The sequence below is a fragment of the Pseudoalteromonas sp. OFAV1 genome, assembly GCF_021532595.1.
GTDB lineage: Bacteria > Pseudomonadota > Gammaproteobacteria > Enterobacterales > Alteromonadaceae > Pseudoalteromonas > Pseudoalteromonas lipolytica_C.
The window spans coordinates 1-40839 of the sequence record NZ_JAKGBG010000043.1; the positions used below are offsets into that span (position 1 = coordinate 1).

At 41.5% G+C, this 40839-nt stretch carries 37 protein-coding genes and 4 tRNA genes; 19 read left to right on the top strand and 22 right to left on the bottom strand.

Annotation, left to right across the window (positions count from 1 at the left end):
- From L1267_RS18455 to L1267_RS18470, 4 genes are all read left to right on the top strand, one after another.
- Positions 1-245 (top strand): ATP-binding protein (locus tag L1267_RS18455; protein WP_235383729.1); only part of this gene is annotated, 245 nt, incomplete at its 5' end.
- 36 nt (positions 246-281) lie between these two features.
- Positions 282-1010 carry a response regulator gene (locus tag L1267_RS18460; RefSeq protein ID WP_135922982.1) on the top strand — a complete coding sequence of 243 codons (729 nt, stop codon included), beginning with the start codon at positions 282-284 and terminating at the stop codon, positions 1008-1010.
- A gap of 209 nt (positions 1011-1219) precedes the next feature.
- Positions 1220-3307, top strand: coding sequence for an elongation factor G (gene fusA / locus L1267_RS18465; RefSeq protein ID WP_135922981.1), 2088 nt, complete (start codon positions 1220-1222; stop codon positions 3305-3307).
- 398 nt (positions 3308-3705) lie between these two features.
- Positions 3706-4104 carry a hypothetical protein gene (locus L1267_RS18470; RefSeq protein WP_135922980.1) on the top strand — a complete coding sequence of 133 codons (399 nt, stop codon included), beginning with the start codon at positions 3706-3708 and terminating at the stop codon, positions 4102-4104.
- Between the two features lie 70 nt (positions 4105-4174).
- On the opposite strand, the gene L1267_RS18475 is transcribed toward L1267_RS18470, so the two are convergent.
- From L1267_RS18475 to L1267_RS18530, 12 genes are all read right to left on the bottom strand, one after another.
- Positions 4175-6937 (bottom strand): ExeM/NucH family extracellular endonuclease, encoded by a 2763-nt coding sequence (locus L1267_RS18475; RefSeq protein ID WP_235383730.1) that lies wholly within the window; start codon positions 6935-6937, stop codon positions 4175-4177.
- A 125-nt stretch (positions 6938-7062) separates the two neighbouring features.
- The gene (gene hemB / locus L1267_RS18480; protein WP_235383731.1) at positions 7063-8079 is read right to left on the bottom strand and encodes a porphobilinogen synthase; all 1017 of its coding nucleotides are present in this window, start codon (positions 8077-8079) and stop codon (positions 7063-7065) included.
- Positions 8080-8092: 13 nt separating this feature from the next.
- Positions 8093-9949: a sensor domain-containing diguanylate cyclase gene (locus L1267_RS18485; protein WP_235383732.1), complete on the bottom strand. Its 1857-nt coding sequence runs from the start codon at positions 9947-9949 to the stop codon at positions 8093-8095.
- 1 nt (position 9950) lies between these two features.
- Positions 9951-10733: a TatD family hydrolase gene (locus L1267_RS18490; RefSeq protein WP_235383733.1), complete on the bottom strand. Its 783-nt coding sequence runs from the start codon at positions 10731-10733 to the stop codon at positions 9951-9953.
- The gene (locus L1267_RS18495) at positions 10733-11287 is read right to left on the bottom strand and encodes a hypothetical protein (RefSeq protein WP_135922975.1); all 555 of its coding nucleotides are present in this window, start codon (positions 11285-11287) and stop codon (positions 10733-10735) included. Before L1267_RS18495 ends, L1267_RS18490 begins: the two co-directional genes overlap by 1 nt.
- Position 11288: 1 nt before the next feature.
- Positions 11289-12029 carry a twin-arginine translocase subunit TatC gene (gene tatC / locus L1267_RS18500; protein WP_235383734.1) on the bottom strand — a complete coding sequence of 247 codons (741 nt, stop codon included), beginning with the start codon at positions 12027-12029 and terminating at the stop codon, positions 11289-11291.
- A gap of 50 nt (positions 12030-12079) precedes the next feature.
- On the bottom strand, positions 12080-12412 hold the full coding sequence (gene tatB, locus L1267_RS18505; RefSeq protein WP_135922973.1) for a Sec-independent protein translocase protein TatB: 333 nt from the start codon (positions 12410-12412) through the stop codon (positions 12080-12082).
- A 5-nt stretch (positions 12413-12417) separates the two neighbouring features.
- Complete coding sequence (gene tatA / locus L1267_RS18510) at positions 12418-12657, bottom strand: twin-arginine translocase TatA/TatE family subunit (RefSeq protein ID WP_135922972.1); 240 nt, start codon at positions 12655-12657, stop codon at positions 12418-12420.
- Positions 12658-12734: 77 nt separating this feature from the next.
- Positions 12735-14336, bottom strand: coding sequence for a ubiquinone biosynthesis regulatory protein kinase UbiB (ubiB, locus tag L1267_RS18515; protein WP_235383735.1), 1602 nt, complete (start codon positions 14334-14336; stop codon positions 12735-12737).
- Between the two features lie 17 nt (positions 14337-14353).
- Complete coding sequence (locus tag L1267_RS18520) at positions 14354-14959, bottom strand: ubiquinone biosynthesis accessory factor UbiJ (protein WP_135922970.1); 606 nt, start codon at positions 14957-14959, stop codon at positions 14354-14356.
- A gap of 18 nt (positions 14960-14977) precedes the next feature.
- On the bottom strand, positions 14978-15733 hold the full coding sequence (gene ubiE / locus L1267_RS18525) for a bifunctional demethylmenaquinone methyltransferase/2-methoxy-6-polyprenyl-1,4-benzoquinol methylase UbiE (protein ID WP_135922969.1): 756 nt from the start codon (positions 15731-15733) through the stop codon (positions 14978-14980).
- A 121-nt stretch (positions 15734-15854) separates the two neighbouring features.
- Positions 15855-16841, bottom strand: coding sequence for a GGDEF domain-containing protein (locus L1267_RS18530; RefSeq protein ID WP_135926202.1), 987 nt, complete (start codon positions 16839-16841; stop codon positions 15855-15857).
- A 359-nt stretch (positions 16842-17200) separates the two neighbouring features.
- Between L1267_RS18530 and L1267_RS18535 the strand changes: the two genes are divergently transcribed.
- Together L1267_RS18535 and L1267_RS18540 are read left to right on the top strand one after the other, a co-directional pair.
- Positions 17201-18979 (top strand): DUF885 domain-containing protein, encoded by a 1779-nt coding sequence (locus L1267_RS18535; protein WP_138558435.1) that lies wholly within the window; start codon positions 17201-17203, stop codon positions 18977-18979.
- 110 nt (positions 18980-19089) lie between these two features.
- A complete protein-coding gene (locus L1267_RS18540; RefSeq protein ID WP_135922964.1) occupies positions 19090-20571 on the top strand; it encodes an FMN-binding glutamate synthase family protein in 1482 nt (493 codons plus the stop codon).
- A gap of 34 nt (positions 20572-20605) precedes the next feature.
- Here L1267_RS18540 and mtnK read toward each other — a convergent pair whose 3' ends face one another.
- On the bottom strand, positions 20606-21823 hold the full coding sequence (mtnK, locus tag L1267_RS18545; RefSeq protein ID WP_235383736.1) for an S-methyl-5-thioribose kinase: 1218 nt from the start codon (positions 21821-21823) through the stop codon (positions 20606-20608).
- Positions 21824-21968: 145 nt separating this feature from the next.
- Between mtnK and mtnA the strand changes: the two genes are divergently transcribed.
- Entirely contained in the window at positions 21969-22994 is a 1026-nt protein-coding gene (gene mtnA, locus L1267_RS18550; RefSeq protein WP_138558433.1) for an S-methyl-5-thioribose-1-phosphate isomerase, read from the top strand.
- Positions 22995-22999: 5 nt separating this feature from the next.
- Here the strand turns inward: mtnA and L1267_RS18555 are convergent, their stop codons facing one another.
- The 5 genes from L1267_RS18555 to L1267_RS18575 form a co-directional block, all read right to left on the bottom strand.
- Complete coding sequence (locus tag L1267_RS18555; protein WP_235383737.1) at positions 23000-25147, bottom strand: winged helix-turn-helix domain-containing protein; 2148 nt, start codon at positions 25145-25147, stop codon at positions 23000-23002.
- Positions 25148-25242: 95 nt separating this feature from the next.
- Positions 25243-25584, bottom strand: coding sequence for a gamma-glutamylcyclotransferase family protein (locus L1267_RS18560; protein WP_135922960.1), 342 nt, complete (start codon positions 25582-25584; stop codon positions 25243-25245).
- 1 nt (position 25585) lies between these two features.
- On the bottom strand, positions 25586-26128 hold the full coding sequence (locus L1267_RS18565) for a 1,2-dihydroxy-3-keto-5-methylthiopentene dioxygenase (RefSeq protein ID WP_235383738.1): 543 nt from the start codon (positions 26126-26128) through the stop codon (positions 25586-25588).
- Positions 26125-26811, bottom strand: coding sequence for an acireductone synthase (gene mtnC, locus L1267_RS18570; RefSeq protein WP_235383739.1), 687 nt, complete (start codon positions 26809-26811; stop codon positions 26125-26127). The genes L1267_RS18565 and mtnC overlap by 4 nt, the downstream gene beginning before the upstream one ends.
- Complete coding sequence (locus L1267_RS18575) at positions 26808-27437, bottom strand: methylthioribulose 1-phosphate dehydratase (RefSeq protein WP_135922957.1); 630 nt, start codon at positions 27435-27437, stop codon at positions 26808-26810. The genes mtnC and L1267_RS18575 overlap by 4 nt, the downstream gene beginning before the upstream one ends.
- Before the next feature lie 99 nt (positions 27438-27536).
- Between L1267_RS18575 and L1267_RS18580 the strand changes: the two genes are divergently transcribed.
- From L1267_RS18580 to L1267_RS18590, 3 genes are all read left to right on the top strand, one after another.
- Entirely contained in the window at positions 27537-28679 is a 1143-nt protein-coding gene (locus L1267_RS18580; protein ID WP_328248258.1) for a methionine aminotransferase, read from the top strand.
- Positions 28667-29440, top strand: coding sequence for an amidohydrolase (locus tag L1267_RS18585; protein ID WP_235383740.1), 774 nt, complete (start codon positions 28667-28669; stop codon positions 29438-29440). The genes L1267_RS18580 and L1267_RS18585 overlap by 13 nt, the downstream gene beginning before the upstream one ends.
- 65 nt (positions 29441-29505) lie before the next feature.
- On the top strand, positions 29506-30921 hold the full coding sequence (locus L1267_RS18590; RefSeq protein ID WP_235383741.1) for a mannose-1-phosphate guanylyltransferase/mannose-6-phosphate isomerase: 1416 nt from the start codon (positions 29506-29508) through the stop codon (positions 30919-30921).
- A 93-nt stretch (positions 30922-31014) separates the two neighbouring features.
- On the opposite strand, the gene L1267_RS18595 is transcribed toward L1267_RS18590, so the two are convergent.
- The 3 genes from L1267_RS18595 to L1267_RS18605 form a co-directional block, all read right to left on the bottom strand.
- Complete coding sequence (locus L1267_RS18595; RefSeq protein WP_235383742.1) at positions 31015-33171, bottom strand: ATP-binding protein; 2157 nt, start codon at positions 33169-33171, stop codon at positions 31015-31017.
- Between the two features lie 153 nt (positions 33172-33324).
- On the bottom strand, positions 33325-33981 hold the full coding sequence (locus tag L1267_RS18600) for a helix-turn-helix transcriptional regulator (protein WP_135922952.1): 657 nt from the start codon (positions 33979-33981) through the stop codon (positions 33325-33327).
- Between the two features lie 230 nt (positions 33982-34211).
- Positions 34212-34583, bottom strand: a complete 372-nt coding sequence (locus L1267_RS18605) for a histidine triad nucleotide-binding protein (protein ID WP_135922951.1) — start codon at positions 34581-34583, stop codon at positions 34212-34214.
- Between the two features lie 105 nt (positions 34584-34688).
- Here L1267_RS18605 and L1267_RS18610 point away from each other — a divergent pair, with 105 nt between their 5' ends.
- A complete protein-coding gene (locus L1267_RS18610; protein WP_235383743.1) occupies positions 34689-35312 on the top strand; it encodes a DUF2057 domain-containing protein in 624 nt (207 codons plus the stop codon).
- A 53-nt stretch (positions 35313-35365) separates the two neighbouring features.
- Here L1267_RS18610 and L1267_RS18615 read toward each other — a convergent pair whose 3' ends face one another.
- Complete coding sequence (locus L1267_RS18615; protein WP_135922949.1) at positions 35366-37210, bottom strand: M1 family metallopeptidase; 1845 nt, start codon at positions 37208-37210, stop codon at positions 35366-35368.
- A gap of 145 nt (positions 37211-37355) precedes the next feature.
- Between L1267_RS18615 and murB the strand changes: the two genes are divergently transcribed.
- The 8 genes from murB to L1267_RS18655 all read left to right on the top strand — a co-directional run.
- Positions 37356-38366, top strand: a complete 1011-nt coding sequence (gene murB / locus L1267_RS18620) for a UDP-N-acetylmuramate dehydrogenase (RefSeq protein ID WP_235383744.1) — start codon at positions 37356-37358, stop codon at positions 38364-38366.
- Positions 38363-39355: a bifunctional biotin--[acetyl-CoA-carboxylase] ligase/biotin operon repressor BirA gene (gene birA, locus L1267_RS18625; RefSeq protein WP_235383745.1), complete on the top strand. Its 993-nt coding sequence runs from the start codon at positions 38363-38365 to the stop codon at positions 39353-39355. Before murB ends, birA begins: the two co-directional genes overlap by 4 nt.
- Positions 39352-40050, top strand: a complete 699-nt coding sequence (locus tag L1267_RS18630; RefSeq protein WP_235383746.1) for a type III pantothenate kinase — start codon at positions 39352-39354, stop codon at positions 40048-40050. Before birA ends, L1267_RS18630 begins: the two co-directional genes overlap by 4 nt.
- A 117-nt stretch (positions 40051-40167) precedes the next feature.
- Positions 40168-40243, top strand: a tRNA-Thr gene (locus L1267_RS18635).
- A 40-nt stretch (positions 40244-40283) separates the two neighbouring features.
- Positions 40284-40368, top strand: a tRNA-Tyr gene (locus L1267_RS18640).
- Positions 40369-40412: 44 nt separating this feature from the next.
- Positions 40413-40487: transfer RNA gene (locus tag L1267_RS18645), tRNA-Gly, on the top strand.
- Between the two features lie 13 nt (positions 40488-40500).
- A tRNA-Thr gene (locus tag L1267_RS18650) sits at positions 40501-40576 on the top strand.
- Between the two features lie 136 nt (positions 40577-40712).
- The coding region (locus L1267_RS18655) for a GTP-binding protein (protein ID WP_033023824.1) at positions 40713-40839 on the top strand (127 nt) is incomplete at its 3' end.

The following is a 40839-nucleotide window of genomic DNA, read 5'->3' on the forward strand; positions in this document are numbered from 1 at the left end:
CTAAGGTTCGTGTTACGGTTGACGAAACCAGTAAAACATTATTGTTTGATGTTGAAGACAGTGGCTTTGGTTTAGGCGATGACAAGGATGTGGTATTTACACCACAATACAGCTCTAAGTCAGGGGCTGAACATGGTATTGGCCTTTATTTGGTTAAAACCAACTTAGATTCGTGTCGTGGTAGTTTAGAAATAGGTGAGTCTGATCTCATGGGTGCACGTTTAAGTGTCTACATTCCAAAATAATAAAAACGATCAGCCTATAAATAAAAGGTAAAGAACATGACTTACTCGGTTGTCATTGTTGAAGACGAAGTAGAAGTTGCCCAGTTATTGGCGCAATACTTATTACTTCCTCATGGCGTTGCTGGCCAACAAGGGGCACGGCAAACACTGCGTCAGGGGCAATATCAGGTTGTGGGTATTGCAGGCAATCTTGCCACAGCGAAAGCACTGTTATCGGCAATTAATGCTGATTTAATTTTGCTAGATATTCATTTACCTGATGGCAATGGTCTTGATTTACTCAATGAACTACGCCGCGAAGAAATGAAAAGCGAAGTAATGCTGTTAACTGCAGCAAAAGAAGTAGAAACTCTTGAAAAGGCTATGCAGCTTGGTGCCTGTGATTTCTTGGTTAAACCATTAATGCTAAATCGCTTAGATCAAGCGCTGGCAAGATTTGAAGCGAGACAACAATGTTTGTTGGGTGCTGATGAAGTTACCCAGTCAATGGTTGATACTTTATTTGGATCGCAAGAACAATTAAAAGCGCCAGTTAGGTTACCAAAAGGGGTGGATCAGCTCACTTTGCAAAAGATCTTAAAGGCTTTTAAAGCGAATATTGGCACGGCTTTTACTGCTCAGCAAATGGGTGATTTAGTGGGGGTTAGTCGCTCAACAGCCCGCCGTTATCTGGAATATCTGCTTGAGGCTGAGCAAGTCAGTGCTGATCAAAGCTACGGAAGTATTGGCCGACCCGAGCGCTGTTACAAAATGACAAACAGCTAATTGCATCATTTATCGGGTAAATTACCGTTCAATTAACGATTTTAGTCATATAAATTCATTAATCGGCACGATAAAAAGTGCCGCTTATCCTGAGCATAGAAAAATTTTATAAAATTGATTGCATTTTAAGCGACTTCGATGGTGATGTTCGCTTTAAGTAATGCTATACTCCCGCCGAATAATTTTTCGACTTTATTAAGAGTAAAATAATGGCAGATTTATCGAAGTACAGAAATATTGGTATTTTCGCCCACGTTGACGCGGGTAAAACTACCACCACTGAGCGTATCCTTAAGCTTACGGGTAAAATTCATAAGACTGGTGAGGTACACGACGGTGAGTCTACGACTGACTTCATGGAACAAGAAGCTGAGCGCGGTATTACAATCCAATCAGCAGCTGTAACTTGTGAGTGGAAAGGCCACCGCTTAAACGTTATCGATACTCCGGGACACGTTGACTTCACAGTAGAAGTATACCGTTCACTTAAAGTATTAGACGGTGGTATCGGTGTATTCTGTGGTTCTGGTGGTGTTGAGCCACAGTCAGAAACTAACTGGCGTTATGCGAACGAATCAGAAGTTGCACGTGTAATCTTCGTAAACAAACTAGACCGTATGGGTGCTGACTTCTACCGTGTAGTTGGTCAAGTTGAAAAAGTACTTGGTGCTAACCCACTAGTTATGACTTTACCAATTGGTATCGAAGACCAATTCTGTGGTGTTGTAGACGTACTTGAGAAAAAAGCATACGTTTGGGACGAGACAGGTCTTCCTGAAAACTACGAAGTACAAGACGTTCCAGCTGACATGGTAGACAAAGTTGAAGAGTACCATGAGATGTTAGTTGAGTCTGCTGTTGAGCAAGACGACGACCTAATGGAAGCGTACATGGAAGGTGAAATGCCTTCACTAGAGCAAATCAAAGCGTGTATCCGTAAAGGTACTCGTGACCTTGCTTTCTTCCCAACTTTCTGTGGTTCTGCATTCAAAAACAAAGGTATGCAATTAGTACTAGACGCGGTTGTAGATTACCTACCTGCGCCTACAGAAGTTGATCCACAGCCTCTAACTGATCCTGAAACAGGTGAGCCTACTGGTGAAGTTGCAACTGTTGATGCAGATGCGCCACTTAAAGCGTTAGCGTTCAAGATCATGGACGACCGTTTCGGTGCACTTACGTTCATCCGTATCTACGCTGGTCGTATGAAAAAAGGTGATACAGTACTTAACTCTGCAACTGGTAAAACAGAGCGTATCGGCCGTATGGTTGAGATGCAAGCTGACGAGCGTACTGAGCTTACTGAAGCACAAGCGGGTGACATCATCGCTGTTGTTGGTATGAAGAACGTTCAAACTGGTCACACTCTATGTGATCCTAAGCACGAATGTACTCTTGAAGCGATGATCTTCCCTGATCCAGTTATCTCAATCGCTGTTGCTCCTAAAGACAAAGGCGGTAACGAGAAGATGGGTATCGCGATCGGTAAGATGGTTGCAGAAGATCCTTCATTCCAAGTTGAAACTGACGAAGATTCAGGCGAAACCATCCTTAAAGGTATGGGTGAGCTTCACTTAGATATCAAAGTAGATATCCTTAAGCGTACTTACGGCGTAGACCTAATCGTTGGTCAACCTCAGGTTGCTTACCGTGAAACTATCACGAAAGAAATCGAAGATAGCTACACGCACAAGAAACAATCTGGTGGTTCTGGTCAATTCGGTAAGATCGATTACCGCATCAAGCCAGGTGAGCCTAACTCAGGTTTCACATTCACGTCTTCAGTTGTTGGTGGTAACGTTCCTAAGGAATTCTGGCCTGCAGTTGAGAAAGGCTTCGCATCAATGATGCAAGAAGGTGTTCTAGCTGGCTTCCCAGTGTTAGACGTTGAAGTTGAACTTTTCGACGGTGCTTTCCACGCAGTTGACTCATCAGCAATCGCGTTCGAAATCGCTGCTAAAGGCGCTTTCCGTCAGTCTATCCCTAAAGCGGGCGCACAACTTCTTGAGCCAATCATGAAAGTTGACGTGTTCACTCCAGAAGACAACGTGGGTGACGTAATCGGTGACCTTAACCGTCGTCGTGGTATGATCAAAGACCAAGAAGCAGGCGCAATGGGCGTTCGCATCAAGGGTGAAGTACCACTTTCAGAAATGTTCGGTTACATCGGTCACTTACGTACTATCACGTCTGGTCGTGGTCAGTTCTCTATGGAGTTCTCACACTACGCACCATGTCCACAGAACGTAGCTGAAACTGTAATCGCTGCAGAAAAAGAGAAAAAAGCTGCTAAGTAATTAGCCTTTTAACTTCTTTAAAAAAAACCCGCACTTGTTGCGGGTTTTTTATTTCCTCAAAATCGATCACTTAATTAAGTGTATTGGTATTAACCTTTTATTCAGTCCTTCTTGATTATTGTATCCACCACAATTCATCCTTTAGTTATTATTTTTGTTTTTCGTTGATTCTAAAGTGTGGGTTGGTGTTTTTTAATATTATTTTCATACAAAATTAATGTTGAGATAAAAGACAGTACTTTTAGGGAGTTGCACTCTAAAAGTAGAAAGACGCAGGCTAAGTCGTTTTTATTCGCTTGTGTACCTATTTTGACCTGTGTAGAATTGCAAAACCAACCTGTTTTTTAGTTATTTTGTATTAATTTCACCTTTTAACTATCAATTAAAGATTTATACTCATGAAAACGATTAAGTTAGGTCCGAATTGGATTTTACAAGGAAGCACGATCGCACTGGCTATACTTATTGCATTGATAAGCAGTTTTTTTGATGCTTCGTTATTAATTTTTATATTACCTGTGTTGCTTTTTTTTCCGGTATTGAGCTTGTTAGGGATGCGTTTTTTGTATTGTTACAATGCGGGAATATGCTATTCACTGGGCATAGGCAAGCGTTATATCAATGCTGAAGACATCAAGGGTGTAGAGTTTAAATCAACGACCTTTATGACAATATTTAAGGTTTTTCTTGAGAATGGTAAAACATATAGCTTTTTTAATTGGCAAATCGATGAGCAGCAACAGAGCGCAATAACAGCTCTCTACCAACCAGATGAGCAACGTAAAGAAGCAATTTAAGCATCCTGTTACTCCATTAAAAAATTAAAAAGGCCGCAAAAGCGGCCTTTTTAGTTATTGATTTTGCAGTCTATTTTTTCATACGACGGCGTAATACAAATGGTAAAGAAAGTAAGCTTAACCAAGCAAATGAACCTGAATCATTATCTTTCGGCTGTTCTTCAACTTCCTCAGGAGTATCATCTGCTTCATCGTTAGTGATATTGATGTTAAGTTGCTGCTCTTGTGACAAGTTACCCGCGCTATCTTCAGCACGAACCATGAGTGTTAATGTATCTTGTTGTTCGTAATCAAGTACTTTAGCTACGGTGATTTCACCTGTTGCGCTGATTGCGATTGCATCAGCATGCTCACCAGTAATATTAAAGCTTACAACAGGTGTGTAATCAGCATCACCATCAGAGAATACAAGTTGTCCAATAACAGTACCTACCTCGCTATTTTCAACAATATTAAACGTTTGGTTTGCCTCGATTACAGGCGCCTGCTCTGCAGGAATAGGCTCTGCAGATTTAATATCAACAATCACAGGATCATGGTCTGATGCACGGTATGCGTTATCAGCATAAAGACCAGCTTGCTGTGTTGAAGACTTAAATTCAAGGTTATAGTCTAGGCTGATTGGTTCGTCCGCATTAATGTGCCAATCTGTCGCCGCAACGACTTTGCCAAGTAATGACTCAGATACTAGTGCGTGGTCAAGGCTACCAATTCTGCCAGAGAAGCTATAAGAGTAACCTAAGGTGTCGCCGTCTAATTCAGCAACTGCACTCTTAAGGCCTTTATCTGCAAATGCACGGATTGGATCTTCCATTGCATAAGCGTTCATATCACCTACTAAGATGATGTCTTCATCTTCAATGTCAGTTGGGTAAGTCGCTAACCAATCGGCATACGCATTAGCACCTGCAACACGGATTTCATTCCAACATGCTTGGCCATCACCTAAGTCAGCATTGTTGCCCTCAGCGCTGCCACAGCCACCTTTAGATTTTAAGTGTGCAACTGCAACCGTGAAGATTTCTTCGCTTTCAAGCGATTGGAAGCTTTGTGCAATTGGCGGGCGATTGCTGTAATCGAAAGGTGCTACTGTGGTATGAGCAGCCTTACCAACTTCAGTTACTTTATTCGAGCGATAAATCAGTGCTGTTGTGATTGCATCAGTACCAATTTGATCAACTTCAAAGTCCACAAAAGCGTAACTATTTTCTGTATCTTCATCATTGAGTGCTGCAACGAGGGTGGCGATAGCACTGTTTTCACCGAAACCATCGTTTTCTATTTCCATTAAACCGATTACATCCGCCTGAATAGCAGTGATTGCGCTAACGATTTTCGCTTGCTGACGAATAAACTCTTCTTCGCTGTCTGCTCCGCGGCTTGTTGGGAAGCCACCGCCTTGACCGTCGCCATTAAAGTAGTTTAATACGTTAAAGCTAGCTACTCGTAAATCAGCACCTTCTGCAAGCTCTGGTGCATCTGTACGCGGGTTTGATGCAATAAACTCAGGTTGTACTGTCGGGTGAATACGGTAACGGTCGAAGCTGTAGCCCATCACACCGGTAATAGTATTAACAGTGTCACCTAAACGTAATGTGTTATAGGCATCAAGACCAGTGCCAGGATAGGCAATTGGGTCAAGATTTTGTTTTGTTGAACCATCATCAAGTAAGATTTGTTTTTTCAGGTTTTCAGCTTCAACAGCATTGGCTGCATCGCCTGGCAGCGCAACTTGAGTACCTTGGTATAAACGTTCAGTACCTAAGTCAACTTCACCATAGCGACCAAGACCGTAGTTGTTATTAACCACGAGAGGTTGCGCTATGGTAACTAACATACCTTCGTAAGCTTCAAGGTCTGCAACGTCGGCAACTGGCAGAGTGATAGCGGTTGCATCGGTAGATAAACCTGTCGCACAGATCTCTACTTGGCTAACATCGCCTAGCTGTGTTGCGCTGAAGTATTCAGCCACGCTACCTTTAACACGTACGTGGTCACCAACAGCAACGTCGGTATCTGCGAAATAAACGAATACACCTTCAGAAGTAAGTGGGTTTGTATCAACATCAGCAGCCAGTGAGCTAATGAAGAAACCTTTTAGTTGCTCATCACCTTGGAAGTCAGCTGTAACAACACCTTCAACTTCGACCTCAGTGTTAATTAGTGGGCTATCACCCCCTTCACCTTGAATTGCGCTAATTAGCGTTTTTGTTGCGCCACACTCAAGTGGTGTTACTGGATCGGGTTCAGGTGTTGGCTCTGTGCTATTACCGTATAAACCAATATTGCTGAAATCGTCTTGGTCGAATTGTTGCCACTCATCGCTTGGATTGAATGCTGATGTTGCATCAGTACGACCCGTGGTCACGCTTGCTTTACGGCGTAGAGTTTTATTTTGTGTAGAAACGCCGCCTTCATTCCATGCTGAACCTGGATCAACACCTAGTTGGCCAAAGCTATCAACAATTGCGCCGTCTTTAGTAAGAACTAATGCATCATCACCGTTGAAATAAGTGATTGTTGATTCGGTATTGCCTTTTGCTTTTAATTCATCTGCAGAGCTTGGGTTTACAATAACGTAAGTCGCATTTGCGGCAAGTGTACCAGTTAAATCTAAGGTGTTATTAGGAGCACTAAGATCGCCATTACCATTTGAGTATAAAGAAATGGTGTAACCATCAAGCGATAGTTCTGCACCTGAGGTGTTGTATAGTTCTACCGCTTTATTGTTAGAACTTCCTTCAACGTATTCAGAGATGATTAGGTTAGCTGAAGCCGGCGCGCTCAGGCTTGCAATTACAAGCGCGAGCGGCGTCAATTTAGTCTTTATCATTATTTTTCCCGTGTATGTAAGTTAATAGTCCCAAAATGGGACACATACTTTAAGGAAAATCTATGACAAATTAAATACAAATTGTTAATAAAACGGTAATAGTTGTACCGTTTTATATATCTAACTTAGCGTTGGTTGTTTTTCAACCATTGGGCTGCTTGTTTAGCAAAGTAAGTAAGAATGCCATCGGCGCCAGCACGTTTAAATGCTAATAACGACTCCATGATTATTGCTTCTTCTGCAAGCCAGCCGTTATCAATAGCCGCTTTATGCATGGCATATTCACCGCTCACTTGATAAGCAAATGTTGGTACGCCAAACTCGTCTTTCACACGACGTACAACATCTAAATATGGCATGCCAGGTTTAACCATAACCATATCTGCACCCTCTTGTAGATCTAACGCTACTTCACGCAAGGCTTCATCTGAATTTGCTGGATCCATTTGATAGGTTTTTTTGTCGGCACCTTTTAAATTACCTGCTGAGCCTACCGCATCACGGAATGGTCCATAATAGCTTGAAGCGTATTTAGCAGAGTAAGCCATAATGCGAGTATGGATATGGCCTTCGGCTTCTAATGCTTCACGAATTGCACCGATGCGACCATCCATCATGTCTGAAGGTGCAACTACATCAGCGCCTGCTTCAGCATGTGACAATGCTTGCTTAACTAAAATTTCAGTTGTTACATCATTAATCACATAACCATTTTCATCAATGATGCCATCCTGACCATGCACGGTGAAAGGGTCAAGCGCAACATCAGTGATCACACCAAGTTCAGGAAATGCTTCTTTTAATGCACGTACTGTTCGCTGCGCTAATGCATCTGGGTTATAGGCTTCTTCAGCCAGCAACGATTTTTTATCGCTCGGTGTTACTGGGAAAATCGCCACTGCTGGCACACCTAATTCAACGAGTTCTTTTGCTTCTTCAAGTAGTAAATCAATAGAAAGACGGTCAATGCCTGGCATAGACTCAATGGCTTCGCGGCGGTTTTTACCTTCTAACACAAATACAGGAAAAATAAGGTCATTAACGGTTAGTTGGTTTTCAGCCATTAGGCGACGAGAGAAGTCATCACGACGCATGCGGCGCATACGTGTATAAGGGAAAAGGTCGAGTCCTGATTGGGCCATTCGTTGTGTACTCCTAGTCTGGTAGAGGATAACTCACTACCCGATTACGCCCTGTTTGCTTGGCATGATATAAGGCTTTATCGGCATAGTCAGTAAATAAACTTGGCTGATTGATGTCATCAGCTATTGCACTGTAAACACCTGCGCTTAAAGTAAATTTGAGCGTTGTTCCGGCCACTATTATATCAGCATTCTCAGCCGAATTGCGTATTTGTTCAGCAATTTCTATGGCTCCATCGAGTGGAGTATTGGGTAAAAGTACTACAAATTCTTCACCGCCATAACGAGCAACTTCATCAAGTGGCCGTTTTAAATGTGCTTTGATGATATTGGCAGCTGCTTGAATTGTTTGATCACCGGTTAAATGGCCATAAGTATCATTAATTGCTTTAAAATGATCGATATCGAACATAATAATGGCCAATGGCGTTTGTTCTCGGCGAGAGCGACGAACATCCATTAGTAGTTTCTTATCAAAGTAACGGCGGTTTTTGGTTTTGGTCAGCGCATCTTCCATATTGAGCTGTTCAAGTTCGCGGTTTTTCTCCTCAAGCTCGCGCAGAGTGACTTGTAGCTCGAAAGTACGTTCTTCAATATTGGCTTCTAGGTTTTGTCGCGCTTGTTCTTGAAGCTCTAAGCGTTCTTGCATCAGGATATCTTGTGCTTTACTTTGCGCCAAAGCTGTCTGTTGTGCGGCTACTTCTGCATCTCGTTGCATTATAAAAAGCTTTATAACAGCATAGCTCAAACTCAAGCTGCAAATTAAAAAGAAAATGAAGATCAGAGATTGCTCATTGATATATAAATTGAATGGATTAAATACAGCAAATGCACTGTAAATAATGGCAGAACAAAATGCTAATAGCCCAATAATAAAGGCAATACATGGCTGTTTATAGTCGCGATTAAACTGCTTAATTGCTATCGCTGTGAAGGCAAATAGCAGAATAGGTAAGCTTAATAAGCATAGCGAAATTGCAACATAAACAGGTAAAAGCCATAACACGAAAGTGGTGGCAACAACACTCCATGCAAACCAATTTTGCACGCGGCTTAAGCGAGTCTTTTCTGCTCTAAAAATGTAACGTTGTAAGGGGACAAACAGTGCACAGCAAATAAAAAACAAGCTTGGAATTGTTAATTGCTGAAATGATGCCCCACTAGGTTGCAGGTAACGATAGCCAAAGCCATAAAGGTAGGCGAGTGATAGCCATAACAACATCAGCAAAAAGCCAGTATAGGCAAAATAGCTGCGCCTTGAAAAACCATAAAGCACTAAATTAGTGATTGCTAAAGAGAGAATAAAACCCACCAGTAAACCATAAAGTAAATTGAATTTACTCTTATGTTTTAGGTACTCAGAGGGTTCCCACAGACTTAAAGGCACTCTTAGGCCGCCGTTATTTTTAACTCTTAAATAAACAACTGAATGACTTGCTTTAGGAAGCGTCAAAGACACGAGGAGTGATTCATTCTTAATTTGTCGATTTTCTAAAGGAAGTGCATCACCAATTCGCGTGCTGAATTTGACATGATCACCTTGCAGGTGAAATACACTCACTTCGTCTAGTAACGGGTTATCAATAGATAAAATCAGCGGCAAGTCATGTAACGATGTATTTTCAATTGGCAGCTTTAGCCACAAAGGACTTAAGTTCATACCTAGGTTGAGCGTTTTGCCATGGTTAGTTTGCCAAGACACGTTATGATTCGTTAATGCTTGTTGCTTTGTAATGGGATCAAGCGTGTACTCAACATTTAGCGAATGAAGAGACTTAAAGTGTGGGCCAACGGTAATCGAGTTAGCCAGCAAGTAGGGAGTAAAAAAAACAACGAAGAGTAAGCCACATAGTGACCATAGGCGCTTCATCTTAACCCTTAGTGGTAAATAATTGCTGAAAGTTTAGTGTAGTGTGTTTTGCGACATCAGTAAATTCACAGCCTTTTAAATCAGCAATTTGCTGACATATATAAGGAAGGTTCTGAGGCTCATTACGGCGCGACTTAGGCTTTGGTCTGATATTTCGAGGTATTAAGAAAGGGGAGTCTGTTTCTATCAGTAATCGTTCGAGAGGAATAGCAGGAATGAGTGCCTGTAATTGCTCGCCTCTTCGTTCATCACAGACCCAACCCGTAACACCAATATAAAGCCCCAACGCTAGGTAATTCTGTAATGCAGTTTTATCACCTGTAAAGCAGTGTAGTACGCCTCGGACCTTATGTTCGTTCAAGATTGCAAGCATATCTTCACTGGCATCTCGCTCATGCAGGTATACCGGCATATCTAGCTGCTCAGCCAGTTGAAGTTGTCGCCTAAATACATTGCGTTGAATATCTCGAGGAGAGAAATCACGATTATAATCAAGGCCGCACTCACCTATAGCCACAACTTCATTATGTTGACTAAGGGAAATTAACTGCTCTTCCAGCCGATCATCTGCGGTTTTTGCATCGTGGGGGTGAACTCCTGCTGTGCTAAGCTGCGAAAATTGCTTAGCAAGACTCAGAGAAGCTTGGCTGCTTTGTAAATCGCAGCCAATCAATAGCATTTGTGTTACACCGGCATCGCTTGCACGTTGTAACACTTCTTGGTGACGGTCATCAAACTGATGATTGCTAAGGTTGACACCTGCATCAACCAGTTGAATGTTCATTAATCTGTTCGTTTAACGCGAATCGAGCGGTTTTGACCTTCAATCCTTAATAAGAATGAATTGAAGACACCACGCTCAATAATTACAGTTTCATTAACTTTCAGTTTTATTTTATCAGAGCCGATTTGACGCCATTGTTGACCATTTTCAAGTTCGATGATTAGCTCGCCATAAGGCGCTGTTTTTACGCTTTTAACGATGGCGTTAATTTGATCATCGTTTACTTTTGCAACTTCTTTATGCTCTAAACCAAAGTCTTCATTCTTTGTTTTTACAATTTGCTCGCTTTGTTTAGTTGCAACTGTTGCTGCGGCCTCAGTAGTCGCAGTGGTAGCTGCACTAGCTGCAGAGCTCATTTTAGGCTGCTCAATTTGTTGCTTTTTTACCGGCTTAGATAGCGACTTACCTGCCATTACATTGTCGTAACAAAGTAAACGGTTAAAGTCGTTTTCAACAAAAGTACAGGCTTGTAATGCCTGTAAGTTAACCTCGTTTGCTTGGGCAGTACCAGCAATTGTTAGAAGAGCGACGAAAGGGATGAGTTGTTTTTTCATTTTATTCCTCTGATTCCTGTTGAGGTTTGGCGGTATAAAATGCAGCCAAAATTAAGCCTAATTCAAATAGTAACAGCATAGGTAATGCTAGTAATGTTTGTGACAATACATCGGGTGGAGTTAAGAACATAGCAATCACAAATACACCTACCACGATATAAGGCCGTTTTTCTTTTAAACTTTTCGTTGTTGTTGCGCCACTCCAGCATAACAGCATGATGGCAACAGGTATTTCAAACGCAATACCAAAAGCAAAAAACAGTTTTAAAGCAAAACTTAAATAGCTACTAATATCAGGCGCTAATGTAATCATATCAGGGCCAGTACTCGTGAAAAACCCTAAAATAATCGGCAACACCACAAAGTAGCAAAATGCGATACCACTATAAAATAGCAAGATGCTAGAGGCCAAAATAGGCATGAGCATACGCTTTTCATGTTGATACAAGCCTGGTGCTATAAAACTCCAAACTTGATGCAGTATCATAGGAATAGCAGCAAATAACGCCACAAATAAAGTAAGTTTAAACGGTGCAATAAAGGGAGATGTAACATCCGTTGCGATCATGGTGGCAGTGCTAGGCAAATTTGCAATAAGTGGTGCTGCAATAAAATCATAAATATCGTTGGCAAAGTACACCAAGCTAATAAATATAATCAAAATGCTTAACAAAGCTTTCATGAGTCGATTTCGTAACTCAATTAAGTGGCCAACAAAGCCTGTGTGAGCTTGCTCGGTCATAGTTTACTATTCATCATCGTTGTTATTGACCACAAAAACAGAGTTTAAATTCACTTTTTTTCGTCATTATTATTAGTTTCTGCTTTTTCAGGCGTGTCTTTTTTGTAACTGTGGGTGACTGACTGAGCAGCCTTTTGAAGTTCGTTTACAGAGTCTTGCAGCTCTGGTGACAGTTCTTGCAAGTTTTGTTGCTCTGCTTTTTTTAAATTTTCGTGAAGCTCATGGATACGGAGTTCTTCGTTCACTTCAGCTTTCACTGAGTTGGCGACTGACTTTAACGTTTTTATCCAGCGGCTTACTGTACGAATTGCCACAGGCAAACGCTCAGGGCCTAATACAATTAGACCCACGATCAGTACGACAACAAGTTCCCACATCCCCATGTTGATTAAGCCTTATGGTCGTCTTTGCTTTTCTCTACGGTTTCTTTGCTTTGCGTGTTAGAAGCTTGTTCTATTTTCTCGCTTTTAGCGTTAGCTTGGTCATCATCAGACACCGCTTTTTTAAAGCCTTTTACTGCGCTACCTAAATCACCGCCGATGCCACGAAGTTTTTTTGTGCCAAATAACAACACGATGATTGCCAAAATAATGATTAATTGCCAAATACTGATACCACCAAAACCCATGGGTTACTCCGTTTTTATCAAATTTATTGAATAGACTTGTTTCGATTATACTCACCAAAACATAAATAGCACTTAGTTTATGCGCTACGCCATGCTGCAATAAAGCCTGCTACAGCAAGGCCTGCCGTAATTGCACTGGCGACTAGGTCATGCTGTAAATAACATAAGCCTGAAACAATCAAACAGCTACCAGCAAAGATACTTAGTAACAAAGGCTTGGCTGATTGCAGTGCTGGCAATTGTACAGGTTGTTGTTGACGTTTTAAGTTTTGATAAATTAAATCTGGTAATTCGGGCATTTTTTCTGCCCAAAATGGCAAATTCGCATACATTTTTTTCATTACAGCAAGCGGACCAACTTGTTCTTTGACCCAATCTTCTAGAAAAGGTTTAGCGGTTTTCCATAAATCAAGCTGCGGATACAGTTGTCTGCCAAGGCCTTCAACATACAACAGCGTCTTTTGTAGTAACACTAATTGTGGTTGAACCTGCATATTAAAGCGACGAGCCGTATTAAACAGGTTGACTAACACATGGCCAAAAGAAATTTCTGCCAGTGGTTTATTGAAAATTGGCTCACATACGGTACGAATCGCAAATTCAAACTCTTCAATGCTGGTATCGGCGGGTACCCAGCCAGAATCAACGTGCAGTTGCGCTACTTGGCGGTAATCACGATTGAAAAAGGCAATAAAGTTTTCTGCTAAATAACGCTTATCTTCGCGATTAAGGGTGCCTACAATACCGCAATCAATGCCGATGTATTTTGGGTTGTGTGGGTTTTCGCGAGACACGAAGATATTACCTGGGTGCATATCTGCATGGAAAAAACTGTCACGGAAAACTTGCGTAAAAAACACTTCGACACCGCGTTCAGCCAGCAGCTGCATATTGGTATTTTGTGCAAGCAGTGCGTCGGTATCTGACACCGGAATACCGTAAATACGCTCCATAACTAAAACGTTATTACGGCTAAAATCGCTGTAAACAAAAGGAATGTAGAGTGATTCTGAGTCTTCAAAGTTACGGCGTAGCTGAATCGCATTCGCCCCCTCGCGCATTAAGTCGAGCTCATCCAGCAAGGTTTTTTTGTATTCGTTTACGACCTCGATAGGGCGCAAACGTTTTGCTTCTTTTAATAATTTAGCAACTAAGCGTGCGACTTTTTGCATTAGCATTAAGTCGGCATCAATTTGCTCTTTAATATTTGGGCGAATGACCTTAATGACAACATCTTGAGGTGCGCCATGCTCATCAATTAAGGTTGCTGTGTGAACTTGTGCAATCGAAGCTGATGCCAGAGGTGTTTGCGAAAAGTCACTAAACAACTCACTGATATCATTGATACCCAGTGCTTTTTCGATAAGTTGCTGAGCAAGCTCACCTTCAAATGGTTCAACCTGATCTTGAAGTAATGCAAGCTCTAACGCGACATCATGAGGGAGTAAATCACGGCGTGTCGATAGCATTTGCCCAAACTTGATCCACACCGGGCCAAGTTCTTGCAAAGCAAGTCGAAGGCGCATACCAGCAGGTTTATCTTTATGCTGGTTACGTAACCAAAATAAGCTGCCACGGGCGAGTTTTGCAAACCAAGGCACTCTTTTTCGCGGAATTAATTCGTCTAAGCCATAGCTCAGTAGCGTTTTTGTGATGTAATAAAGACGAGCAGACGACACACAAGTTCCTTAGCGCATTAGCGTGACTGTAACAGCGCGTTAATTCGCATCTCTAATTGAGATACTTGGCTTTTTAATTGGCGATTTTGCTGTTTGAATTCAGCAAGTTCTAGTGGGTGAATCGTCACCGCTAGCTCATCTTGGCAAAGCGCTGTTAAGGTATTTTCTAGCTTACTTTTTGTTTGTAGCCCACGGCGTTTTAAGGCTTGTAAAGAGAGCCATAGTTGCTGCGCTGGGGCATCGCCAATATAACGAGAAAAGTGTTCAGGCCAGTCAATATTAAGCTCTGCAAACGCATTGCTAAAGCCTTGCGCAAGATTTAAATCGCCTTGTAAATCGAGTTTATCTTGGCGAATTAGCTGGGTAAGCATTGATGGATCTTTAAGGGCCAACAAGGTGTTGATATCGGCGCTGATCATGCAATCAAAACTGCGCTCTTGCGTACTGTATAAGTGAATTTGCTCGTCGCTGTAAACGCACAAAATGGACTGTTGCCAATCGCGTATTTCAATTAAAAGTTGCTTGTCAGCAATGCTGGCAAGCTTGTTTTTAACAGCGGGATCTAATTGCAACACATGATTAATAATGCGTTCTACAAGTGACAACAGAGCGTTAGCTAACATCACATTACCTGCTTAGGTTTAATATTTAAAACCACGGTGTAAAGCAACAATACCACCCGTTAGATTTTGATAAGTGGTTTGTTCAAAGCCGGCATCTTCCATCATAGCCTTTAACGTTTCTTGATCTGGGTGCATACGGATTGATTCAGCAAGATACTGATAAGACTCGCTGTCATTCGCTACCAGTTCACCCATTTTAGGTAAGATATTGAATGAGTAAAAGTCATACGCTTTGCTCAGCACTTCATGCTCAGGCTTAGAAAACTCAAGCACTAGCAAGCGACCGCCAGGCTTAAGGATGCGGTACATTGAACGTAATGCTTTATCTTTATCGGTGACATTACGTAGCCCAAATGCAATCGTGATTAAATCAAAGCTATTATCTGGAAATGGCAATGCTTCTGCATTCATTTGCACGTATTCAATATTGCCTACGCGACCTAAGTTGCGAAGTTTTTCGCGACCAACTTTGAGCATTGAAGAGTTAATATCGCCTAAGATAACTTGACCGGTTTCGCCAACTAACTGACTAAATTTAGCGGTTAAATCGCCAGTACCGCCTGCAAGGTCTAATACGTAGTGGCCTTTACGAACACCTGAACTTGCAATAGTTTGGCGTTTCCATAAACGATGAATACCGAATGACATTAAGTCATTCATAACGTCATATTTTGCTGCGACTGAGTGAAATACATCAGCAACCATCGATGCTTTGTCGTTTTCAGCAACGGTTTTATAGCCAAAATGCGTGGTCTTTTCTTGATTCTCGTTCATGATTAATCTCTATCGTGGCAATAAAGACTAGTGTACTTGATTGTAGCTATGGGGTGCAATTTGATTATAACTAAATCATCAGATTAGCGTTGTATTTAATGACTTAGAACAGGATTAGATGTTATTGACCTGCAATATAGCTACTCTGACCCAATGATTTTGCTTTTGCTGCTGCTAATGAGGCTTTTCGTGCTAGGTAATTAAAATCATTACCTTCTTCGTGCTTTGCTATACCCAAAGCGAGCGTGATAGCAGGTAATTTGGTGCCATTTTTTGAACTAACAAAACGCAGCTTTTCAACACCATTACGTACTTTTTCAGCGATTAAATTTGCTGTTTCAGGCTCAATGTCAGCAAGAAGGATAGTAAATTCGTCTTTGCCAGTACGACCCGGTAAACCGCTCTCTAATACATACTTTTGAACTTGTTTGGCAACTTTACTCAAAATCACTTCACCAATCACATCACCATAGTTGCTTATAAAGTGATCAAGGTTTTCAATTTGAATTGATATGGCACACACCGCCTTGTTTTGCCCAATCCATAATTGCGTTTGCTGATTTAAGTAATGGCGTTTATATAACCCGGTTTGTGGATCAGTGATGTGTTGTTTACGAAGTTGAGTGAGCTGTTTTTGGGTTTTTTCTTGGAGTGATTTAGCTTTTGCAATTTCTTGTTTAAATTGTCGGTGCTGATTTAGTAATACTTCAGACTGCTTGCTAAGCATTTTCAGTGCGTGGCGAGTTTGCTCTAGGTTGTTTTCATCTATGGCATGCACGCAATCAGTAACTTGATCCGCAAAGCGGATCATGTTTTGCTCATTCGTATTCGCATTACGAGATAATGAGTTTATAACGGAGTCGACATTACGAACAATTGCTGTATTCATTTTATAGCCTTGTTCCATAAAATCGAAATACAGTTGTTCTACGTAAACGCTGTCGATCGTTTTCTTTTGAGCAATAGCACGGTCTATTGCGGTATTGAGTTTTTGGTTAGCTTGGCTGACATAGGTATAAACGACGTGGTAGTTAAGTGGTGACGGCGGTAATGAATGATGTTCTAAAAAGATACATACCTTCGTCATTTTTTCTTGAGCAATAGCCATGGAATCATGGAACATCATTTTTCAATACCACTAAATACGCATATCAACTAATTAATCATCTTGTCCCTAAAGTGCATTTGCTTCCAAGCATAAATACTGAGTCTACAGTAATCTGTAATCAGTCTATTTAAAAGCAAAATTGCCAAATTTGGAACTTAAATTTGTTTTGTTTGGGTCTATTAGCTGATTTTCTCTACAACTTTGCCATGTATAAGCATAAATTGTTTAAAGCTTGTTCATTCGTTGCGTTTGTTGGGCGTTTATTTGAGCGTAATTAATCTGAGCTTGGTCGCATTTGCTTGGGTTTTAATCTGAGCTGAGCTAATTTAGCTGCACAGATCAAAACGAATAAGAAAGTTATGAAACACTCATTATCGCAAACTGTAAATCGATCGCTAATTGCTGTTGCGTTAGCTTGCACTTTAAGTGCCTGTCAGGTTACCAAAATTGACGCTGATCAGCAGTTTAATCAAGTCGCAGAAGAAATTGTTAACTATCGTCAAAGTATTAGCCCTTATGGAAAGGAAAATGGCGTTGACGGTTATTTACTGGAAAACTTGTCGGCTGAATTTTTAGAGAAAAAGTACAAAAAGAATACTCAATTACTTGCCGAGCTAGACGCTATCGACCGTGATAAGTTATCGGAAGAAAATCGCATTAACCTGACTATTTTGCGTGGCCAAGTGCAAAATAGTGTCGATGAATATGTGTTTAATGCGCACTATATGCCGCTGACTTCTGAGTACGGTTTTCACTCTAGCTTATCATTTATGATTTCCAGCTCAGATTACACAAAAGCAAAAGATTACCAGCTATATCTTGCAAAATTGCAGCAAATTCCCCGCTATTTCACACAAAATATCGGTTGGATGCGCAAAGGGCTTGAGGTGGGGCTAACCCAACCTAAGGCTGTGTTAGAAGGCTATCAAGACTCAATCACGGCTTATATTGTTGATGATGCTACTAAGTCTGAATTCTACAAACCATTTTTAAATAACACTGCGGGCCTGAGCGATAGCGAATTTGCAGCTCTACAAAAGCAAGCGCAAACCATTATCAAAGAACAAGTTATTCCAGCTTATCAAGGTTACTTAACCTTCTTTAACAATGAGTATCAACCGGGTGCACGTACAGAAATTGGTATTTCAAGTACGCCAAACGGTAAAGCGTTTTACGAAAATCGCGCAAGGTACTACACCACCACAGATATGACGCCAAAAGAAATTCATGAGTTGGGTTTACAAGAAGTCGCGCGTATTCGTGCAGAAATGGAAAAAATTATTGAGCAAGTAGGCTTTGAAGGCTCGTTTGCCGATTTTGTGCACTTTTTACGTACTGATCCGCAATTTTACGCAAAAACACCTGAAGAGCTACTAAAAGAAGCGTCTTACATTGCCAAGAAAATGGATGCGCAGTTACCTAAGTTGTTCCACACCTTGCCGAGAATGCCGTATGGTGTTGCACCGGTGCCAGCGAGCATAGCTCCAAAATATACAACGGGGCGTTACTCAGGGTCTCGTCGTGATGACCAAGCGGGTTACTACTGGGTTAATACCTATGCGTTAGATAAGCGCCCGTTGTATGTACTTGAAGCATTAACTTTGCATGAAGCTGTACCAGGGCATCATTTACAAATTTCACTTAATGCTGAGCTTGAGTCATTGCCAAGTTATCGCCGTAATGCATATTTGTCGGCATTTGGTGAAGGTTGGGGCCTATATTCGGAGTTTTTAGGTATCGAAGCGGGCTTTTATCAAGACCCATACAGTGATTTTGGTCGTTTGACTTATGAAATGTGGCGTGCAGCACGTTTAGTGGTTGATACAGGTATGCATATGTATGGCTGGAGCCGCGAACGCGCAATGCAGTTTATGAGCGAAAACACCGCGCTTTCATTGCATAACGTGAAGACCGAAACTGACCGTTATATTTCATGGCCTGCACAAGCGTTGTCATACAAAATTGGTGAGCTAACCATTAAACGTTTACGCCACGAAGCTGAGCAAGCACTTGGTCAAGATTTCGATATTCGTGAATTTCACCATCAAATATTACGACATGGCTCAGTGCCAATGTCGGTGCTTGAAGAGCAAATTCAACTTTACATTAAAGCTGAATTAGCCAAACGAGCAGCATAGCAGTATAAAAGACGAAAAGGCGTGATTTACATCACGCCTTTTTTGTTTATTGCACGTAATATAAACACCTTATATGCTTTGAAAGATGTCATTTCACAAAGGGGCCTTGGATGAGTGATTTTATAATTTTTAGTATCGATGTATTTGCCAGTTTATTTATTTTTGCACTAGGGATCGGATTACTGGTGATTGTGTGCTTTTACATTAGTGATGTGACGCAATCTAAGCAGGCGATTCGCCGTAATTACCCGGTGATAGGACGTTTTCGCTATTTCTTTGAACGCCAAGGTGAATTCTTTCGTCAGTACTTCTTTGCTATGGATAGGGAAGAGTTACCATTTAACCGCGCAGAGCGAAGCTGGGTTTATCGCGCAGCAAAAAATGTTGACCGCACTACTGCGTTTGGTTCAACACAAAGCCTAGAAGCCACAGGGACTGTGATGTTTATGAACTGCGCCTTCCCAAAACTGGATGAAGAGGCGTTAGAGCCAAGTTATGTCACCTTAGGTCCATACTGTGAGAAGCCCTATTCTACCAATGCATTATTCAATATTTCGGGCATGAGTTTTGGCGCTTTATCAAAACCCGCTGTGCGTGCTTTATCACGAGGTGCAAAATTAGCTGGTTGTTGGATGAATACGGGGGAAGGTGGACTGAGTCCTTATCATCTCGAAGGGGGAGCTGATATTGTATTTCAGATTGGTACGGCAAAATATGGTGTGCGTGATGAGCAAGGTAAGCTAAGTTTAGAAAAACTAAAAGCAATTGCCGAGCATGAACAAGTTAAGATGTTCGAAATTAAAATGAGCCAAGGCGCAAAACCGGGTAAAGGCGGTATGTTGCCTGGGCGGAAAGTAACCGCTGAAATCGCCAAAATTCGGGGGATCCCTGAAGGGCATGACTCGATTAGCCCTAATGGCCATCCAGAAATAAAAGAACCGGCCCACTTACTCGATATGATTTCGACAGTTCGAGAAACAACAGGTAAACCAACAGGTTTTAAAGCAGTGATTGGTGAATACACTTGGCTTGAAACCTTGTTCAGTGAAATTAATAATCGAGGCATTGAATCAGCGCCTGATTTTATCACGATTGATAGTGCCGACGGTGGAACGGGCGCAGCGCCTCAGCCGTTAATGGACTCTGTCGGTTTACCGCTGCGTGAAAGCTTACCTCTTGTTGTAGATCTTTTGAAAAAACATGGTCTAAGAGAGCGTGTAAAGGTTATCGCATCGGGTAAGTTAATTGTGCCATCAAAAGTTGCTTGGGCATTAGCGCTGGGTGCTGACTTTATTGTTTCGGCTCGTGGTCACATGTTCTCGCTTGGCTGTATTCAAGCTCTACAATGTAATAAAGATACTTGCCCTACAGGTATTACAACCCACAATGAGCGCTTACAACGAGGTTTAGATGTCACAGACAAGGCTCAGCGTGTTGCTAACTATAATAAATATATTCATTATGGGGCAGGTTTGATTGCCCATTCATGTGGTGTATCCAGTGCCAGAGAATTGGCTCGTCATCATGTGCGCGTAGTGCAAGAAAATGGCTTGTCTGAGCCGCTCGATAAAATGTACGAGCATTATCAGTAAAGTATTTAGAAAGGCGCGTTTAGCGCCTTTATTTTTAGTTTAGCAAGCTAACCAGTAAAGAGAAAAACTCATCTTTATTATTGCAGCTTGTCGCGTTAAGCATTAATTGCTCACCGAGTACCAGCGTTTGTTGTTGCACAGCAAGGCGAGCGCCTACATCGTCAATGCCATCGATATCAGCAACATGGGCTAAACCTATGGTGCGGCGAATAAGTTCAGCGCCACAGTAACCAATTGCATCACGCAATACATGTTGTAAGTAATCTTCGATAAAGGCGCGGTTTGCAAAGCTAATATCTGTTGCTTCGTTACTTGCTAGGGTTAGCCAATGTTGTTCAAATTGGCTGTAACAATCCTGCAAGCAAGTTAGAAGGTGGGTTTGATATTGACGGCGTGCTGCCTGATTTGTAATACGGCCATTTTGCGCGCAGTAATTAAGCAATAAATTGCCCATAAAAGAGCCGATATCGAAACCAACAGGGCCAAAAAATCCGAACTCTGGGTCGATCATTTTGGTGGTGTTTGTATCGACAAAAATACTGCCGCTATGCATATCACCGTGTAATAAAGTTTGCGGACAAGATAAGAACTTAGCTTTTAATTTGGCTGCGGCTAGTTTTAAAGCGTCATTATTGCGAATGCTTTCGACGTGCTCATTAAGCTCAGCAGGGAAATTATTGCGCTCATGCTCAATGTAAGGGTCAGTAAAGAATAAATCTTCAGTGATCTTACATAAATCAGGGTTGATAAACTGACTCACTTTGGCTTTTTTATCTTCAGCAGATAAATAGAAGTCTGAGTTATAAAAACCAGTGCGACTCAAATACAGTGCGACATGACTTGCCAGTAGCGGAAATTGCTCTGCGTTGATTTGCGCGCCTCGTAAAATCTGCAAATGCCCTAAATCTTCCAGCACTGTTAAGGCAAGTTCTGCATTATGGTGCAAAATAGCGACAGTATGTTCTGGGCATAAGGCACCGTGATTAATGAGCACATCAGCTTCTATGCGTGCGCGATCAAGTGATAATGGCCATGATTCGCCTACGCAACGAGCATAGGGAAGGGCTTGTTTTAAAATAACACTATTATTGTGTTGATCCGTTACACGAAAAACCAGATTTAAGTTTCCGTCTCCAAACTCGTATGCAGTCAGTATTGCATCAGCAGGGAAAACTGAAATCAGTTCACTTTTAACAAGTTCTTTAATGTAATCAACAGCATGCTCTGAAGTGAAGGCGGTGTAATCAGCCATGGCTCTATCTCATAAAACAATAAACTTTAAGCATTCTATACTTGTAACCATTTAGATGTCCATACATCTAGCTTGTTAGTTGTCAAAACTGATGTAAAATAACCATTCAATAAAATTAGTTTTTCATTATTTATTCGGATTCAGTATGCAAGATCTCATCGCGAGTAGTATTAAATATCAGCAAGGTACGCTAACTGTACTTGACCAGTATTTGTTGCCACATCAACAGCATTGGCATGTGTGCAATGATGTTGAAACGATGAAAGATTTAATTTTGACACTGAAAATTCGTGGTGCACCGTTAATAGGTTTAGGCGCTAGTTTACTCGTTGCACATTTAGCAGAGCAGGGCATGAGCCAAGCCTCACTCGCTATCGCCATAGATGAGCTAGAAGCAACCCGTCCAACAGCTGTTAATCTAATGCACTGTATGGCCAAGTTACGCGAAGCGTTGACTGAGAGCGACTTTGTTGCTGCTGTTGTCTCTACCGCTGAGCAGTTGTTTAAAGAAGATATTGCACTTTGCGATAGTATGGCTGAACGTGGTGCGGCTTTGGTTGCCAAAGGCGACAATATTTTAACTCATTGCAATACTGGTGCATTAGCAACAGCAGGTGTGGGTACTGCATTAGGAGTGATTTATAAAGCGCAGCAACGCTATGGTGATATTCATGTTTGGGTTGATGAGACTAGACCATTACTGCAAGGTGGCCGTTTAACTGCCTTTGAACTTGAGCGTTGGCAAATTCCTTATACTTTGATTTGCGATAACATGGCAGCTAGCTTAATGGCGGCAGGTAAGGTTGATAAGATTTTTGTAGGCGCTGATCGCATTGCTGCAAACGGTGATTTTGCTAACAAAGTGGGCACTTATAATCTTGCTGTATTAGCGCATTTTCATAACATTCCATTTTATGTTGTTGCGCCATTGACTACGCTTGATACGCAAACGACATGTGGTAATGACATTGAAATTGAGCAGCGCAGTGTAAATGAAGTGCGCGGTGTTAGTGGTAGTTTTGGTGAAGCAATGTGGGCACCGACTAATGCACAGGTTTATAACCCAGCGTTTGATGTAACACCTGCTAACTTAGTAACAGGTTGGGTGCTCGATACCGGGGTTTATAACCAAGCAGATATCGAGCAAGGTATTTTAAAGCAGTTAAAATAGCGGATTTATTCAGCGCTTTTTTCTGTGTAAAGCTCAATGCTGTTTTGACTGTTTGCTGTTAAGAATGAAATTGCGAGCTTGTCATTACTTGCATTGAGCTGGCTAATAAAGTGCAAAGGCTGCATTTGCAGAGCTAATTCGACATCCTGCAGGTTTGCTAATTTAATGCTATACACTTCAGTTTCCGTGGCAATATACAAGCTGTGTTGGTTGCTTGTCATTGAGATAATTGAAGGCTTCAGCTCGGTTAACTTATCTGGCGTTGTTAGTTCACTGTAAGTATTGCTGTCACTATCTAAAAGCAGGTATTTTTCATATTTAGAATGCACTATTAGCTGAGTTTCGTCATACCAAGCAATTGCCAAAGGGGTGTCGATGGTACTTTTGACAACTTCATCGCTGTTAGTATGCAAAATCATTATTTGGTTTTGCAGGCTACTAAGCTCGGTATAAATAACGGCAATCTTATTACCTCTGACAGCTGCCAGTTTAGTGTTCCCTGGTAGTGTCCAATGCTTAATTTCTGAAAAATCATTCGCATTTAGTAGCGTTAATTGCTGATTGGTTTTATTAAAGCTAACAAGCTTACTACTGCTACTATTTGCAGCAATAATCGCAGTATCTTCACCAAGCTTATCGGTTATATCGATATATTGGTTATCTTTTCGAAGCCAGTGTTGGCGTTTGTAGTATTCAAAGTCAGCGAAATACACATCATTATTAGTTAATGCAACTAAGTCATCCTCATGCTTATTTGCAGTCGCAATATAGCTCATTTGTTTTGATTTTAAGTCAAATAAAGCTGCATCACTGTCGTGTATATCTGTGCTAATTAGCACGCTATGTTTATTAAGAGGGTAAGCGTAATTGGCTCGTTTTACAGGGGCTTTAATAGGTTGCCCACGGCTCATGGTATCAAACGAAAATGATTCAATCGTCAATTTACCGCGGTTATACCAAACAAGCGAGTTGCTTTGCTCATCGTAAGTCGCAGCCCAAGAGCGGTAATTGTTAGTTGTTAATAGCTTTAGTGAGCTGCCGTCTAAATTAGCCATGTAAATTTCTGCTTGGGCAACATTATGGCGTTCAAAAATAATGCGGCTAGGGTTTTGAATCGTCGTTAATATAAAGTCACCCGTGCCTGTAATATTAGGTGAGGTAATGCGAATCTCTTCACCTGTTTTTAAATCTTGTGCATACAAAGCATATAGGTGAGTTAAACCACGGTAATTATTACGCCTTGTAATTGCCACATTGCCGACTTCCATGTATTGGCTTGGGGTGCGGTTTAGTACAGATTGATTTGTTCGAGGCTTTATTAGTGCTTCGTTAGATAGCAGGTTACTCGCTTGCCAAGTAATACAATCGTTGTAATCATCCCCTTCACATGAACCATAAAATAAGCGTTCACCGTCTTCAGACCAACCTTGTAAAAATAGCTCCCCTGATGCAATCTGGTACTCTCGTTTAGTTGTTAAGTCGACAACATAAAGGTGTTTCTTATCATTTTGCAGTATGTAAGCCAGTTTCGTTTTGTCCTGGCTTAGCAATAACCGATAGTGCGTGCCTTTATGCCAAGTAATGGTTTCGGCTTGAAGATCTAAAAATGGTGCTTGCTCTTGGGCTTCGACATTGGCTTGGGGTTGTTGTATATACAACCAAGTAGCGGCAATCAATAAACTTAATACTAAGGCAACAAAAGGCCATGGCCAGCGCGATGAGTGAGTGTTTTTCTCGCTGATGGTGTTAGTGCTTAGGTGAGGTTTTGTTTCTTCATTTGCCACTACTACTGGTTCAGCAATAGGTGCCTGCTCAAGAGGTCGCACTGCAATGAATAAGCTGTAGCCTTTACGATAATGGGTTTTAATGGTTTGACCTGGCTGTTTCTCTGATTTGAGTACTTTTCTTAGTTCAGAGATAGCTCGGTTTATAGCATTGTCATCAACAAAACTTTGTTGCCAAATATTTTCAACCAGTTCTTGGCGAGTAATTATTCGCTCGTTATTTTCAATAAAAAAGCAGAGCAATTTAAAGAGCAAAGGTTCTAATTCGCGGGTGTGAACACCGTCACTGATAGTTTGCTGTTTTATATTAAGTTGCCATTCGCCAACAAAAATAACATTATCGCGTAAGGGTGAAAGTGCCGACCCCATTTTTAGTCCTTTAGCAAATAATTAGTACTTATTAATGGGGTCGATAATAACAGAAGTTGTACTGTAATTGGGTTTTTTTGTTTTATTTTTGTAAATTAAAGACTATTTTTTGCAACATATACCCACGCATTAGTATGGCAGAGGAATTTTTCTGCAATGCGTTGATAGTCGTCCACTTCGTATTTATCTGCTTGTGCAAGCTCTTGCTCTGTAATTAAGTAGATTGTGCCGCTCACAGAATCGCTTTCATTACCTGTTTTTAATAATGCAGGATGAAAACGTTGCCCACTGCTTTTAAGTACGGCCTCGTCGGTGATCTCTACTTCGCCAACTACATACCCTGTCAGCGTGGCTGGTTGACCTTCGAGCAAACGCCCGAAGGTATCTAACTGAACTTGTGGGTACTGCAAGGTACCGTACGAAAATAGCTTTTCCATATTAATCCAAAAGGGGAAAGTTGTTAGCAATATCAGACTCAGTACTTTGCGCGACCCAGCCTTCGGTATTATTGAATAAGCGAATTGCTGTGAATTCAGGATCACTGCCCATATCAAACCAATGTGGTGTAAGCTCAGGTACTGAAATCAGGTCGCCTTGTTGGCAAAGAACTTGATACACTTTATCGCCCAAGTGTAGGCAAAATAAACCTTGGCCTTTCACAAAAAAGCGCACTTCATCTTCACTATGAGTATGTTCAAATAAGAACTTGCTGCGTAATTCGCTGGCATTTGGGTTCCCTTTTGCAAGCGAAATAACATCCACTGTTTGATAGCCACCTTCAGCCTTAAGGCGTTCTATATCGTTAGCATAGGCAGTTAAAATAGCGTCATGACTGGTGTCTTGATCAATCTGTGCCGTTGCTTGCCATTGCTCAAAGCGAACGCCAACCGCATTAAGCTCTCTAGCAATAGCGCTTAAATCTTCACTATGAAACAGTATGTTATCTGCGTTTGTATCATTAAAAATAGTTAATCGACTCATACTAAAAGCTCCGCGCTGAATGCTGTGAAATCGTTAATATATGGGTGGATATCACTTGCTTCTTGGCCATCTCGAATAAGGTGAAGCGTTCGCAGACCTGCCGCTTTTGCAGCATCAAGCTCTGCTTCAACATCGCTTAAAAATAGCACCTCTTCAGCGTCAAAAGGCAGTTCAGCAATAATATTCTCATAAGAGCTTTGCTGTTGTTTTGCGCCTACTTTAGTATCGAAGTAACCACAGAATAAAGGTCTAACATCACCATAATCAGAAAACTCAAAAATCAGATGTTGGGCTTTTACTGAGCCAGATGAGTACACATAGAGACTTTTGCCCGCTTGTTTTTGGGCTTGTAAAAAGTCATAAGCATCAGGGTAAAGGTGGCCAGTAAAATCACCATTTTCGTAGCCAGTTTGCCAAATTAATCCTTGTAATTGCTTAAGTGGAGTAATTTTTTGGTCCGTTTCTATCCAATGAATTAAATGCTTAATAACCGTGTCAATATCGGCTTCGGGTTGTTCAATATGTGCTTTAACAGCATCAATTTGGGCTGCAACTTCTGGGTCTGTTTGATGTGACTTTACAAACTCGGGTAATTGCCCTGCAGCGTAAGGGAATAAGACGTCTTTGACAAAAGAAATGCGGGTAATTGTGCCTTCAATATCGGTTAAAATCGCTTTGATCATGGCTGAACTCCAGCTTGAATGCCTTCTAGTTTTAAGCGCTCAAGTTCACAGCTAAACAAAAACTCTAAGCCTTCTAAATGACGCAATACTTCTTTGATATCGCGACCAACCACGTATAAACCGTGGCCGCGGATTAATACGGCATGCTCAATAGGGGTGTGAAGATGATGATCACTGACCAATAAACTTAAACGGTCGATGTCTTGGTCGTTATCAAAAATAGGAATACTTAGCGTATCTAAATGCGATTTAACACCACTTAAAGACTTTTGCATTTCGTAGCCGTGTAAGTTGATAGTATGGCCTTTAATAACACGCGATAACACGGTTGCCGCTACCGAATGAGTGTGTAAGACATAGTTTGCTGATGGGATCAGCTTATACATATTTAGATGCAGCTCAGTTTCGGCTGAAGGATTACCTGAGCCCTTAGTGCGATTACCTTCATGATCAAATTCAATAAACGCATGAGTGCCGAGTTGGCCTTTATCGAAGCCACTTGCTGTGACAACATAGCCACTTGCTGTGCGGGCTGAAAAGTTACCACCAGTAGCAGGGACCCAACCGCGTTGACTTACCCATTTACCGGCTTCAATTAGTTCTGAAATAGCGGTATTGTTATGCATATATTCCTCGACATTCTAAAAGTTATTTAGACGGCTATACATCTGTTTTAAGCAATGATAGCATCGCTTCGGGCGCAAAACCATCTTTAAGGAACCTCTGTGTTTGAAAGTAAATTGCCGAATTTAGGCACCAGCATTTTTAGTCAAATGACCGCTCTGGCAAATAAGTACCAAGCGCTTAACTTATCTCAGGGTTTTCCTGAGTTTGATGCACCTGAATTGCTAAAAAAACAGCTTAATCATTATGTACTTGAGGGGGTAAATCAATATGCACCTTCAAGTGGTGTTGCAAGGCTGCAGCAGCAAATAGCCGCACTGATTGCTAGAAAATACCATAACAACATAAATTATGAGCAACAAGTTACTGTCACTTCAGGAGCAACAGAGGCATTGTTCGTGGCGATTCAAGCACTTGTCAAAGAGGGTGACGAAGTTGTGGTGTTTGACCCCGCTTATGATTCGTACCAGCCAGCAATCGAACTTGCCGGTGGTCGCTCAGTTCACGTTGCCTTGCATGCGCCAGATTACAAAATTGATTGGCAAGCCGTAGCCGATGTCATTACAGACAAAACGCGTGTAGTTATAATCAATACGCCACATAACCCAAGCGGTAAAATCTTTAAAACAGAAGATATTAATGCCCTTAAAGCACTTGTTGCTAAGCATGATTTATATGTAATTAGTGATGAAGTGTATGAGCACATCACCTTTGATGGCGCTTTGCATTTAAGTGCGCTGACCGACCCTGAGTTATTTGCACGCAGTTTTGTGATCTCAAGCTTTGGCAAAACCTTTCACAGCACCGGCTGGAAGATGGGTTATTGTGTTGCGCCTGCTCAGCTAATGGTGGAGTTTCGTAAAATTCACCAATACGTGACTTTTTCAAGCTTTACGCCTGCCCAGCATGCACTAGCCGATATGCTTGAGTTAGAGCCTGAGCATGTTGATGAACTGAACCTTTTTTATCAACAAAAACGCGATTTACTTAGCGAAGCACTAGCACACAGTCGCTTTAAAATATTACCAAGTGAAGGCACCTACTTCTTATTGCTCGATTATAGTGATGTATCTGATCTTGATGATGTTGAGTTTTGCCATTGGCTGGTAGAGCAAGCTGGTGTTGCAGCTGTGCCGCTTAGTGTGTTTTACAACAGCGTAAGCAGCGACAAAGTGATTCGTTTATGCTTTGCAAAAAATGATGACACATTAAAACGCGCCGCGGAGATTTTATGTCAACTTTAACCTTAGCTTTAGTGCAGTCCTCACTGCACTGGCTTGATAAAAACGCTAATCTTGCGCACTTTACTGAGCAGCTTAATGGCTTAAAAGAGCAAGTTGATTTAATTGTCTTGCCAGAAACATTTGCTACTGGTTTTGCGATTAATCTAGATTGCAGTGAGCCTGAGCAAGGCGAGGTACTTAGCTGGTTAAAAGCTACAGCTAAGCAAAAAAATGCTGTGGTTGCAGGCTCTGTTTTAGTCGTGAAAGGTGATAAAAAAGCCAATCGCTTTTATTGGGCTTGGCCAAACGGCGAAGTAAAGTATTACGACAAACGCCATTTATTCTGTTTAGGTAACGAAGGCAATTTTGTTGCAGCGGGTACACAGCGCGAGATATTCACTATTAATGATTTTCGCATTTTACCGCAAGTGTGTTACGACCTTCGCTTTCCTGTATTCCAGCGTAATTGCAACGACTATGATGTGATGATAAACGTAGCTAATTGGCCCGCTGCTCGTCGCCATGTGTGGGATACCCTGTTAAAAGCACGCGCAATGGAAAACCTCTGTTATGTCGCAGGCGTAAACCGCATTGGCGCTGATGGTAATGATGTTGCCCACAGCGGAGGCACTGCTGTTTATGATTTTAAAGGTGATACCTTGGCAGCGCTTGAAGATAACCAATCGGGTATCATTATTAAGCGCTTAGAAAAATCACCTTTAGATGACTTTAGAAAGGCTTTTCCTGCTCATTTAGACGCTGATCAATTTCAGTTACTGTAATTGCTCGAAGAAGCCTACTCAAAAATTTGTTAAACTCATGGTTGGATTATTTACTTTAAGCAATCATGAGTCGCAAAATCACCCCCGTTATTCTTGCTGGTGGCATAGGTTCTCGTTTATGGCCTTTGTCACGTAAAGCGATGCCTAAGCAGTTTTTACCTTTGCTTAGCGACAAGTCACTGTTACAGAGCACGCTTTTACGTGTGGCTGACTCACGATTTAATGCGCCGATTTTAGTATGCAATGAAGAGCACCGTTTTATTGCTAAAGCGCAAATTGCAGAAATCACAGATAGCTATACTCTACTGCTGGAGCCTGAAGGTAAAAATACCGCGCCAGCGATTGCCTTAGCAGCTGAATTTGCATTGCAAAATGGCCTAAAAGATCCCTTACTAGTCATGCCTGCTGATCACTACATAAGTGATTTTGATAAGCTTATTGCCAGCTTAGATAATGCTATAGCGCTTTGCCAGCAACAACAGTTAGTGACCTTTGCCATTACACCCACTGAGCCACATACTGGTTATGGTTATATTCGCCAAGGTCAGCCGTTAGCCCATGAAGGCTGCTTTAAGGTGGCTGAATTTAAAGAAAAGCCAGCCCGGCAATTAGCCGAGAAATACCTTGCCAGTGGTGAATATGGCTGGAATAGCGGCATGTTCTTATTTTTGCCGGATGTGTATTTAAGCGAACTTAATCGTTTTGCGCCAAAGATTGCTGACAGTGTCGCAAAGGCGGCTAGCTTCACTGCAGATTTAGGTTTTCAACGGCCTGTAGCGAATGCACTTACAGCATGCCCAAGTGATTCCATTGATTATGCTATTTTGGAGCGTAGCGCTAACGTTGCTGTTATTCCTGTTGATTTAAATTGGAGTGATGTTGGCAGCTTTTCAGCACTCTCTAAAATCGCTGAAAAAGACTGTCATGGTAACTATTTAGCCTCGCAAGGCGTGAGTTTAGATAGCGAAAATAATCTACTCATTAGCGAAGCCGACCACACTATTGCGGCGCTCGGCGTGAGTAATCAAGCAATTATTCATACTCATGATGCCACTTTAGTGGCAGATAAAAGTGCGCTCGATAAGCTTCCTGATTTACTTAAGCAGCTTGCTGTTATTGATAATGACAAATTGACTCACCATCAAGCGGTATTCAGACCTTGGGGCAACTATCGAACTTTAATTGAAAGTACTGGCTTTAAGGTAAAGAAAATAATCGTCAACAGCGGTGCAAAACTCTCAACTCAACGCCATCAGCACCGTGCAGAGCATTGGGTTGTCGTATCTGGAGTGGCAAGTGTGCGAGTAGGTGATGACGAGTTTGAGCTAACAGCCGATCAATCTTGTTATATTGCGGCTAAACAATTACATAGCCTCGCTAATCAACAAGCCACACCTCTGATCGTTATTGAAGTACAAACCGGTGCAATACTTGATGAAAGCGACATCGAGCGATTTGATGATAGGTATGGTAGGGACTAGCTATAAGTTTTAACTAAATTGAGCCGGTTGTTTCTTTATTGAAAACACCCGACTTAAACTTCTATTGGTTAGGTTTTAACGCTTCCGCTTTCCCTAAGCTAATTCACTTCTTACATGTTTTAAGTAGGCTTGAAGGCTGTCTTGCCACAGCACAAGTGTATCTGTAAGCGAGTCTTTAAGAGGTTTGTTGTCGAGTAACTTACGCTCTATTTTTTTAAGCTCTAAGCCGTAACGGTTAAAGCCTAATTGCAAAGCGGTACTGGCTTGGCGGTGGAGAAGTTTGATGCACTGTTCTTTATCATCTTCTACAAGTTGTTGACAGCGAATCAACTTGTTACGAGCTGATAAAACAAATTCGTTGTAGATTGATGATACTTCATCTTCATTAAATGAGCTTACAAGTGTCGCTGCAGCCGTTTCATCGTACAAAGTGTCGCGCAGCTCGACAGCTATGCTAGCAGCCTGGTTCGTTTGCGAATCGCTAAGTGCTTGGCGTAGTTTTTGTTGCTTTATTGGTTTTCCGACAATATCTTTAATTCCCAGCGCCAAGTATTCTTTTATTTCATCGGGGCTAAGGCTTGCTGTAAAGGCAAGCACCGGTGTTCGTTGATTTAAGTGGTCAACAGTTTTGAGTTTTTTTAATACATCCTGCCCACTGAGATCAGGTAAATTCATATCAAGTAACACTACGTCAAAGTGATGCTTTTGCATTAACTCTATAGCGCTTTTACCATCTTTTGCGAGCTTAATTTTGTGCTCGTCATCGGCCATAAATTCGATAGCAATTTTTTGGTTTAGGTCGAGATCTTCGACCAATAAAACGTCAAGCCCAGTGACATAGTCTTTTGATTGGTGGCGCTGTTCAACAAGACTAAGCTCACCAATCGCAAGTGAAATATCGAAACTAAAAGTACTGCCTTTATTTAGCTCACTGGTTATATTAAGTTTACTTCCAAGCTTCTCGAGTAATCGGCTTGTTATTGCCAAACCAAGTCCCGTGCCGCCTTTTTCTTTACCTGCACTGCTTTGTACATAGGGTTCTGTGAGAAAGATAATTTCTTCGTCTTCGATACCCGGACCTGAGTCGATAACACTGATGCGAACAAGATGATCTAATTGTCTTTCTTTAAGTAACGTTACATGTATTTTTACTGCGCCGTGGTCTGTAAATTTAATCGCATTACCCACTAAGTTAATAATAACTTGTCTTAGTTTTTGCTGGTCGCAGTAGTAACATGCTTGAGCAGGTAAATCGTAAATAAGCTCAAACTTTAAATGTTTTTGTTCTGCAAGTGGGCTTAGCAGTAAGCATAAATTGTTCAACCAAGTTTTAAACTCAACATCTTCTTCATAAAGCGCTTCATCACGCTGATCTAGACTTGCATAATCAAGGACTTTATCAACCAGTAAATTGAGAGATTCTGCAGAGTTGATAATCGCTTCACAGTAAGGTTTATCGCGAGGATCACTTGATTGGTTCATGATAAGTTGTGCGCTCCCTAAAATACCATTTAGGGGGGTGCGAATTTCATGGCTAATTGTTGACAAAAATAAGCCGCGAATTTCAAGGTCTTTTTGTGCTTTTTCAGTGAGTTGATTTAAATTCTGTTCTCGGCGTTCATTACATAATAATGCCATACCCGTGGCATAAAACATGGGTGCGATAACGCCGTTAATGAATAGGGTAATACTAAACCAGTTTGCTGATAATAAGTCTGCTTTAGCAATATCGCCCATTAATAAAGTGCGGCCAGTAAAAATAGCAAGAATAATGCTGAGTATTAAAATATAGACAATGCTGCCATTAGGGTAGTTTTTGCGGCCATTGCGAATGAACAGTGCCAATAAGAACAGCGCTTCGATAACATGCTGTAAATCAGAAACTAAAATGCGACTTCTTAACTCTGAATTGTCAGTAGAGAGGTAGATCATAAGTAGCGCAAATGCTGCAGTTATACCGACAAAAGCTTTGAAACCGACACACTTAGCATTGAAAAATTGGCAAACGGCAAGAACATGAATGATCGAGGCACAAAAAAGTAGTGAGTTGGCAATCGATATACTGGCTACATTATTAATATGACCATGTAATGCAAAACTCATTACTGATGCAAACATGACAAGAGGGTAGAAAATATAAAGAAGTGTACCTGGGGTATTATTATTTGTTCGCCAGGTTAAATAGTTCAGTAACGTCATTATCGCCATCATAGCGGCGCTTACATAATATAAAGTAGCTGAATCTAGCATTATTTTTCCGGCAGTCTGCAGTCAGCTTGAGAATAAGGTCTATTGCCATGTATATCAACCACAAGATACAAAAACAGACGCTAGTAGCGTCTGTTTAACTTAGTAGGGTGTATTGTAGCAATTGGCAATAATACTTGACGAAGCGTATTGGATTTAACGGATCTCGTCAGGAATATTTTGCTGTGCCCATGACAATAACTCGATACGGTTACGGCATTTGGTTTTTCTGAATGCACTGTACAAGTGAGTTTTTACTGTGTGTGGGCTGATGCTTAAGTCTTCAGCAATCTCTTTATTTTTCGAACCTTTACTCATTAGTGAAATAATTGCTTTTTCACGTTTAGTAAGTTTAACCGGCTCGATGTCGCCATCTGTCAGTTTATGTAAGGCATCTTTATTAAACTGCAGCATGCGATTTAATGCATTACACATGATTTCGCGGCGATACCATAATTGATCTTCCAGCAACAAACGAATGCCTTTCATTAACACATCAGCATTGTCTGTTGTGTAAAAAACACCACGGATACCACTTAATAGAGCACGGTTAGCTAATTCAGGGTTTTCATCTAAATTGAATAATACGATATCGCATTTCATGCGCAGATGAACGAGTTGCTCTTTAAGCTTACCCCATGGATCAGTGCTTGATGTTTCAATGAATAACAAGCGTGTGCCTTCAGGTACTTCAGAAATATCAGTACCAGATGTGACGTCTAGCCCCTGTGTTTTTAAAAGTGGTTCTAATACATTAACACCAATTGTGTTAACCGGTTCTGGATCTAATAATAAAAAGGCTGAACTACTCATATATATACACTCTTGAATAAAGTTGACAGTTTCATCCTACCACGCAATCCACCCCTTTCGTATTAGAAATTTCTGAGAGTTGTGCAGGAAAAGTGCAGTTTGTGTCTATTTTGTGTCAAATAATACAGTTAGTTAACTTAATGCAACGTGTTAACTAACTGATATATATATAGTATAGCTCAAATTAATATGTTTGTGCTACTTTTTACAGTTATTTACATATTAAAGTGCTAGATGCTTTCTTTCATCTTATCTTGGTAAGGAGGCCAACCCATTGGTTTGCCCGCTAACATGTGTAGGTGTATATGGTACACCGTTTGCCCGCCATGTTCGTTACAATTCATCACAACACGAAAGCCATCCTCACTAAAACCAAATTGCTTAGCTAGTTTTGCAGCAACGACATACAAGTGACCAACCAAGTGGGCATTTTCTTCTGTAACGTCATTAACAGTCGCAATTGGTGTTTTGGGAATGATCAATACATGAAAGGGTGCTTGTGGATTAATGTCTTTAAAAGCCAGTGATAACTCGTCTTCATAGACAATATCGGCAGGGATCTCGCGATTAATAATCTTTGTAAAAATAGTCTCTTGGCTCATACTTAGCTCTCTTATAAATGTGGTTAAATGACCGCCCACTAATGACAAACTTTATTTGCAGTGTCAAACTGAAACTGCCACAAGTTGAACAACCAAGGAGTGAACATGCGTAAGTTAGTATTACTGAGTAGTGTGTTAATGCTATTGAATAGTGTTAGCAGTGTAGCCGAGACTATTCACTTTCCAGAAGAGCTTGTACCGTTACAAGTGGGAGATCGTCTTATTGAGCAATCATTTTTTAGCCGTGTTGATGATGTTGAGCTTGCCCCAGGTACCTATCAGCTGAAAATGAAATACACAGATCTATATGAGCAAGGTTATGACGACCATCAGGTTGTAGAGTCAGAGCCTTTTTGGGTTGAAGTGACGGTTGAAAATGGCAAAGACTATGATGTTGTATTTAATCGCGCCAGTAATGCTGTAGCAGCGCAGGTGTTTGCTGAGTCACCTCAAGTGAGCCTAAAAGCGAAAGGCAGTGAGCTTGCGATGCCGTTATCAATTGTTAGTTATCGTGCACAGTCAACGTCAGCGCAAGCTGTTGCGACAGCGCCTGTTGCAAGTTCAAGTAGTAAGCCTGCGACAGCGGTGCCAGTTACCTTACCTGCAAAAGTACCAGGTGGGCAGGCTGGATTAAAAAATATGCCAAATGCAGCGGCAATGCTAGAGTTTTGGTGGCAACAAGCGAGCCCTGAAGAACGTCGGGCATTCTTACAAAAGGTAAGCAACTAAATCTAATTATTAAAAAAGGCGCTGAAATCAGCGCCTTTTTTGAGTTTAGTGACTTATTTTGCGAATAAGTCGTCAACTGTACCTTGTGCAAGAGGGTGGTAACCCGGACGTGCTTTTAAGTACACATCATGCGCCCAGTCTTTTTTACCGTTCTTAATAAGTGCTTTATATAGTGGCACAATTAATTTACGGCGACCGATGCCAGAGAGGTGCTTATCAAGAGCAGGGTAAATTGGTTGATAACCATTACCTACCGCTAGCATAAACCATGCGAAAGCGCGCTCAGCATTAGTTGACTGTGTTAAGTTGAATTGCTTATCAAGCTCAGTCATTTTTTCAATGCTTAAATCGCGAGGTAGATTATTTAAAAAGTGTAGCCACTCATGAACAGACCAATCTGCTGTTGGTAATTGAGCTGCGCTAATCTCACCGTTTAACCATGTTTTGGTTACAGCATCAACTTTATCGAAGGCATCAGAGGTTGGATTTGGTGCATCACTTGGCAAACCTGGCTCAAAAATCCACTCATTAACTTTATCCATGCTGACCACGCCTGGGTATTTGTCGATCAGGTTTGCTTTTAAGTAAGTAACAAATTGAGCGGTTGTAAGAGACTTAAACGCAAATTGATCAAAGTAACCTTTTACAAATGGGTCAAACTTGTCACGACCATATTTGTTTTCTAGATAGATTAAGAAAAGTTGACCTTTAGTGTAAGGCACTGAGCTAAATGCATCATCAGGATCGCGGCCATTTAGTTTTAAGTTAAGGCGCGTATCTGGTGCTGGTAGCGTTTTAAGTAATGCACGTAAGCCTGCTGCATCAAGGGCTTGTTCCATCACTGCACGGTCACGGCCAAACACTTCTTCCATGATGCGGTTTTCAACGTAAGACGTGAAGCCTTCGTTTAGCCATAAATCTTCCCACGTTGCATTGGTAACTAAGTTACCAGACCAAGAGTGAGCAAGCTCGTGAGCAATTAGGTTTACTAAGCTTTTATCGCCGGCAACAACCGTTGGTGTGATGAATGACAAGCGTGGGTTTTCCATGCCACCGAATGGGAAGCTTGGTGGCAGCATTAATAAGTCGTAACGACCCCATGCGTATTCGCCATACATTGCGTTAGTTTTGTCGATCATCGCTTGTGTGTCGTTAAACTCCGCAACCGACGCATCTAAAATTGTTGGCTCAGCAAAAATACCGGTTTGCTTAGACATGGCTTTAAATTCTAAATTACCCGCACCAATTGCGATTAAGTATGGCGAAATGGGTTGTGGCATATCGAATAAGTAGTCGCCGTCTTTATAAAGCGCATCTTTATTGTCAGCACTCATAACTGCACGAATGTCTTTAGGAGTGTGAATACGTGCTGAGTAAGTTACGCGCATTGCAGGCGTATCTTGTACAGGGATCCAACTACGAGCATGAATTGCTTGTGATTGGCTGTACATAAATGGGTGTGACTTACTGGCTGTTTGCTCTGGTGTTAACCACTGTAAACCTGAAGCTTCTGGGCGGCTGTTGTAGTAGATACGTGCTTTAACCGCTTGGCTTTTAAATTTAATTGTTAATTTTGAGCCCTTCACGTCATCACGTGCAGCAAGGGTGAAGTCAGCTTTGTGCCAGCTGCCTTTTTTATCTTGATACATTACTTTGTCGATATCTAAATCGCGAGTATCAAGTACAAGTGTTTTGCTGTTCGCATTGTGCCAATCTAGCGTATGCTCAACAAAACCCTCTAGTTGTTTGTCATCAAAATCAACATCTAAATCTAGTAGTAGGTGAGTGGTTGTTACGTCATCTAAGTTTGCGTAAGTGTGCTGGCTGATTGCATCTGCAGTTGCTTGAGAGCAAGCACCGGCCATAGCAAGACTTAAAAGTAATGGTTTAAACTTCATAATAACCCTGGAACACAAATGAAAAAGAGCCCGTTTTATAACATGATTAGTGCAGTGGGTTGAGTGATTTTTACAATCTAATGCGTATTTTGCGACGATAGGTTACACTAATGCGATTAGTTACCGGTAACCTTTGAGGCGTTTTGTGGCTCAGTCCCTGCAATCTTTTCATACCTTTTCTTTGCCAAGCCAATGCCAGCATTTTTATCAAATTGATGAAGTGAATCAGCTTTTAAGCACAGACTTTTCGTCTCCCTTTTGTATTTTAGGTGAAGGCAGTAATACGGTGTTTTTATCTGACTACCAAGGTTCTGTCGTTCACATGAACACGAAGGGCATAAATATAGAGCAGCAAAGAGATGGCTTTTTATTGCATATAGCGGCCGGAGAAAACTGGCATCAATTAGTCGCTATGACCATTGCCAATGACATGCCAGGGCTTGAAAACCTTGCTTTAATCCCCGGTACCGTTGGCGCTGCACCAGTGCAAAATATTGGTGCTTATGGTGTGGAGCTCGAAAAGTTTGTTAGTTATGTTGAGTACTTTGATATTGCTACCAAAACGATAAACCGTTTAACAAAAGACGAATGCCAATTTGGCTATCGTGACTCTATCTTTAAACATGCACTTAAAAATAAAGCAGTGATCACTCAAGTCGGGTTACTGCTCCCTAAAAAGTGGCAACCAGTGCTTAGTTATGGGCCATTGCAACAGCTTACAACTCCTTCGCCACAGCAGGTGTTTGAACAAATCATCACAACTAGAAACAGCAAACTACCAAACCCAAGTGAACTTGCTAATGCGGGAAGTTTTTTTAAAAACCCTGTGGTCTCTAATGAACAACTTGCGTTACTTCTAAAACAGTACCCTGAGCTACCTCATTACTATGTTGATGCTGAACATCATAAGGTTGCCGCAGGGTGGTTGATTGAACATGCTGGGTTAAAAGGCTATCAAGTTGCAGGAATTGAAGTTCATCAGCAGCAAGCGTTAGTGCTCGTGAATCACGGCAATAGCACTGGAGATGATTTAATTGCCATGGTGAAACATGTTCAGCAACAAGTCTGGCAAAATTACAAAATTGCGCTACAACACGAGGTGCGACTGATTGATGCCGATCGTGAGTGTCACATTGAATTGGGAGCTTCATCATGAAAGCGCCAGATGGTAATAAATTAGCTATTTTGCAAGCGCTCAATCAAGGTGGTTTTGTTTCTGGCCAGCAATTAGGAGAGCAATTAGGTATTAGCCGTGCTGCTGTTGGTAAACATATTCATTCTTTGCAGGAAATGGGCCTAGATATCTTTAAAGTAACGGGTAAAGGGTATTGCCTGAACAATAATGCAGGGTTTCTAAATCAACAAGCGATTACTGAGCAGTATAAAAAACTAGGTGGTAACACAGCCAACGTTGAGGTGCAGCCAATTATTGATTCAACCAACAGTGAATTAATGCGCCGTCTACAAAGTGATGTTCCGTTAACATCTGGCACTGTACTGGTTGCGGAAATGCAACAAGCAGGAAAAGGCCGTCGCGGCCGAGTATGGCAATCACCATTTGGCGCTAATTTATACTTTAGTTACTTCTGGCGCTTGGATGATGGCTTACAGGCGGCGATGGGAGTGTCGATTGCAGTAGGGCTAGCTGTATATGATGCCTTAAAAGCCTTGTATCAAATTGATGTTGAGCTTAAGTGGCCAAACGATATTTATATAAACAGAGAAAAACTGGCGGGTGTTCTCGTTGAACTTGATGGGCAACCACAAGGGCCCTGTCAATTAGTGATCGGTATTGGCATAAATCTACATATGCCCGAAAGTGTCAGCCAACACATTGACCAAGCGTGGACCGACCTGAGTCAGCATGTTCAACAGTTAGATAAGAATAAACTCGCTGCTTATTTGTGTATTTGTTTAGAACAGCGATTAGCGCGGTACCAGCAGTCAGGGCTAAACGAGATGTACATACAATGGAATAGCTTAAATGCATTTGCTAAAGAGTGTGTCGAGCTAAATACAGGGCATCGTAGCTGGCGAGGAATTTGTGAAGGGATTGATAGCCAAGGTGGTATCCGCATTCGCCAAGACGGAGAGGTAAAGAGTTACTATGGTGGTGAGATTTCATTGCGTAAGGCAGATAAATGAGACTGTTAGTTGATGTAGGTAATACTGCTATTAAAGCTGTTTTATATAATCAGGGCTGTTACAAACCGTGTGAACTGAATGCGCTGCCTTGGCCGCAAATTAATGACATGGTGTTTGCTTGTGTAGGCAGCACCGAGTTGCTTGCTCCTCTCATTAAGTTAGCCGAGCAACATAAAGTTACCGTGTACGAGGCAAAAGTAAGCGCTAAACTTGAGAATTTAAAATGTGCCTACGAGCACTTTACCAATTTAGGTATTGATCGTTGGCTTGCACTAATTGCTGCATATGTGGAGCTGCCAAAGCAACACTGTATTGTGGTCGATGCTGGCACCGCAACAACGATTGATGTATTAAACAGCGAAGGAGAACATCTTGGCGGGTGGATTTTGCCTGGGCTTGATTTAATGACAACCTCACTAACGCAAAATACGCAAAAAGTGTTCGATGATGGGCAAACTCCCTTTGCAGCAGAGTTAGGCCGAAATACCCCTAATGGTTTAAAAAACGGTGCACTTGTTGCGACTGTAGGAGCAATTGAGCAAGCTAAGCGTCATCTTAATAACGAAAATAGCCGTTTATTATTCGCTGGTGGCTATGGAAAGTTGTTGGCCGAACAGTTCGCTGAGAGTGAGTTTGACAGTCAGCTTGTTTTTAAAGGACTGAATTACTGGTTAGAATTAACACTAAAACAGTAAAAAAGCCTATATTTGCCTGAATAGTGAGCGTTTAACACATAAAAACACATTTTTTTTGATTTTATTGTTGCATCACAATAAACCTTACCTTAGAATCTCGCCCCGTACTAAAGCAGTGCCGACTTAGCTCAGTTGGTAGAGCAACTGACTTGTAATCAGTAGGTCATCCGTTCAACTCGGATAGTCGGCACCACTTTCCTTTTACCGGAAGTGACTTAGTAAAGAATTTTCGTGGAGGGGTTCCCGAGCGGCCAAAGGGATCAGACTGTAAATCTGACGGCTCAGCCTTCGCTGGTTCGAATCCAGCTCCCTCCACCACTTTATTCTTGACGGTTAGAGGTAGTTTAAGAACAGGTTCCTATGCGGGCATCGTATAATGGCTATTACCTCAGCCTTCCAAGCTGATGATGCGGGTTCGATTCCCGCTGCCCGCTCCAGACTTCTGGTGTTGCTGATATAGCTCAGTTGGTAGAGCGCACCCTTGGTAAGGGTGAGGTCGGCAGTTCAAATCTGCCTATCAGCACCAGTATCGAGAACTCATCTTAATTTCTTCCTTTATCTGTCAGAAAAAACTATTTGAAATTTGAAAAAATTAAATTAATCTACCCTCGGTGGATTATTTTCATATGTAATCTAGATACACAAAACTGATAGGTTCCGTCATGGCAAAAGAAAAGTTTGAACGCGTAAAACCGCACGTAAACGTTGGTACAATCGGCCACGTTGACCACGGTAAAACAACTCTAACAGCAGCAATCACTAACGTACTTGCAAAAGTATACGGTGGTG

Excerpts from the sequence above, each read along its gene's own strand:
- L1267_RS18470 (WP_135922980.1), top strand. The coding sequence starts at position 3,706 with ATGAAAACGATTAAGTTAGGTCCGAATTGGATTTTACAAGGAAGCACG.
- L1267_RS18575 (WP_135922957.1), bottom strand. The coding sequence starts at position 27,437 with ATGCATAACAATACCGCTATTTCAGAACTAATTGAAGCCGGTAAATGG.
- L1267_RS18540 (WP_135922964.1), top strand. The coding sequence starts at position 19,090 with ATGAGTGATTTTATAATTTTTAGTATCGATGTATTTGCCAGTTTATTT.
- L1267_RS18615 (WP_135922949.1), bottom strand. The coding sequence starts at position 37,210 with ATGAAGTTTAAACCATTACTTTTAAGTCTTGCTATGGCCGGTGCTTGC.
- L1267_RS18590 (WP_235383741.1), top strand. The coding sequence starts at position 29,506 with ATGAGTCGCAAAATCACCCCCGTTATTCTTGCTGGTGGCATAGGTTCT.
- tatA (WP_135922972.1), bottom strand. The coding sequence starts at position 12,657 with ATGGGTTTTGGTGGTATCAGTATTTGGCAATTAATCATTATTTTGGCA.
- ubiE (WP_135922969.1), bottom strand. The coding sequence starts at position 15,733 with ATGAACGAGAATCAAGAAAAGACCACGCATTTTGGCTATAAAACCGTT.
- L1267_RS18495 (WP_135922975.1), bottom strand. The coding sequence starts at position 11,287 with ATGAAAAAACAACTCATCCCTTTCGTCGCTCTTCTAACAATTGCTGGT.
- L1267_RS18565 (WP_235383738.1), bottom strand. The coding sequence starts at position 26,128 with ATGAGTCGATTAACTATTTTTAATGATACAAACGCAGATAACATACTG.
- L1267_RS18595 (WP_235383742.1), bottom strand. The coding sequence starts at position 33,171 with ATGCTAGATTCAGCTACTTTATATTATGTAAGCGCCGCTATGATGGCG.
- L1267_RS18610 (WP_235383743.1), top strand. The coding sequence starts at position 34,689 with ATGCGTAAGTTAGTATTACTGAGTAGTGTGTTAATGCTATTGAATAGT.
- L1267_RS18490 (WP_235383733.1), bottom strand. The coding sequence starts at position 10,733 with ATGAACATTCAACTGGTTGATGCAGGTGTCAACCTTAGCAATCATCAG.
- mtnA (WP_138558433.1), top strand. The coding sequence starts at position 21,969 with ATGCAAGATCTCATCGCGAGTAGTATTAAATATCAGCAAGGTACGCTA.
- L1267_RS18530 (WP_135926202.1), bottom strand. The coding sequence starts at position 16,841 with ATGGCTATTGCTCAAGAAAAAATGACGAAGGTATGTATCTTTTTAGAA.
- L1267_RS18555 (WP_235383737.1), bottom strand. The coding sequence starts at position 25,147 with ATGGGGTCGGCACTTTCACCCTTACGCGATAATGTTATTTTTGTTGGC.
- L1267_RS18475 (WP_235383730.1), bottom strand. The coding sequence starts at position 6,937 with ATGATAAAGACTAAATTGACGCCGCTCGCGCTTGTAATTGCAAGCCTG.
- birA (WP_235383745.1), top strand. The coding sequence starts at position 38,363 with ATGAAAGCGCCAGATGGTAATAAATTAGCTATTTTGCAAGCGCTCAAT.
- L1267_RS18485 (WP_235383732.1), bottom strand. The coding sequence starts at position 9,949 with ATGAAGCGCCTATGGTCACTATGTGGCTTACTCTTCGTTGTTTTTTTT.
- L1267_RS18520 (WP_135922970.1), bottom strand. The coding sequence starts at position 14,959 with ATGTTAGCTAACGCTCTGTTGTCACTTGTAGAACGCATTATTAATCAT.
- L1267_RS18585 (WP_235383740.1), top strand. The coding sequence starts at position 28,667 with ATGTCAACTTTAACCTTAGCTTTAGTGCAGTCCTCACTGCACTGGCTT.
- L1267_RS18535 (WP_138558435.1), top strand. The coding sequence starts at position 17,201 with ATGAAACACTCATTATCGCAAACTGTAAATCGATCGCTAATTGCTGTT.
- tatC (WP_235383734.1), bottom strand. The coding sequence starts at position 12,029 with ATGACCGAGCAAGCTCACACAGGCTTTGTTGGCCACTTAATTGAGTTA.
- L1267_RS18600 (WP_135922952.1), bottom strand. The coding sequence starts at position 33,981 with ATGAGTAGTTCAGCCTTTTTATTATTAGATCCAGAACCGGTTAACACA.
- L1267_RS18460 (WP_135922982.1), top strand. The coding sequence starts at position 282 with ATGACTTACTCGGTTGTCATTGTTGAAGACGAAGTAGAAGTTGCCCAG.
- hemB (WP_235383731.1), bottom strand. The coding sequence starts at position 8,079 with ATGGCCCAATCAGGACTCGACCTTTTCCCTTATACACGTATGCGCCGC.
- mtnC (WP_235383739.1), bottom strand. The coding sequence starts at position 26,811 with ATGATCAAAGCGATTTTAACCGATATTGAAGGCACAATTACCCGCATT.
- tatB (WP_135922973.1), bottom strand. The coding sequence starts at position 12,412 with ATGGGGATGTGGGAACTTGTTGTCGTACTGATCGTGGGTCTAATTGTA.
- fusA (WP_135922981.1), top strand. The coding sequence starts at position 1,220 with ATGGCAGATTTATCGAAGTACAGAAATATTGGTATTTTCGCCCACGTT.
- mtnK (WP_235383736.1), bottom strand. The coding sequence starts at position 21,823 with ATGGCTGATTACACCGCCTTCACTTCAGAGCATGCTGTTGATTACATT.
- L1267_RS18605 (WP_135922951.1), bottom strand. The coding sequence starts at position 34,583 with ATGAGCCAAGAGACTATTTTTACAAAGATTATTAATCGCGAGATCCCT.
- L1267_RS18560 (WP_135922960.1), bottom strand. The coding sequence starts at position 25,584 with ATGGAAAAGCTATTTTCGTACGGTACCTTGCAGTACCCACAAGTTCAG.
- L1267_RS18630 (WP_235383746.1), top strand. The coding sequence starts at position 39,352 with ATGAGACTGTTAGTTGATGTAGGTAATACTGCTATTAAAGCTGTTTTA.